This window comes from Cypionkella sp., assembly GCF_034376685.1.
GTDB lineage: Bacteria > Pseudomonadota > Alphaproteobacteria > Rhodobacterales > Rhodobacteraceae > Cypionkella.
This window is the reverse complement of record NZ_JAXMJJ010000037.1, coordinates 1-55,597: the sequence shown is the minus strand read 5'-3', so window position 1 is coordinate 55,597 and position 55,597 is coordinate 1. Positions and strand designations below refer to the sequence as shown.

Genomic DNA, 55,597 nt, shown 5'->3' with positions numbered 1-55,597 from the left:
TAGAACAGATCCGAGCGCAGCACGTCTTCCAGCGTCTTGTCCGGCGCATGTTCATTGCAAATCGCGATGATGCGGGTTTCCGGCGGCATGCCTTGCTCGTTGATCAGCGTCAGCAGTCGCGATTGCAGCGCATGGCTCAGCGCCTCGATATCCTCAAGGCACAACGTGCCGCCCCGCGCTTCTTCGACCAAGGGCAGATTGCCATCCTCCGAAGGCCCGAACAGCTTGGCCGCCAGTTGATCCTCGCTCCACGCGGCACAAGACACCGTGACGAATTTCTTCGATCCACGCGGCCCGACGGCATGCAAAGCATGCGCGACCAAAGTTTTCCCCGTTCCGGTTTCGCCATCAATCAGCACATGGCTATCGGCTTGACCCAGATCGAGAATGTCCTCGCGCAGCCGCTCCATCGCGGGGCTGGCACCGACCAGCTTCTTCATCAGGATGGAGCCATCCGACAACTCCTTGCGCAAAGCCCGGTTGTCCAACGTAAGCCGCCGCGCCATCGTTGCGCGCTTGGCAAGCTCGGTCATCCGATCCGGGTTGAACGGCTTTTCCAGAAAATCATACGCCCCGACCCGCATCGCCTCAACCGCCATCGGCACATCGCCGTGGCCAGTGATCAGGATCACCGGCAGGCCGGAATCCATCCCCATCAGTCGCTTCAAGAACGCCATGCCATCCATGCCTGGCATCTTGATGTCAGACACCACCACTCCCGGCCATTCCGGCCCCAAAGCCTTTAACGCCTCTTCAGCGCTGGCATAGGTTTCCGTATCAAACCCAGAGAGGGCCAGCCACTGGCTGATTGACGCGCGCATATCCGCCTCGTCATCTACAATCGCCACTTTCATTGCCCGTGCCATGCCGTCCTCATTCCGCTGCTTTTGCTTCTTTGCCCAACAAGGGCAGTTGCACTTCGAACACCGCGCCGCCACTTTCGGCGTTATGCGCCGTCAAGCGGCCACCCAAATCGGTGACAATGCCCGAAGAGATTGCCAGACCAAGGCCCACGCCCTCGCCCGGCTTTTTCGTTGTATAGAACGGCTCAAAGATCGAGCCGATATCGCCAATGCCAATACCGTTGTCACGCACAGCCAAGGTGGCGCTTTCGCCCACAGTCAACAAGAGGTCGATCTGCGGATCGAGCGTGTCTTTGGTGGCATCCAGCGCATTTCGCAATAAGTTGATGATAACCTGTTCCAGTCGCAAGCGATCCGCCATCACCATCACCGGCTGACGCGGCACAGTGCGGGATATTTTGACAACGCGTTGTTTCAACTGCGGTTCCATCATCGCCAAAGCCGACGAGATACAGGCGCGCAGATCAACCGGCTCAAAGGCCTCGCCACCCTTGCGCGCGTAGGATTTCAACTGCCGGGTAATTGCGCCCATCCGGTCGATCAGATCGTCAATCCGCTGGAAACTGGACAGGGCCTCATCCGGGCGCTTGCGCTGCAACAGCAGCCGCGCGCCTGCCAGATAGGTCTTCATCGCGGCAAGGGGTTGGTTCAACTCATGGCTGACTGCCGCCGACATCTCGCCCAAAGCCGCGAGCTTTGAGGATTGCGCCAGGGTCAGTTCGGCCACTTCCAGCGTTTTCTGCACCTTTTCGCGTTCAGCAATCTCACGCGACAGCCGCGCGTTCAGCAGACGCAACTCTGCCGATTCGCGCTGGAACGACACGCTTTGTGACCAAGCCCGCCGCGACAACATATAGAAGGTCAAAGCGGTCAGGATCGCAAAGCCCATGATTTCCAGGGCAATCACACCATTCACCCGCTCGCGCACCGAATCGTAAGCGGTGAAGGTCACCATCTTCCAGCCCTGAAACGGCACGCGCGCTTCCGTGCGCAACACCGCTTCACCCGACACATAGGCATCGGGCGGGTTCTGCGCCCAATCGGCGGCTCCCTTCAAGGCGCGGTCCAGCGCCGAGGGGTTGTCTTTCGGGGTCAGCGCCTCATTCAGCGGCTTGCTGCGCCACGAAGGCTCGGTCGCCAGGATCACTCTGGCTTCGGAATTGGTCACCAGCACGGCATCCTGCAAACCTGCCCAGGCACGCTCGTGCTTCATCATGTCGACCGCCACAACGATGACACCCTGCACTTGACCATCCGCTTCGATCACCCGCGAATAGGTGAAATCAAATGCGCCGCCAGCCTGTGGCGTTACCGAGAACACGGTTTCCTTGGTGCGCTTGGCATCGACGAAGTAACTGTCGTTGCGGTGCGCTGTGCCCAGCAGGTTGCGATTGGTCGCCCCCACCGTCCAGCCATCCTTGTCCAGCAACAGGATCGAGGCGACACCAATTTCCTTTTGCACCTCAATCAGACGCAAAGAGGTGCGCGCAAACGAGTTCTTCTTCAGCGAATCCCGGATCGCCGGATCATCGGCCAGCAGCAACGGCACGACAGCCGTGCGTTGCACTTCTGACAGCATATTGCCGGAATACAGCGCAAGGCGCAGCTCGGCCCGGTTGCGGGTGGTTTCGGTGAAGCGCTCGGACAGCCAGCGGTTGGTGATCAACACCACACCGACTGCCAGCAATATCAATAGGGTAGCAGCCAGCCGAATGCGCCAGGATTTCCCTGGGGCTGTATCAGAAAGACGTTTGGATCGGCTGCGGCTTTGCATCAAGCGAGTTTAGGCTTGCCCAAGCGGGGCCTCAAGCCAATCCCCCTCAGGCCAGCGCCATCCCGCCCATCAGGCTGGCAAACAGCGCAGCCCCATCGGTGCCACCGGCATTGGCATCGACCACTCGTTCGGGATGCGGCATCATCCCCAGCACGCGGCGGTTCGACGACAACACGCCCGCGATGTCTGCGGTGGCGCCATTGGGGTTTTGGGCATAGGTGAACGCGATGCGATCCTCGCCGTGCAAAGCGGCCAGACCTTCGGCATCAATGGTGTAATTGCCGTCGTGATGCGCGACCGGCACCGCGATCTGTTTGCCCTTGGCATAGGCGCTGGTGAAGGCGCTATCGGTGGTGGCCACTTGCAAGCCAATGGTCTTGCAGATGAATTTGAGGCCCGCATTGCGCATCAAGGCACCGGGCAATAGCTGCATCTCGGTCAGCACCTGAAAGCCGTTGCAAATCCCCAGCACATAGCCGCCCCGCGCGGCATGGTTGCGAATGGCCGCCGCAATCGGCGACTGCGCCGCTATCGCGCCGCAGCGCAGGTAGTCGCCAAAGGAAAACCCCCCTGGAACCCCAACCACATCGGTGCCCGCTGGCAAGCTGGTATCCTTGTGCCAGACCCGCGACACCTCAAAGCCTGCGCGCTCAAACGCGACGGCAAGATCACGGTCGCAGTTGGAGCCGGGAAAGGTGACGACGGCGGCTTTCATGGGCAGCTCTCCGAGAAATTGGGATGGCCCGCGCATAGCGCAATCCGCGCGGTGCTTCCAGCCAAAAATCCCCTTGCCAGCACAGCTCGGAATTCGCGCGAGTTCCGTGCACGATTTTCGCGCGAAAATCGCCTAGTGGGCAAGGTCGGTGATCACCGCCACACCGGGCGGCATCGGCGCGTTGAACATCCTGAGCTCGGCACTGGCCTGAGACAAGGCAACCTCGCGCGCCACAATCGGGCGCACGTCGATCCGGCCCAGCTCGATCATCGACAGCAGCGACGGATAGCGCCAGCTTGGCATGCCGCGTGTGCCATACAGCGCCAACTGCTTCATATAAACCGCGTTCATGTTGATCTGCATCCGCGCGGTATGGCCCACCGGCAGCCCGACCTGCACATGCCGCCCCAAGGGCCGCAGGCATTCAATCGAGCCGTTGGTGGTGACCTCGATCCCCAAAGCCTCGACGCTGACATGCGCGCCGCCTTGGGTCAGCTCAACGATCTGTGCCGCCGCATCGCCTGCGCGGGCATCAATCGCGGCTTCCGCCCCCAAAGACAGCGCGTGGGCCAGCCGTTCCGGCACCACATCGACCACGATCACCCGCGCGCCGAGGGCTTTGCCGATCAAAAGCACCGACAGGCCAATCCCGCCGGTTCCGTGCACGGCCAGCCACTCGCCAGCTTGAACGGCAGCGCGACCGGTCAGGGCGTGCCAGGCTGTGGTCACGCGGCAGCCCAGACCTGCGGCCAAGGCGGGGGTCAGGCTGTCGGGCAGGCGGGCGAGGTTGTGGGCGTGGGGGGCGGAGACATATTCGGCGTAGGCGCCGGGTTCGCCGAAGCCGGGAACGCGCTGGTTCTTGCAGATCGTGGTCTGGCCGGACTGGCATTCCGGGCAGGCACCGCAGGACAGGATGAAGGGGGCGATCACGCGGTCACCGATTTTCCATTTGGAAAGCGGGCCGGAGGCGACCACCTCGCCGCAGTATTCGTGGCCGGGGATGGCGCCGGGTTTGACTTTTGGATGCTCGCCGACCCAGCCGTGCCAGTCTGACCGACAGATGCCGCAGGCGAGCACTTTGAGAACCACGCCGTCAGCCTCGCAGACCGGATCAGGGACGGTTTCCAAGGAAAGATCGGCGTTATAGTCGCGGATGACTGCGGCGCGCATGGAAAAGCCCCTTATTGCGAAATGGCGGGCCGCAGACGTGTCCACGCGTGGACACGTCTGCGGCCCAAGTGTTTTCAACAGGTTACGGGGTGAGCGTTTATCAAAAATTAACACTCGCCGCGCAAGCGAAGGATCAGATCAACTCGACGCGGTAGCTTTCAATCACCGTGTTGGCCAGCAACTTGTCGCACATGGTCTTCACCGCAGCCTCTGCCGCCGCTTTATCAGTCTCGGCCAGATCCAGCTCGATCACCTTGCCCTGCCGCACGCCATTCACCCCGGCAAAGCCCAGCGTGCCAAGCGCGTGGCGCACAGCCTCGCCCTGCACATCCAGAACGCCAGATTTCAACATGACTGTGACGCGCGCTTTCATAGCAATCTCCGGGTTTGTGAGGTGTGGTTCCCTTAGCCTGCTCTGGTTTTGACGGCAAGTGCGGCTCGCAACGAACAGGCCTGAAATTCAAGCGGCTGGGTGCACGACAGCACATTCCCATCCATCATACTGCCAACCCATCCCCAGCGTATCGTTGACAAAGCGCAATGTCAGCGCATCGAATGATGCCGAAGCTACCTCGGACGTATGCTCTGCGATGAGGCCCTCTGCAACTTCAGTGTCCGAAATCGCCAACTCAAGTTGTGCCAAGTAGCCAGTGACATCGACAACAGAAGCCGCTCCGTCTGCGCTTCCACGATAGAAGAAATGCCGCACGTTGCGTATTGCCGTGCCATCGTCGCCGAGCTTCAAAAGCTGATCTCGCACTTGGTCATTGGCAACTTTCGTGCCAACCCAGCCTTCCGCACGCGCGGGAGCCACCAGCTTACCCAGCCCCACAGCAATCAAAAGGCGTCGAAGCACGTTCATCAGTTGATCAATGTCGGCTTCACCGTATGCGTGACGTTCGAAGGCAATACGCCCAAGCGCCGCGCGAGTTCGGTGTAGACATCCGCTAGAGGCCCCGGCTCGGGGATCGGTTGGCCATCGCCACGATCCACCAGACCGCGCAGATCCCACAAGCGGCAGCTGTCGGGGCTGATTTCGTCCGCCACGATCAGGCGCATGTAGTCGCCTTCCCAGATCCGGCCAACCTCGATGCGGAAATCGGCCAGACGGATGCCGACGCCCAGCATCACGCCGGACATGAAGTCATTCACCCGCAAAGCCAAGGCGATCACGTCATCCAGATCCTGCTGGGTGGCCCAGCCAAAGGCGACGATATGTTCTTCGGCGACCATCGGCAGCGAAAGGCGGTCGTCTTTCAGGTAGTATTCCACAATCGGGCGCGGCAGCGGCGTGCCTTCGGGGATGCCGAGGCGTTCAGAAATCTCACCAGCGGCGAAGTTGCGCACCACGACTTCCAGCGGGATGATCTCGGCCATCCGCACCAGCTGCTCGCGCATGTTCACCCGGCGGATGAAATGGGTGGGCACGCCGATGGCATTCAGCCCCGACATGAAAAACTCTGACAGACGGTTGTTCAGCACGCCCTTGCCTTCGACCGCCGCCGGGGTAGCCTCGGCTGCGGTGGGTGCGCTATCGTCCTTGAAATACTGGATCAGAGTGCCCGGTTCCGGTCCTTCATACAGGATCTTCGCCTTGCCCTCGTAAACCTTCTTCCTGCGCGCCATGAATGCTCCGATGCCATAGGGACACGGGGGCGGCCAACGCCACCCCTGCCCTTTTTCCGAGCCTATATGCCAAGCGGCAGGTGGGGGCAAGGCTTGGGCGCTGTGATCGCAGCGCTGCGATGATCCGGTCATGATCCGGCAAGACCAAAAGCCGCAGTGAGGCGCATGGCTTTTTGTCTTGAACGGCGGGCGCGGGATGGGCATATGGAGAGTAACTTTCCATGACCCAAAGGGCCAGCCATGACCACGTTCGATGATCGCGAAAATGCTTTCGAATCCAAATACGCCCATGATGCCGATATGCAGTTCCGCGCCGAAGCGCGGCGCAACAAGCTGACCGGGCTTTGGGCTGCGGCCCTGTTGGGCAAAACCGGTGATGACGCTGCGGAATATGCAATGGCCGTGGTCAGCGCCGATTTCGAAGAGGCCGGGATCGAAGATGTGGTGCGCAAAGTTGCCGGTGATCTGGGCAGCCTGTCCAGCCCCGACGCGGTGCGCGCCAAGATGGCCGAACTGCTGCCGGTGGCCAAAGAGCAATTGATGAACGAGTTCTAAGCCAAACCCGTCGCAATCGCTGCGCCGGAACCGGGCCGCTGCCATCACTGGCGCGGCCCTTTGTATTGGCGAACATGCGCCGCAGTGCATAGTGTTATGAGGATTATAGATTTGCCTCGCCCTGCCCTGCGTGGCAAACACACGATTAAAGTGAAACACACGTTTCTGTTGTGAATGGACGAGGATGTCATGGCCCAAGACGCGCTTTCGAAACTGCTTGCCAGCCGGGATTGGCTGATGGCCGATGGGGCCACGGGCACCAATCTGTTCAATATGGGTCTGTCCTCGGGGGAGCCGCCGGAGTTCTGGAACACCGACAAGCCCGACAATATCCGCACTTTGTATCGCAATGCGGTGAATGCGGGCTCGGATATTTTCCTGACCAATACCTTTGGCGGCAACGCCAGCCGCTTGAAGCTGCATGGCGCGCAGGGTCGTGTGCGCGAGTTGAACCGGGTGGGCGCTGCCTTGGGCCGTGAGATTGCCGATGCCTCGGGGCGTGTGGTGGTGGTTGCAGGCTCGGTTGGACCAACGGGCGAGATTTTTGAGCCGATGGGCACGCTGACCCACGCCGCTGCGGTGGAGATGTTCCACGAGCAGGCCGAGGGGCTGAAAGAAGGCGGCGCGGATGTGCTGTGGGTGGAGACGATTTCCGCCCCCGAGGAATATGCGGCGGCGGCAGAGGCCGCGGCTCTGGCCGGCATGCCGTGGTGTGGCACGATGAGTTTCGATACCGCCGGGCGCACGATGATGGGCACCACGTCGGCGGCAATGGCCGAGATGGTGGAAAAGCTGGCGAACCCGCCGATTGCGTTCGGGGCGAATTGTGGTGTGGGGGCGTCGGATCTGATGCGCACCGTGCTGGGGTTTGCGGCGACAGGCACGGCGCGGCCGTTGATTGCCAAGGGCAATGCCGGGATTCCGAAATATCACGACGGCCATATCCATTACGATGGCACGCCGGAGCTGATGGGCGAATATGCGGTGCTGGCGCGCAATGCCGGGGTACGGATCATCGGCGGCTGCTGTGGCACCATGCCGGAGCATCTGGCGGCGATGCGGAAGGCGTTGGAGACCACGCCGAAGGGTCCGCTGCCGTCGCCAGAAGAGATCACCGCCAAGCTGGGGGCGTTTTCGTCGGCCTCGGATGGCACCGGCGATACTTCGAACGATCCCAAGCGCGAGCGGCGCAATCGGCGCGGCTGATCTGACGCGGGGCGCTTGGGGCAAGCGCCCCGGAATTTGAGAAATTCCGGCACGATTTCCGGGTCGGAAATCGGCTCTGCGGGGGGATGGCGGTCAGAACAGCTTCAGCTGATCACCGGCCCGCGCCGGGGGCATGAACAGATCGCAGCGGATCGGCGGCAGTTTCACCGCCAGCCCCAAGCGATCCACCGCCACGCGAAACCGCCGCGCCATCAGATCCGCCCACGGCCCCTCGCCACGCATGCGTTTGCCGAAGGCCGGGTCGTAATCCATGCCGCCGTGCAATTCGCGCACCCGCGCCATCACTTTGGCGGCGCGGTCGGGGACATGTTCGGCCAGCCAATCCTGAAACAGTTGCGACACCTCACGCGGCAGGCGCAGTGAGATATAGCTCGCCGCCATCGCCCCGGCATCGCGGCAAGCTTGCAGGATCGGTTCCAGCTCGTGATCGGTCAGGCCGGGGATCATTGGCGAGACCATTGCCCGCACGGGAATGCCAGCCTGCGCGAGCCGCGTGATGGTCAGCAAGCGGCGCTTGGGGGCTGCGGCGCGGGGTTCCATCTTGCGCGAGAGGTCAGCGTCCAGCGTGGTCACGGAAATCCCCACCCGGCACAGGCCCTGCGCCGCCATCTCGGCCAGCAGATCAATGTCGCGTTCGATCAGCGTGCCTTTGGTGGTGATCGCCAGTGGGTGCTTGAAGGCGCGCAGCACCTCTAGCACTTCGCGCATCACGCCGTATTCGGTCTCGATCGGTTGATAGGGGTCGGTATTGGTGCCCAAAGACATCACCGCGACCTTGTAGGATTTCGCCCGCAACTCCTTCTCCAGCACCGCGCCGATGCCCGGACGTGCGATCAGTTTGGTTTCAAAATCCAGACCCGGCGAGAGGTTCAGGAAGGCATGGCTGGGCCGCGCGAAGCAATAGATGCAGCCATGCTCGCAGCCCCTGTAAGGGTTGATCGAGCGGTCAAACGGCAAGTCGGGCGAAGTGTTATAGCTGATCGCCGAGCGCGGCACTTCCAGCCGGACCTCGGTGCGCAAAACCCGTTCTTCTGGCGGCTCCCAACCATCTTCAAACGCCAGCCGCGCGGCACCCTCAAACCGCCCCACCGCGTTGCCCAATGCGCCGCGCCCGCGCGGGCGCACGCCGGGCATGATTGTGCTGTCTGGCTTGTCCATGCCCCCATTTAGAACAAAGAGCGAACAATCCCAAGCGATTTCTGCTTGTCCTGCCCGACAAAGTCGGCTTTCTGTTGGCGCATGTCGCTATTCGCAAAGTGTCGCGCGGGCTTTGGCCTCATCACACTGACAACCGCCCAAGGAGTTCCCAGATGGCCGACGACGAAATCATCCTCGCTGATCTTTCCGATGACGAACTTGTCCTGCAAATGCATGACGACCTTTACGACGGCTTGAAGGAAGAGATCGAGGATGGCGTCAACATCCTGATCGAACGCGGCTGGGCCCCTTACGACGTGCTGACCAAAGCGCTGGTCGCTGGCATGACCATCGTGGGTGCTGACTTCCGTGATGGCATCCTGTTCGTGCCAGAAGTGCTGCTGGCCGCCAATGCGATGAAGGGTGGCATGTTCATCCTGAAGCCGCTGCTGATTGCTACGGGCGCACCGCGCATGGGCAAGATGGTGATCGGCACCGTCAAGGGTGACATCCATGACATCGGCAAGAACCTTGTCGGCATGATGATGGAAGGCGCTGGCTTTGAAGTGCGCGACCTTGGCATCAACAACTCGGTCGAGAAATACCTTGAAGCGTTGGAATCCGAGAAACCCGATATTCTTGGCATGTCAGCGCTGCTGACCACCACGATGCCCTATATGAAAGTCGTGATCGACACGATGAAAGAAAAGGGCATGCGCGAGGATTACATCGTTCTGGTCGGCGGCGCGCCGTTGAACGAAGAATTCGGCAAGGCGATTGGCGCTGATGCTTATTGCCGGGACGCAGCCGTGGCTGTGGAAACCGCCAAGGCTTTGGTTTTGCGCAAGCACAACCTGTTGAACGCTTAATTCGGCGCAAGCGTCGGTTCTATAGCCTCGGGGTATTGCCCCGGGGCTTTTTAATTGCCACCTTGAAAGGATAAGCGGTTGGCGTTTTCTCTGCTGCAAGGGAAAGCCAGACCGCCTCATAAGGAGGATGCCATGCCGCTCCCAACCTTTCTCGCCCTGATTTTTGGGGTGATCCTTGCCGCCGGAGCCTCTATCGCCGTGGTTCAGGTGGCGGGCCTGTCATTTGTCTGGCTGGGTCTGCTGGCATTATGCCTTGCGCTGTTCGTGCGCACCCTGCGATGGCATTGATCAGCGACGATATTCTGACTGTTGAGGGTCTGGCCCCGACACATCAGGGCCGGGTTCTGCTGATCGCCTGTGGCGCGCTGGCGCATGAGGTGTTGGCGCTGAAACGGGCGAACCAGTGGAATCATCTGGATCTGCAATGCCTGCCCGCCAATCTGCATCTTTATCCTGACCGCATCACCGAGGCCGTCGAGAAGGCGGTTCTGGCGCATCAAGCCGCGTATAACAGCATCTTCGTGCTCTATGCCGATTGCGGCACCGGCGGGCTGCTGGCAGAGCGCTGCCGCACCTTGGGCGTTGAGATGATCGAAGGCCCGCATTGCTATTCGTTTTTTGAGGGCAACGCGGTGTTTGCCGCGCACCCGGACGAATTCACCGCGTTTTATCTGACCGATTTTCTGGTGCGGCAGTTTGATGCCTTTGTCTGGCGGCCGATGGGTTTGGACAAACACCCGCAGCTGCGCGACATGTATTTCGGCAATTACACCAAGCTGGTCTATCAGGCCCAGATCAACGACCCGGCGCTGGATGCCAAGGCAGAGGAGTGTGCCCGCCGTCTGGGTCTGGCCTATGAGCGCCGTTTTACCGGCTATGGTGATTTGGCGGTGGTGATGGCGCAGGCGGCAGCGACATAAATCCGCCGAAAGCCTATAGGGCGCGTGCCAATTCCCGCTTTGCGCTGGGGTGTCGATTGGCAAGCCTTGCCGCAGGCGATAATGTGCCCGCATGACACAGATCGCTTTCGCCCCGCCTGCACATCCGTTCGGCCCGATCCGGGTGTTGGCATGAGTCTTGAGGATTTTCCGCGCCGCTTTGCGCAGGCGTTTACCGCACAAGATGCCGCTGGCCTGGCCGCACTGATCACCCCCGATGGCACGTTGCAAAGCCTGACCGGGCTGTGGGCGGAATCGCCAGAGGAAATCGAAAGCGCCTTTGCGGCAGAAGCGGCGGGGATCTTTGCCCGCGCGCGTCTGGTCACCGGCAAGGCGCAGATCCGGGTGTTGGGGCCACATCACGCCTTGTTGCGCCAGCGCTACACCGTTTCCGGGGCGCTGGATCAAAGCGGGGCCGATCTGCCGCGCTTTGGCGCAATGCTGGTGGCGGTGCTGGAGATCGGTGCCGAAGACTGGCTGGCGCTGAGCCTCAGCTTTACCGCCCTGCCCTGAGCCTGCCCAAACTTAGGCCAGCAACGCGCGTGCCGCCTCACGCGCGGCTTCGGTGACGCGGTCACCGGCCAGCATACGGGCGATTTCCTCGATCCGGGCCTCATCGCCCAGAGCCACCACAGTGGACAGGGTTTGCCCCTTGGTGACGCGCTTCTCCACCCGCCAATGCTGACCGCCAAACGCCGCGACCTGCGGGCTGTGGGTGACGACCAAGACCTGCGCCGTGCTGGCCAGCGCTTTCAGGCGGCGGCCTACGGCATCTGCCGTAGCACCGCCCACGCCGCGATCAATTTCGTCGAAGATCATCGTCAGGCCGGGGGTGTTGGCGGTGAGGCACACCTTCAGCGCCAAAAGGAAGCGCGACAGCTCGCCGCCCGAGGCGATCTTGTTCAACGCGCCCGCTGGCGCACCGGGGTTGGTGGCCACGGTGAATTGCACCGCGTCGACGCCGTCTGGCCCCGGATCGCCCGACGAAACCTCGGTGGTGAACACCGCGCGTTCCATCTTCAGGGGCGCCAGTTCGGCGGCCATCGCCTTATCCAGCCGGGTGGCGGCGGTTTTGCGGGCTTTGCTGAGAACCATCGCCTCGCGCTGATAGGCGAGTTCGGCCTCGGCCACGGCCTTTTCCAAACGGGCAAGACCTGCGGCCCCGCCGTCAATCGCTGAAAGCTTGGCGCGGGCGGTTTCGGCGAAATTGCCCAGATCATCGGCCAGCACACCATGTTTGCGCGCCAAAGCACGGATGGCGAACAGGCGTTCTTCCAGCATCTCCAGATCGCCGGGGCGGAAATCAAGGCCACGCAGACAGGCTTCGATACCGTCCTGCGCGTCGCCCAGCTCCACCAGCGCCCGGCCCAAAGCGGCAAGCGCGGTATCAAGCCGCACCTCGGCCTTGTCAGCAGCCGCTTCCAGCCAGCGCAGGGCGTCGCTGATGGCATTCTCTGCGCCCTCGCTCAGCGCCGAATGCGCGCGCTGCACGTCGGTGCGAATACGCTCGGCCCCCTGCATGGCGCGGCGGCGGATATCAAGACTGGCCTCTTCGCCGGGTTCGGGGTTCAGCTTGTCCAACTCGGCCACGGCATGACGCAGGAAGTCTTCTTCAACCTGCGCCCGCGCCAAAGCCGCTTGCGCGGTGGCCAGCGCCTCACGCGCCTGCGCCTGTGCGCGCCAAGTCCCCCGCACCACCGTCAGATCCAGCCCGGCGAAACTGTCGAGCAGATTGCGGTGGCCGCGTGGATTCAAGAGACCACGGTCGTCGTGCTGGCCGTGCAACTCGACCAGAGTGTCGGACAGATCGCGCAGCACCTCACCCGAGACGCGGCGATCATTCACGAAAGCGGTTTTGCGGCCATCGGCGGTATTGACGCGGCGCAGGATCAGCTCATCCGGGTCGTCAAAGCCTGCCTCAAGCAGCACCGCGCGGGCAGCGTGTCCAGGGGGAAGATCAAACTCGGCCACCACCTCGCCTTGGGCGGCACCTGCACGCACCAGTTCAGCCCTGCCCCGCCACCCCAGCACAAAGCCCAAAGCATCCAGCAAGATCGACTTGCCCGCCCCGGTTTCCCCGGTCAGCACGTTCAGACCCGGCGCAAATTCCAAGGTCAGCCGATCAATGATCAGCACATCGCGGATATCAAGGCTGCGCAGCATTGCCGCATCCTTTGCCGACGCAGTCTTTGCAGACCGATCGGGCTTTGCAGACCGATCGGACCCCTGCGCCACAGCGCAGAGTCTTCACAACCATTCGCCCTTGATCATCTGGCGATAGACTTGCGACAGCCAGCCGGTGCCCTTGGCCTCGGGGGCCAGACCCTGCTTTTTCAACAGATTGAAGCTGTCTTGATAGAACGGCGAGGATTGATAGTTGAAGCCCAGAATCGCGGCCGCGGTCTGTGCATCATCAGTCAGCCCCAGCGCAAGATAGGCCTCAACCAGCCGGTGCAGCGCTTCGGCGGTATGGGTGGTGGTCTGGAAATCCTGCACCACCGCGCGGAAGCGGTTGATCGCCGCCGCATAGTTGCCGCGCTTGAGGTAGTAGCGCCCGATTTCCATGTCTTTCGAGGCCAGATGGTCGAAGGCGAGGTCAAACTTCAACGTCGCGGACCGTGCATATTCGCTGTCGGGATATTGCTCGATCACCACACGCAGGGCTTGCAGCGCCTGATAGGTCAGGCCCTGATCGCGGCCAACCTCGTCGATCTGATCGTAATAGGACAAAGCCAACAGATACGAGGCATAGGCCGCGTCTTCATCGCCGGGGTAGAAATCGAGATAACGCTGCGCCGCGATGCGGGCTTCTTCGTATTTCTTGTTCTTGTGCAGAGTGAACGCTTGCATGATCAGCGCGCGCTTCGCCCATTCCGAATAGGGATAAAGCTGTTCGACCGCCTGGAAATCGGCCAAGGCATCTTCATTTTTGCCCCTGCGATTTTCCAGCGCAAGTTCACCGCGCTTGTATATCTGCTCGGCCGTCAGATTCTCTAACGTTTCGGTATCATTTTGCTTTTTCTGTGAACACGCAGCCAAACCGGCCACAAGCACCACCATACCCAGCATCCGCAGAGCTTTGCCTGACTGTCCGCCTGCCATCTTCCGCCTACCTCATTTGCCGCGCCGAAGGCCCCTAAAACGGGTCCGCGTTCACCGCGCTTTCGCCCCTCGTAGCACAGAAAAATCCAAGGCGCAAAACGGCTTTCGCGCTTTCGGGAATGGTTTTAGCTGCGCAGAGGCAGATCACCCCGATGAATACCCACGCCGGGCAGCTTTCCGCCCGCAAGGCCTTCACAATCTTGCTCTATCCAAGCGCCCGGAGTCGCAAAAAGTGCGCGCAGCAAACGGTTGGTCATCGCATGGCCCGCACGCTCGCCGGTGTAGCGGCCAAGGATCGGCGCGCCTGCCAAAGCCAGATCGCCCAGGGCGTCCAGCATCTTGTGACGCACCGGTTCATCCGAATGGCGCAAGCCACCCGGCGACAACACTTTCGCGCCGTCAAACACCACGGCATTCTCCAGCGTGCCACCCAAGGCCAGCCCACGTTCCTGCATGGCGATCACATCGGCGTTGCGGCAGAAGGTGCGGCTGTCGGACAACTCGCGCACGAACGCGCCGTTCGACATGTTCAACACTTTTGATTGTTGGCCAATCGCGGCATCCTCGAAATCAATCTTGAAATCGATTTCAAGCATATCCGAGGGTTCCAGCCGCGCGAAAGCTTCGCCGTCGCGCACTTCAACCCTGCGCAGAATACGGATCGCAACCACCGGAGCCGCCTGCCCGACGATGCCCGCGTTCAGGAAACCTTCAACGAAGGGCGCAGCCGAGCCGTCAAGGATCGGTACTTCCGGCCCATCAATCTCGATCAGCGCATTGCTGATCGCCGAGCCTGCAAGCGCTGCCATCACATGTTCGATGGTTGATACGCTTGCGCCTGCGGCATTGGCCACCAGCGTGCACAGTTTCGACGGCACAACCGCATCCCAACGCGCCGGGATCAGAGCATCCCCTGTGACATCCGAGCGCAGGAACCAGATGCCGTGATCCGCTGCCGCAGGATGCACCTTCATCGTAACGGCAGCACCCGAGTGCAAGCCGAAGCCGGTAAAGACAGCCGTGGTTTTCAGCGTATTTTGCAACGGAACTCTCCGAGACGTTCATCATCTGGCCAGACCTATGGCCGCATCAATGATCTAAGTGCGCGGGGCTGTTATCTCAACTCACAGTTTGTAACGGAGTGTAACAGGAATTTAATGGTATAAGGCATTGATATTAAATGGAAAAGGCCCGGATGTTTCCGGGCCTGTTACCTATGCGTCAATGGCAGTCGTTGATCGACTCAGTTCGCCTGGCGGCGCAGGAAGGCCGGAATCTCGATCCGCTCTTGATCTGCCGACAATTCCTGCTCGTCATCATAAGCGGTGACGGGGGGCTGTTGGCGGCTTGCTTGCGGACGTTCAGGCGCATGGTCTGCCGCCCCACCCGCCATGCGGTTGATCAGGCTGCCGATGCCAAAACGGGCACGCTCGGCAGGTTTCGGCGCGGGTGCCGGGGCCGCCATGCGCTGCTGCGGCTGTTGCGTGGGCTGACGCGCAGCACCGGCTTGCGACGGCGATTTCGACACGGCGGCTTGCAGACGGGCCAAAGCCTCGGGCGAGGGCGTGCCAGCGGCGCGCGGACGCGGGGCGACAAAGCTGCCCGCATCAGCGTCCAGCGACAAGGGTGCCGGAGCTTGCGCGCGCGGCTGTTGCACGGGGGCTGGCTGCGCCGGGCGGTAGGCCGGGGCGGGCATTTCGTCTTCCATCATGTCTTCGGCATGGTCGTGAAAGCTGGGCTGGGCCTGGAACAGATCCTGTGCCGGAGCCTGATACTGCTGCGCCGCAACCGGCTGCTGCACCGGAGCAGGTGCCGCCGCTTTCGGCTCGGGTGCCGGGGCGGCGGGCTTCAGCGGTTCCGCCATCGAGCGGCGGGTCGCCGGAATTTCGGCGCGGTTTTGGCCAACGTCGATGCCCGTGGCGACCACGGAAACCCGCAGCGTGCCTTCCATCGAGGTATCCAGAGTGGAGCCCACGATGATATTCGCGTCAGGATCGACCTTTTCGCGGATGATGTTGGCGGCTTCGTCGAGTTCAAACAGCGTCAGATCATAGCCGCCGGTGATGTTGATCAGGACACCTTTGGCACCGTGCAGGCTGATTTCATCCAGCAGCGGGTTGGCGATGGCTTTCTCGGCGGCTTCCACAGCGCGGTTGTCGCCGGTGGCTTCGCCGGTGCCCATCATTGCCTTGCCCATCTCATCCATCACCGCGCGGACGTCGGCGAAATCGAGGTTGATCAGGCCGGGGCGCACCATCAGATCGGTGACACCCTTGACGCCCTGATACAGCACATCATCTGCCATCGCGAAAGCGTCGGTGAAGGTGGTGCGCTCGTTGGCCAGACGGAACAGGTTCTGGTTCGGAATGATGATCAGCGTGTCGACAACTTTTTGCAGCGCGGTGATGCCGTCTTCGGCCTGCTTCATCCGCTTGTTGCCTTCAAACTGGAACGGCTTGGTGACAACGCCGACGGTCAGCACGCCCAATTCGCGCGCGGCTTGCGCGATGATCGGGGCCGCCCCGGTTCCGGTGCCGCCGCCCATGCCCGCGGTGATGAAGCACATATGTGCGCCCGCCAAATGATCGACGATTTCTTCGATGGTTTCTTCAGCCGCAGCAGCACCCACGGTCGGACGCGCACCCGCGCCCAGACCTTCGGTCACCTTCAGACCCATCTGGATCTTCGCGGTGGCGCGCGATTGCTGCAACGCCTGCGCGTCGGTGTTGGCAACAACGAACTCGACCCCTTCAAGGTTCTTGTCGATCATGTTGTTGACGGCGTTGCCGCCTGCCCCGCCCACGCCGAACACCGTGATACGCGGCTTCAACTCTTCGCGTGCCGAGGTCATGATCAGGTTCAATGCCATTTTTATCCGCCTGTTCTTATACGCGGGCTGCCGCCGCCGGTTTGCCGTTTCGGTCTGTTCCCTGCTTGTCCCGAAGCAGAGTTCGCCGAATTATCCTCGATTCTATCCACAGATAGCCCGAAGGTCACGCAAAAAACACACTGGCCCCACAAAATATGGGGCCAGTGATGCTGATATTAGCGGTATTTCGCCAATGTTACCCGATTTAGCGGATCACCAGTTGTCCTTGAACCACCGGAAGGCGCGTTTCAGCGAGCGTGCGGGGTAGCGCTCGGTCGGAATGTCGAAATCCCACCACTCGTCTTGCGGGTGCGCTGCGAACAAACACAGGCCCACAGCGCTGGAAAACGCCGCCCCGGTCGCCGCTTGCGGCAGGCCCTGAACCCGCAACGGGCGGCCCATGCGAACGCGCTGACCAAGAATGCGGCTGGCCAAACCATCGAGGCCCGGGATCTGGCTTGCGCCCCCCGTCAGCACGATCTGCTGGCTGGGCAGGCTGTCAAACCCTGCGGCATCCAGACGCGCGCGGACTTCCTCAAGGATCTCTTCCACACGCGGACGCATGATGCCGATCAACTCGGTGCGCGAGATCTGGCGACGGTCTTTCTCCCAATCGCCCGAATCGCCGCCCATCTCGATCATCTCGCGGTCATCCATGCCCGTCGCATGCACGCCGCCATGCTTGGTCTTGATGCGCTCGGCCACCACCAGCGGCACTTGCAGACCTTTGGAGATATCCGAGGTGACATGATCGCCGCCCATCCGCACGCTATCGGCGTAGATCATGTGCTTTTTCATGAAGATCGAGATACCGGTCGCACCGCCACCCATATCAACGCAGGCAGCGCCCAGTTCTTGCTCGTCTTCGACCAGCGAGGAAATCCCCGACACATAGGCCGATGAGGCAATCCCAGCCAATTCCAGATCGCAGCGCTTGATGCAATAGAGCAGGTTCTGCACCACGGATGCATCCACCGACAGCATGTGCAGATCACACGCCAGACGGTTGCCGATCTGGCCGCGCGGATCACCCAGACCCGAGCGATGATCCAGCGCAAAGTTCACCGGCTGGGCGTGCAACACTTCGCGGCCGTCGCCGAAATCCGGCACATCGCAAGAGGCCAGCACGCGGGCCACGTCTTGCTCGGTCACCACGGAATCCTGCAATTCCCATTCGCCCGCCAAGCCGTAGCTGCGCGGCTCTGCGCCCGAGAAGCAGGCGATCACGTGGTCAACCCGCACATTCGCCATCTTCTGCGCAGCCTGCACCGCGGTGCGGATCGCGCGCTCGGTTTCATTCATCACCGCGATTTCGCCAAACCGCACCCCGCGCGAACGTGTGGTGGCAGCGCCGATCACCCGGAACGACGATTGCCCAGCCATCGGGCCGACACCATCGGCGTCGCGATCCGGCTCGAACCCGTCAAACCGCAGCACCAGACAGGCGATTTTTGAGGTGCCGACATCCAGAATGGCCACCACACCGCGCTGCATTGCAGCCCGCCGCATGTTGCGCATTGCCCGTTGGGATTGGTAAAGGTCTGTCATAATCCGCTCTCCGTCGTCGGTGCCAGCCCTTGCGCGCGGCGGACTTCGTTCATTGCGAACGGAGCCAGCCGGATCGCCGGGCGGTCTTGATTTCTTAGGTCTATCGATAGAATGTCGCGTTCCAGCAGCTTTTCGGCTGAGTTGAGCGCCAACAGACGTTCAACCGCCGCGACCGCACCGGTCGAGGGCAGCATCACGCGCTGATTGCGGTCCAGCACCAGATCCCAGCGGCGTTCTCCCACCCGCACCAGCCCGCGCACGCGGTCGCTGATCGGGCGCGCGGTGTCGAAAATCGCCAAAGCTTCGGGCATCGCCTGATCCGCGCCCACCCCTGCCACCAGCGGCAAATCGGCCCGGTCGGCGCGGGCACTCAGGCCCGCAACACGGTGCCCGGTGGCGTCAAGCAGTTGCAAGCCCGCCGTGCCACGCCACACCACGACCGGCACACGCTCGGTCAAAATCACTTGCAGCACCCCGCCCGAGCGGACGCGCAGCTCTGCCGACGCAACCGCATCCAAAGCCTCGGCACGGGCGCGCAACGCATCCATGTCCAGATCAAACGAGGATTGCGGCAGCTTCAACGCCAGCTTGGCGCGCACCGCATCGGTCAGATCGCGCGACGCGCCCTCAACCGACAACAGGCCCACCCGAAACTCGGGCCGCTGTTCAAACTTGGTGCGCAGATCGACAAAGCTTTGCACAATCGCGGCCCGGCGGGCCTCGCTGTAAAGCACCCCGGTTGCAATCAGCGCCACCACCGTCAACGGCAGACCCAAACGGCAGACCACGCGAAACACCGGCGTCAGCCACAGCCGCTGCATCCGGTATTGCCAGCGCGTCGGTGCCGGATCGCGGCGCACCCCATTGGCGGGAAGCGGACGGGTTTGGGTGGCACGGGCGCGGCCTAGCGATTGCATGAGGCGTCCTCCACCATCCAGGCGCAGAACTCGGGGAAAGAGATGCCGAAGTGACCGGCCTGTTCAGGTGCCAAAGAGGTTGGCGTCATCCCCGGCTGGGTGTTGGTTTCCAGCAGGATCAAACCATCCAAGCCGCGCGTGTCGTCCCAGCGGAAATCAGTGCGGCTGACACCCCGACAGCCCAGGGCCTGATGCGCGCGCAGCGCGTAATCAAGGCAAGCGGCGGTGATTTCTGCGGGCAGATCGGCAGGCACGACATGGCGCGAGCCGCCGGTTTTGTATTTCGCATCGAAGTCATACCAGCCATCGGTGATGATATCGGTGACGCACAGCGCCCGATCCCCCATCACAGCACACGTCATCTCGCGCCCCGGCGCATAGGTTTCCACCATCACCCGCTCGGGCATGGTTTCGGCCAGACGCGGCGCATTGGAGCCCTCGCGGACGATGTAGACGCCCACCGACGAGCCTTCGTTGTTCGGCTTCACCACATAGGGCGGCGGCAGGATATGGCCCAGACTGACATCTTCCCGCTTGGCCAGAACCGATTGCACAATCGGCAGACCAGCCGCCGCAAAGACTTCTTTCGCGCGCGCCTTGTCCATCGCCAAAGCCGAGGCCAGCACCCCGGAATGCGTATACGGAATTTTCAGCCATTCGAGCAGGCCCTGAACACAGCCATCTTCGCCCCAACGGCCATGCAGCGCGTTGAAGCAGACATTAGGTTTGATTTCGGCCAACCGCGCAGGCAGATCGGGGCCGCAATCGACCTCAACCACCTGATATCCCGCTTCCCGAAGTGCCGCCGCGCATTCACGCCCAGAGACCAGTGAGACTTCCCGCTCTGCGGAAGGCCCACCCATCAACACCGCCACTTTGGAAGCCGCTTTTGATAAGCCGCCCGCCATGTACTGCCTCATCCAGACCTTTTTCGGTCCATGATATTGTTATTTATGCGGTGCGTTCGCCGACCCGCATAATTTCCCACTCTAGCGTGATACCGCTCTGTTGGAAAACCCTTTTTCGCACTTCCTCGCCTAAATCTTCGAGGTCGGCGGATGTCGCCCCTCCGGTATTGATCAGGAAGTTGGAGTGCATCGGCGACATTTGGGCGCCGCCCAGCGTAAAGCCGCGCATGCCCGCATCGTCGATGACTTTCCACGCTTTCAATTCATGGCTGTCGTCGGCGCGTCCAGTGCTGGAATGGCCGACCGGATTGCGGAAGGTAGACCCCGCCGAGCGGTCTTTCGTCGGCTGGCTGGCGTCGCGTTTGGCGATCTGATCCGCCATCCGCGCCTCCAGCGCCGCCGGATCACCCGGCGCGGCGCGAAAGCTGGCAGAGACGATCACCCAACCCTCGGGCAGCTGGCTTTGACGGTAGGCCAGCTTCAGATCGGCGGCGGGCAATTCGACGATTTCGCCCGCGCGTGTCACACAGCGCACCGAGATCAGATGATCAGCAACATAGGATCCATAGCAGCCCGCATTCATCTTGACCGCGCCACCAATGCTGCCCGGAATGGTGCGCAGGAAGGTCAGATCCAGCCCCGCCTCAGCCGCCTTGCGCGCGACATGGGCATCCAAGGCCGCAGCGCCAGCCGTCACCGTGCCGTCGCAAGCAATCCCGTTAAACCCCCGCCCCAACCGGATCACCACCGCGCGCAAACCGCCATCGCGCACGATCAGATTGCTGCCCACCCCCATCGGGAACACCGGAATGGCTGGATCAAGGGCGGCAAGAAATTCACACAAATCCGCCTCATCCGCAGGCTGAAACAACCAATCCGCAGGCCCGCCGACGCGCAGCCAAGTCAGATCCGCCAAAAGGCGATGCGGGGTCAGGGTGCCACGAACGGTAGGGAGGGTATATGTCATGGCGGTTTGATAGGGGGTTGTAAGGAAGCGTTCAAGATAGAGAAGTGGGGGGATATTTAGTGGTCCCAACTCGGGACCTTATTTATGTGTTTTAGATCAATATGTTGAGGTGGCGGAATTAAGGATTTGTTAGGAAATCAAGGTGTTGAAGAACATGCCCAGCCGCTTGCCAGCCGGGCAAAATATCAAGCATTCGTTACGTCTTTTGCAACCTTTATTGCATCAGCGATCTTCTTCCCGCCGAACAAAGCGACGCCCACACCCGCAGCAACCGAGGCTGACACCCCCAGCATCGGACCCAACGCAGCACAGCCCCCGACCAAGGCCAAACGCCAAGCACTGTCCGTCATATCCGCGATGTTATTACGCGGCCATTCAGTGAAACCTTTGACTAACAAACGCGTCAACTTCTCGCCCTTGACGATACTGGCTTCGCTCAGGGCTCCGGTTTCAGGGATTTCTATTTGTAATCGCTCCAATGCTGCTAAAATGCTTGTCAAAACTCGGATTTGCCGCTGCGCTTCGGCTTCGGCCTCTGGACTGACGTAGGCTTCGTTTCGACCCTGCAAACGATTGATCTCTAGGCGACAAAAGTCGACGACCTGCGCAAGTGTTTGGGGCAACACCTCTTGATAGGCCGTCACGGCTTGATGGAAAGTTTGGTGTTGCACAGGACTCGCCGAAGGCAATCGCGCAAGGGCATCTTCAATATCTTCAGGCTTTGACGAATCCGCATAGCGGGCCTCAATCTTTCGGATCGCTTCGCCTAAAGCTGCGGTGCCCCGGTTCCAGACCTCATCCGGGATCAATGCCACCTCGCGCTGCAGATCCCAGTCCAGCCAATGACCGGACTTTGCACCTTGCCACCAACGCAGCCAGAACGAGTCTTGGTCGCCGGTCTGCCGCGTGATCTTCGAAGCCAATGCCGCATCGGCCTCCGAAAAATTGGTCTGAGAATGGTCTTGCCAAAGCGCCGCTTGCATTGTCGTCCCAGACACAGGCCACGTGGCTATGTCATTCTCTACCTCATTCCAAATTGCAGATTCCGATCCGAACACTTTGTCGTATCCACGGAAAACCAGTGCAGAATGAGTTGCAGCGCTGGCGGCCCCAACTGTGAGACCAGTGGGTTGAGGTTTGGCGGCGACAAGGGAGGATGCGACAATGGCGGCCGAGCGCGCGGCGATACAAATGCACGCACCACAGTCCTCCGCTTGATCACCATAATACTGTGTAGCCCTTCGCGCTCCGTTTGCGGAAAGCCCCGTCGCGGCAATCGCAGCCTCATCGCCGAACCTCATCACCACTACGGCGGAAAGCACGGCGCGAAAGGCGGGGAGAAACGAAAACGGGAGCGTTGGCTTCTCTTTCAGCAGCGCGAGGAAAGGCAGGACCCTTGCCGCGCTTCTAATTGCAATTTCGGCGGCCTCATTTGGCGGCCTACCGCGCAGCCATTCTTCAAGTTCTTTCTCGTCCATGCTGCCCTCTTTCGGTCAACATGGCGGCAAATGCGCAACCGGGCAAGCCTCAAGCCCCCACGCGCGCCCTGATCCAGCGCCACAGATACAGCAGCGGCCAGCGTAGCACTGATCCGGCGGCGATCAGGAAGGCGAGGCCCCACCATGGGCCGTTTTCGTAAGTCAGCCAGACCAGCAGCGGCACTCCTACCGCGATCAGGCCATAGGCGTTGCGCCAGTGGTGGTCTTTGCTGGGCAACATGCCGATCAGATTGGCCACAACCAGCCAAATCAGCCCAGCGACCAGCGCGATCACTTTTGCAGCTCCACAGGCACCTCGACCGACAGACCCAAGACGCGGCGGGCGAAATAGATCAGCGGGCGGCGGAACATCGACACGAAGGCAAACAGCCCCAGCGCCACCCAGAGCAAGCCATGCGCCAGACCGATCCACAAGAGCAGCACTGGCGCCAGCACCAGCAGCGTCATCCCCGGCACCATCTGCTTCTTCATCGGCAGCAGCGCGGTGATCGTCGCCGCGACCACCCAGAAGCAGCCCATGATCAGCGGCAGGCTCATGCGGCTTTCCCGGTCAACCGCGCGGGCAATCCATTCGCCCATGCCGAGATCGAACCGGCACCAAGGCACACCACCATATCGCCGGGTTGCGCTTGTTCTTTCACCAGCCGCGCGAGGTCAGCTTCATCGGTGATGGCGCGGGCGTGGCGGTGGCCGTGGGCGATAAGGCCCGCCACCAGATCATCGCGCGATGCCCCGGCAATCGGTTCCTCACCCGCCGCATAGACTTCGGCGATGGCGACCACATCGGCCTCGTTGAAACAGGTGCAGAATTCCTCGAACAGGTTCGACAGCCGCGAATAGCGGTGCGGTTGATGCACGGCGATGACGCGGCCCTTGGTGGCTTGCCGCGCGGCTTTCAGCACGGCGGCAATCTCGACCGGGTGGTGGCCGTAATCGTCGATGATGGTGACGCCGTTGACTTCAGCGACCTTGGTGAAGCGGCGGTTGACGCCTGCAAACCCGGCCAGAGCCTCGCGGATTTCTTCTTTCTTCATCCCCAAGTGCCGTGCGACCGCAATCGCCGACAAAGCGTTCGAGACGTTGTGATCGCCCGGCATCGGCAGCACACAGCCCTCAATCACAGCGCCCTGGCCTTCGCCCTGCAAGGCCACGTCGAAATGCGCCACGCCACTGTCAAAGGTCAGATTGATCGCCCGCACATCGGCTTGGGCGTTGAAGCCAAAGGTCACCACACGGCGGTCGGTGACTTTGCCCACCAAAGCCTGCACTTCCGCATGGTCGGTGCAGCACACCGCAAGGCCATAGAACGGCACGTTCGAGACGAAATCATAAAAGCCTTTGCGCAGGGCGTCGAAGGTGCCCCAATGCTCCATATGTTCCGGGTCGATATTGGTCACGATAGCAATGGTGGCGGGCAGACGGTTGAACGAGCCGTCGGATTCGTCGGCCTCCACCACCATCCACTCACCTGCCCCCGCGCGAGCGTTTGAGCCATAGGCATGGATCACGCCGCCGTTGATCACGGTCGGATCAAAGCCACCCTTATCCAGCAAAGTCGCCACCATCGTCGTGGTGGTGGTTTTGCCATGCGTGCCTGCAATGGCGATGTTGCTGCGCAGCCGCATCAGTTCCGCCAGCATTTCGGCACGGCGCACGACGGGAAGGCCACGCCTGCGGGCTTCTTCAAGTTCCGGGTTGCCCTTTTTGATCGCCGAAGAAATCACCACAACCGCCGCGTCGCCGATATTGCTGGCCGCTTGGCCTTCAAAGAACACAGCGCCCAAAGCCACCAGCCGATCAGTGATCTTGCTGGCCTTCGCATCCGAACCCTGCACCCTAAAGCCCTGCGTCATCAGCACTTCGGCAATGCCCGACATGCCAATGCCGCCGATGCCCACAAAGTGGATCGGCCCCAGTTCCATCGGAAGTTTCGTCGCGTTCATCGTCTATCCTAACTCGCCAAAGCCTCAACCAGCGCAACCAACCGGTCGGTCGCATCCGGTCGGCCCTGCCCTTGCGCCTTGCGCGCCATATCTGCCGCCCGCGGCGGATCTTGCAAAACAGCCGCCATTTGGGCGCTTAAGCCCGCGGCGTCAAGCTGGGCTTCGGCGATCATCACGGCTGCCCCTGCGTCAACAAGCCCGCGCGCGTTGGCGGTTTGATGATCCCCGGTGGCCGCCGCAAACGGGATCAGGATGGCGGGCCGCCCGATCACCGAGATATCCGCGACCGAGGACGCACCCGAACGCGAGATCACCAGTTGCGCCTCAGACAGACGGCGCGGAATGTCGGTGAAAAACGGCTCCACTTCCGCCCGCACCCCGGCTTCGGCATAGGCCGCGACCACGCCGGGCAGATCCTCGGCCCGCGCCTGATGCGCCACCCGCAGATGGCCGCGCAAGGCATCGGGCAAAGCTGCCACTGCCGCAGGCACCAGCTGCGACAATATCCGCGCGCCCTGAGAACCGCCGATCACCAGCAGCTCCATCGGGTAATCCCCCGGCGCAATATAGCCCGCCCCCGCGCGTTCCAGCACCAGCGCCCGCACCGGATTGCCGGTGTGAATGCCCTCCACCCCGGCGGGCAAAGCCGTGGGCCAAGTGCCACAAGCCACCTTATCCACCCGGCGCGCGAACAGGCTATTCACCCGCCCCAGCACGCCGTTCTGCTCATGAATCATCCGGGGCCTGCGCAAGATCCACGCCGCCGTCAGCGCCGGGATCGAGGGATAACCGCCAAAGCCCACCACCACATCGGGCTTGTCGCGCAGCGACGACAGCAGGGCCGAGACGATACCGCCCGCAATCCGAAACGGCACCGCCAGCTTGGCCAGCACACCACCGCGCGCAAAAGTGGCCGACGACAGCTCGACAATCTCGACCGCTTTCGGAAACCCGCCTGCATAACGCGCGCCGCGCGCATCGGTTGACAGTTTCACCCGCCAGCCCTTGGCAATCATCGCCTCGGCCAAAGCCTGCGCCGGGAACATATGCCCGCCGGTGCCGCCCGCTGCGATCAAAAGCAAAGGCATCATCGCCCCCGCCGGAAGATATCAGACATCTCGCCCTGCGGGCGCGACCGCGTCAGCGCCAGCAGCATCCCCACCGTGATGCCCGCCGCAATCACCGACGATCCGCCGTAGGACACGAAGGGCAAGGTCATGCCCTTGGCGGGCAGCAAGCGCACCGCCACCCCCATGTTGATCATCGCCTGCACGCCGAAGATACAGGCAAGGCCAGTACCCGCCAGCCGGGTGAACGGATCCCGCTCGCGCGTCAGCCGGATCAGGCTGCGCACCACCACGGTGGCGTAAAGCGCGATGATCAGCAGCACCAGCACAAGGCCATATTCTTCCGCCGCTACGGCAATGATAAAGTCGGTATGCGCATCGGGCAGCGTCCATTTGACCTGCCCCTCGCCGACGCCGACGCCGAAGAAACCGCCCTCTTGAATGGCGCTGGTAGCATAGCCCATCTGGCTGCGCGGATCGACATCCGAGGCCAGAAAGCCATCAATCCGCCGCGCGAAGTGTTCCGACGAATGATAGGCGCCAAAGCCGCCAATCCCCGTCAGCCCCACCGCCGTCACGATCAGGATCATCGGCGCGCCCGAGACGAAATAGATCACGCCCCAGCCAAACAGCACCAGCATGGCTTGGCCGAAGTCCGGCTGGAACGCCAGAAACAGCACCACGGTGACCGTCAGCGCGAAGGAAATGAACTTGCCGGGCGGGCCGTTGATGTCCTGACTTGACGCCATCAGCCAAGCGATCACGATCATGAAGCCCGGCTTGAGAAATTCCGACGGCTGCACCGAGGCAAAGCCAAAGCTGAACCAGCGGATCGCGCCTTTGCCAAAATCGGTGCCGAACACCGGCAGCAACATCAGCGCCAGCATCGACACCGCAAAACCCAGCACACCCAGACGGCGCACCATCGCGGGCGACAGCATCGACACGCCGAAGATCGCGGCCATCGCCATGCCGCCGAAAAACGCCTGCCGCGCGACGTAATAATAGGGATCAAGGCCATTGCGCTCGGCCAGTGGCACCGAGGCCGCAAGCCCCAGCAACAGGCCGATGGCGAACAGCACCAGAACTGCCGTCAACGTCCATTTGTCAATCGTCCGCCACCAGCGGGGAATCACCGGTTCCGATACCCGTGTGGGCATCGAGCCATAGACCATCTCAGTCATGGAAAATCCGCCTGTATTGCCGTCTGCTCTGCCGATGCCGGGTTTGCCCGGTCTGAGGTCCAGACTAGCCAAAACGAATCACAAAGGCCAGCAGAAACAGGACGATGCGAATCACTTCTGTGGCGATTCTTCGCCAGCCTGCCTCAGAGTTGGGCAGAAGCCGCCTTGGGCAGCGCCGTTCCAGCTTCGGCGCAATCCGCCCGGCTCGATGTATCGTGTTGAACCGGCCAGATCGGATGCGGCACCGGATCTTTCGCATGCCAGAGATATTGCCGGAAGATCTGGCCATAGTTGCGGTAGACGTAGGCATCGTTGCGCCGCAGATAGTGTTCCCTTCGGCTGGTATACAGCGCAGGCAGTTCATACCACGCCACATTCGGGTGCATGTGATGCACGACATGGAAATTATTGTTTAGGAACAGATAGCTGAGCGGCCCCCGATCTTCGATGATAACGGTGCGGGCGCGGAATGCCTCATGGGCGCGATGCTCCAGATAGGTGCGGATTTTCAGCAGCGCCGTGCTCAGATAGACTGCCAGCAGATAGGCCCAGATCGGCATCCCGACCCATTGCAACCAAAGCAGCAAGGGCACCAACCCGATCAGATGCAGCCCCCAAGCCAGCAGCACCCGGCCATCGCCCGACCGCAGCAAAGCAAGCTCGTCCCGCAGAAAGATCCAGGTGCCCAGCGCGGGGCCAAGCAGGACCCGTCCCGCCAAGGTATTGTTCCATCGCAGCAAGCGCTGCAACAGACACCCGGTTTGCGCCCAGACCGCCGGATCAAGATAATTTGACTCTGGGTCATCATAGGGATCGGTCAAAGCCGGATCGAAATGATGCTGCAAATGGCTGTCCTTGAAGCGCAGATAGGGCACGAAGGGCATCAGCGCCGGGAACACCAGCGCCTCGTTCAGCCACTGTGCGCGGAACGGATGACCATGCAGCACTTCATGTTGCAAAGAGGAAAACTGCGCCAAGGCGATGCCTGTCAGCAAGATTGACACAAACCCCGCGCTGGACCAAACCCAGCCGCCCAGCGCAAACACCGCATAAGCGCCCAACAGCATCGCCACGGTTGGCCACTCAAAACGCCGGATCTGCGACATATCTTTCCTCATCAAGGGGTTATGCCATCATACTAGCACTTGCCAAACCGCTGCGGAACTCAGAGGATATGCAACATTTCCTCACCATTGTGGATAATATGAAACAGATGCCAGATTTTATCGACAAACGCGACCGCGCGCCCCTGTTCCGCACCCGTCTGGCCGAAGCGATGGCGCTGCGGGGCATCAGTCAGGCGGCGTTGGCGCGCGCCACCGGGGCGGATCGCTCCACCGTCTCCGCCTTGCTCGCCCCCGGCACCCGGCTGCCCAATGCGCAGCTGACCGCCGATTGCGCCACGGCTTTGCAGGTTTCCAGCGACTGGTTGCTAGGCCTTTCCAGTCGGCCAGAGCCGGTCGAGACATTGCTGGCAGGCTCCGTCATCCTCGCTGAAGCGCCGCGCGCGCTGTTTGATCAAGAGATGATCGGCTGGCATCACGCGGCGGCGGGCTACAAAATCCGCCATGTGCCTGCCAGCCTGCCCGATATGCTGAAAACCCCCGAGGTGGTGGCGTGGGAATATGCCGATCTTCTCGGCGTTTCGACAGAACAGGCGATTGCGGCGTTTCAGGATCAGCTGGATTGGATGAAAACCGCGCGATCAGATTATGAGATCGCCATGCCGCTGCATGAAATCTCTAACTTTGCCCACGGCTTGGGCTATTGGTCAGGCCTGCCATTGGCGGCACGGCAGGCGCAGATGGATCACCTGATCGCGATGTGTGACACGCTTTATCCGTCGCTGCGGCTGTATCTGTTTGACGCGCATCAGGTCTATTCCAGCCCGGTCACGGTGTTCGGCCCGCATCTCGCCGCCGTTTATCTGGGCAGGCACTACATCGTGTTCCGCGACCCCGCGCGGGTGCAATCCATCTTGCAGCATTTCGACGGGCTAGTGCGCTCAGCCCCGTTTGGCGCACGCGGAGTGCGCGATCATCTGGTCCAATTACAACAGGTTATGGATCAATAGACCGTCAGCTGCCGCAGGTCATAGCCGTTCCATTCCAGCACATCTTTGGCCGCTTTCAGCCGATCCGCCGGGAACGGCCCTCGGTTCAGGATAAAGCCCAGCCGCCCGTTCGGGCTGCCCACGACCAGCGTGCGATAATCCCCGTCGGCCCAGAGAATCCACCACGGCCCCGGCTGTCCCGGCACGTCAAAGCGCCCGACCACTTCCGAGCTCATCGGCCCTGCCCCCGCCATCTGCACACCGGATTCGCACAGCCGATAGCGGATCTGCAACCCGCCCGCGCCCTTGGAAATCTCGGCACCCCCCGGTTTGCAGGCGGCACCACCAAAGGCCGCCACTTGCGTCCATTGCCCCACCAGACGGTTCTGATCCATCACCGCGTTGGAATAGATCGGCGCATCGGGCGCGCGATAGCGCCCCACCGCCACGGTTTTCGGGGCGGGCGCACAGGCCGCCAGCAGCAAAAGCACGATCAGTCGATACATAGAGTCACCATCGCGCCATTATCCTGCAAAATCTCATTACACCCAAACAGCGGCGCAATCGGGGCGCAACTGTTTGATCTGGCAAGACAACTGCCTTCGCAATCGCTTTGCTTGCGGCAGGATTTGCCTGCATCCTTCATCACCCGAACGCAAGACATCCCGCCGGCCTTGGCCGCCACCGACCATTGCCCGCCGGATTTCGCGCAAGCCAGCTCCTCGGCCGACAACACCCGCGCCGGCACTTCTTCGGCAGGCGTTTCGGGAGCAGGCGGCGCGGCGGGTTTTGCAGGATCTGCCGTAGCATCGGCCAAAGCCGGATCAGGTTGGCCAGCGCCCGCCCCTGCCACATCTACCGGAACGGGCGCAGGCGCGTCCAGAGATGTCACCGCAATCGCATCGCCGGTGATCGGATTGGCAGCGTCATCGGGCTTGGCCAGCTTACCACCGCCCCATGTGCAGCCCGCCAGAACCAGCGCCAGAACAAGGAATAGCCGCATCACGCGCGCTTAATACGGCATCGGATGCGCGCGGTGGGCGGCGTCGATCTCGGCCAGAACCTCTGGCTCCAGTTGCACCTCTGCTGCCCCCAACGCGATCTCAAGCTGCGCCAGATTGGTCGCGCCGACGATCGGAATACAGGGGAAGGGCCGCGCCATGCAGAACGCAATCGCCATCTGCGCCGGGTCCAGCCCGTGGCGCGCGGCAATGCCCAGATAGGCCGCGACCGCCGGAAACACCTGCGGCGTCACCCGCCCCGACAGCGACGGGTTCAGCATCCGGCGCGAGCCTTCGGGGATCACATCACCCGCATATTTCCCAGTCAAAAGCCCGGTGGCGAGCGGTGAGAACGCCAGCAACGGCATATCCTCCAGCGCCGAAAGCTCGGCCCAATCGCTGTCAAACTGCCGACACAGCAGCGAGTATTCGTTCTGCACAGACGCCATTCTAGGCAAGCCATGCTTGTCAGCCAGCGCCAACCAGCGCCCGGCGCCCCAGACCGATTCATTGGAAAGTGCAATATGGCGGATCTTTCCCTCTGCGATCAGATCAGCCGATACCTGAAGCATTTCAAGCATATGGGTTTCAATGGCAGCCTTGTCACCGCCGCGCGGATCGAAGTGCCAGATGTCGCGAAAGTGATAGGCGGCGCGGTTGGGCCAGTGCAGTTGATAAAGGTCGATGTAATCGGTTTGCAACCGCCGCAGCGAATCCTCTACCGCCGCCCGCATCACAGCCCCGGTCATCGGCGCACCACCGCGCACCGCATCCTGACCCTCTCCGGTCACTTTCGTCGCCAGCACCAGCCGATCACGACCGCCGCGCGCCGCAAGCCAAGTGCCGATGATTTCCTCGGTGCGCCCCACGGTCTCGGCGCGCACCGGATTGACCGGATACATCTCGGCGGTGTCCCAGAAATTCACCCCCTGCCCAAGCGCCATATCCATCTGCGCATGGCCCTGACTTTCCGAATTCTGGCTGCCCCACGTCATCGTGCCCAAGCTGATCGCCGACACTGAAAGCCCTGTCTGCCCCAATTGCACTTGCCGCATCGCGCCCTCCTGATTTGTCGCCAACCTATGCGGCAAACCCCAACAAGGAAACCCCGCTCAAAGCGCCACCCCAAGCCAAAGCACGGCGGCTTTCCGCGCATCTTGCAGCAATCTGGCGAAGCCTGACCCATATCAAGGCACAGGGCCCGGATGTGCCGCACCCTACCCAAACCCAACATCGGGCCCAAACCCAACATCAGGAGCGCAGCATGCAGATCAGCTTTGGCGGACAGACCGGGATCGTCACCGGCGCAGGCTCGGGCATCGGCGCGGCAATTGCACTCGGCCTTGCCGCCGCAGGCGCGCGGGTCATCGTGGCCGACCGTGACTTGGTGAAGGCAACGGCGGTGGCCGACAAGATCACCGCCAGCGGTGGGCAGGCCCATGCGGCGGGCGGCGATGTGTCTGACCCCGCCGTGGTGCAGGCACTGGTCGCACTTGCAGTGGAAAAGGGCGGCGCGCTGACACTGCTGGTCAACAACGCAGGCATTGGCGGACCGCAGGCTCCGGTTGGCGAATATCCCCTCGACGGCTGGAAGCAGGTGATCGACGTCAACCTGAACGCGGTGTTTTATGGCATGCGCTTTGCCATCCCGGAAATGCTGAAAGCCGGCGGGGGTGCCATCGTCAACATGGCCTCTATCCTCGGCAGCGTCGGCTTTGCCAATTCTGCGGCCTATGTCGCGGCCAAACATGCGCTGCTTGGGCTGACGCAGAACGCGGCGCTGGAATATACCGCCAAGGGCATCCGCACCACCGCCGTTGGCCCGGCCTTTATCGACACGCCGCTGCTGACGGCCCTGCCGCCCGAGGCCAAAGCGGGCTTGGCCGCGCTGCATCCGATCGGGCGGCTTGGCACATCCGAGGAGGTCGCCAATCTGGTGCTGTTCCTCTTGTCGGACAAGGCCAGCTTCATCTCGGGCAGCTATCATCTTGTTGATGGCGGATACACCGCGCAATAGGTCATCCGACCGCCTTAGCACTGGCCCTTCGCCCCAGCCCGCGTTAAATGAGCGCGGACTGGGACGAAAGGCATGACAATGGCACGGATTCTGATTACCTCCGCGATCCCCTATATCAATGGCATCAAGCACTTGGGCAATCTTGTGGGCAGCCAACTGCCCGCCGATCTGTTCGCACGCTACAATCGCGCCCGTGGCCATGAGGTGATGTTCATCTGCGCCACCGACGAACATGGCACCCCGGCCGAGCTTGCAGCCGCCAAAGCGGGCCAGCCTGTAGCCGAATATTGTGCTGAAATGCACAAGGTTCAGGCCGAGATTGCGCGCGGCTTCCGGTTGTCGTTTGACCATTTCGGGCGGTCTTCCAGTCAGCGCAACCACACGCTGACGCAGCATTTTGCGGGTAAGTTGGCTGAGGCGGGGCTGATCCGCGAGGTTGAGGAAAGCCAGGTTTATTCCATCGACGACGGCCGCTTCCTGCCCGACCGCTATATCGAAGGCACCTGCCCGAATTGTGGCTACGAGAGCGCCCGTGGCGATCAATGCGACAACTGCACCAAGCAGCTTGACCCGACCGATCTGATCAACCCGCGTTCGACGATTTCCGGCTCGACCAACCTGGAGGTCCGCAGCACCAAGCATCTTTACCTGATGCAGCGGTCCTTGCGCGACAAGCTAGAGGCTTGGATTGACAGCAAAAAAGACTGGCCGATCCTGACCACCTCAATCGCGAAGAAATGGCTGAACGACGGCGATGGTCTGCAAGATCGCGGCATCACCCGCGATTTGCATTGGGGCATCCCGGTGAAAAAGGGCGATCAGCCTTGGCCGGGGATGGAGGGCAAAGTCTTCTACGTCTGGTTCGACGCGCCGATCGAATACATCGCCTGCACCGCCGAATGGGCCGATGCGCAAGGCCTTGGCGATGAGGCTTGGCAACGCTGGTGGCGCACCGACAAGGGGGCGCAGGACGTGACCTATTATCAGTTCATGGGCAAAGACAACGTGCCGTTCCACACCCTGTCGTTCCCCGCCACCATTCTGGGATCGGGCGAGCCGTGGAAGCTGGTCGATTACCTGAAGTCGTTCAACTACCTGAATTATGACGGCGGACAATTCTCCACCTCACGCGGGCGCGGGGTGTTCATGGATCAGGCTTTGTCGATCCTACCGTCGGATTACTGGCGCTGGTGGTTGCTGTCGCATGCCCCGGAATCGGCGGACAGCGAGTTCACTTGGGAGAATTTCCAAGTCTCGGTGAACAAAGATCTCGCCGATGTGCTGGGCAACCTCGTCAGCCGCGTCACCAAATTCTGCGTCGCGAAATTCGGCACCGAAGTGCCTGCCGCCGGTGAATTCGGCGAACAAGAGGCGCGTCTGATCGAAGAACTCGGCACCCGCATCAAAGACTACGCCGCCTGTATGGAGGCGATGGAGGTGCGCAAGGCCAGCGCCGAGCTGCGCGCGATCTGGGTGATCGGCAACGAATATCTGCAAGCCGCCGCACCTTGGAGCGTGGTGAAAACCGACCCCGAGCGCGCGCAGGCAATGATCCGGCTCAGCCTCAATCTGATCCGCGTCTACGCGATCCTGTCCGCGCCCTTCATCCCGGATGCCGCCGCCACCATGATGGCCGCGATGGGATCAGACGATTGGACATGGCCCGATGACGTCGAAGCTGCGATGCGCGCGCTGCCCGCAGGCCACGCCTTCACGGTGCCGGAGAACCTGTTCCGCAAGATCACCGACGAAGAACGCGCCGACTGGCAGCAGCGCTTCGCTGGCATCCGAACCTGATGCAGCCAGCGGCCCCTTCTGCTATGCTTGCCCCTGAGGGGGCCGCTATGTCCGATGCGCAGAAATACGTCGCCAAAGGCTCGGCGCATGTGACGCTGCCGGGGAAGGTCGAGCCGCTGGACGTGGCCTTCGTGCTGCTGCCGAAATTCACCATGCTGGCGTTTTCGTCCGCCATTGAGCCGCTCAGGATGGCCAACCAACTGGCGCAGCAAGTGCTGTTTCGCTGGCAAGTGCTGTCGGATGATGGCGCACCGGTGGCGTGCTCAAACGGCGTGCCGATCATGGTCGATGGCGCTTGGGCGCAGGCGAAACCCGAGGGCCTTGTGCTGGTCTGTTCGGGGGTGGAGCCCGAGGGCAAAGCCTCGACCGCGTTGGGCGATTGGCTGCGCAGCCTGTGGCGGCGGGGCCGCGTGGTGGGGGGCCTCTGCACCGGGGCCTATGCCTTGGCGCAGGCGGGCATCCTGAAGGGCCACCGCTTTACCATGCATTGGGACAATATCGACGCCTTTGCCGAGAACCACCCAGACCTTTTGCCAGCAAGGCAAGTGTTCTGCATTGATGACCGGGTGATGACCTGCGCCGGTGGTGTCGCTGCCGCCGATTTGATGCTGAAGCTGATCAACGACCGCTTCGGCCCCGCCTTGGGGCAAGAGGTGATGAACATGTGCCTGCTGACCCAGCGGCGGCAGGAAGAAGATCTGCAAACCACCTCGCTGGCCGCCCGCCTTGGCACACGGCACGATAAACTGCTGCAAGCGGCGGCCTATCTTGAGGCGCATATCGAGGAAGACTTCGATCTTGACGCTTGCGCTGCGCATCTGTCGCTGTCGCGCCGCCAGATCGAGCGGCTGTTCAACCGCTATCTGAACATCACCCCGGTGCGTTATATGAACGATCTGCGACTGGCACGCGGGCGGTCCCTGCTGGCGGAAACCGATATGAAGGTGACCGAAGTGGCGGTGGCCTGCGGCTATGCCTCGACCTCGCATTTCTCGAAATCATTCCGCAAGAAATACGGCACCTCGCCCTATCGGTTCTCACATTTCGGCGGTTAGTAGGGCTGCAGGGGTGATCTGATGGCGCGGCTTGCGCCGCACGCCCCTTCAGCGCTTGCGCGCGGTTGGGATACGGCATCACCGCCTGTCCTCCGCGTTTTTCTTGCAGCACCCTGCCCCAGCCGCTATGCAAGCGCAGCAATTCCCGGAGGCCGCCATGCCCAGCTTTCTGTCCACCCGTGACGCCGATTTTGAGGCGCGATTCAACGCCCTTCTGGGCATGAAGCGCGAAGAGGCCGAGGATGTCGATCAGGCCGTGGCGGCGATCATCGCCGATGTCCGCGCCCGTGGCGATGCGGCCGTGCTGGATCTGACCGCGAAATTCGACCGCCTGACCCTGACTGCGCAGACCCTCGCCTTTTCGCCCGCAGAGATCGAAGCCGAATGCGCCAAAGTCTCGCCCGAAGACCGCTCAGCGCTGGAACTCGCGGCAGATCGCATCCGCGCCTACCACTCCCGCCAACTGCCGCAGGATGAAATGTGGACCGATAGCGCAGGCGCCAGCCTCGGCTGGCGTTGGACCCCGGTTTCGGCGGCTGGCCTCTATGTTCCCGGTGGCACCGCGTCTTACCCGTCGTCGGTGCTGATGAACGCCATCCCCGCGAAAGTCGCAGGCGTGCAGCGTTTGGTGATCACTTGTCCGACCCCAGATGGCATCGTCAATCCGCTTGTGCTGCTTGCCGCACGCATCGCAGGCGTCGATACGATCTACCGCATCGGCGGCGCGCAGGCGGTGGCGGCGCTGGCCTATGGCACCGAAACCATTGCGTCGGTGGATAAAATCACCGGGCCGGGCAATGCCTATGTTGCTGCCGCCAAGCGCCGGGTGTTTGGCCGCGTTGGCATCGACATGATCGCCGGGCCATCAGAAATTCTGGTGATTGCGGATCGGGACAACGACCCCGACTGGATCGCTTTGGACCTTCTGTCCCAAGCCGAACATGACGCCAGCGCCCAATCCATCCTGATCACCGACGATGCGGCCTTTGGCCAAGCCGTTGCGCTTGCCGTGGAAAAGCGCCTTGTCACGCTGCAACGTCGCGACATCGCGGGCGCGTCATGGCGCGACAATGGCGCGGTGATCATCACCCGCGATTTGTCTGAGGCGGCCCTTCTGTCAAACCGCATCGCCCCCGAACATCTGGAACTTTGCACCGCCGACCCCGAGGGGCTATCGCAAGAGATCACCCATGCTGGGGCGATCTTTTTAGGGGCATGGACACCGGAAGCCATCGGCGATTACGTTGGCGGGCCGAACCATGTGTTGCCCACCGCCCGCTCGGCGCGGTTTTCTTCTGGATTGAGTGTGATGGATTTTGTGAAACGCACGACCCTGGCCAAAATGACGCCCGAAGCGCTGGCGCAAATTGGCCCTGCCGCCGAACGGCTGGCGATCTCGGAAAGCCTGCAAGCGCATGGGCTTTCTGTGCGCGCCCGGCTGGACCGTTTGAATGGGGGTGCGGCATGACCAACCGAATCTGCGCGATTGATATTGACGAAAAAGGCCTCGCCCGCGTCACTCCGACGATTGAGCAAGAACGCAATGTCGCGATCTTTGATCTGTTAGAGGACAACTCTTTCGCGCTGCCTGTGCGCGAAGATCGCCCGACCGTGCCGGGGCCGTATCGCCTTGGATTGGCTATCCGCGAAGGGCGGCTGGTGTTTGATATCGCCAATGAGGCAACCGAAAAGGTTGGCGAGTTCCATCTGTCGCTCGGGCCGTTCCGGCAAGTGGTGAAAGATTATTTCCAGATTTGTGAGTCGTATTTCGAGGCTGTCAAACGCCTGCCGCCTTCTCAGATCGAAGCCATCGACATGGCGCGGCGCGGCATCCACAACGAAGGCGCGCGGGTTCTGCAGGAACGGCTGGAGGGCAAGGCCGAGGTCGATATCGACACCGCGCGGCGGCTGTTCACCCTGATCTGCGTGTTGCATTGGGGCTGATGATGGCATTTCCGCAAGCGGTGCTGTTTTGCTGTGACCATAACGCCGTCCGCTCGCCGATGGCCGAAGCGATGATGAAGAAGTTCTACGGCCAGCGCGCCTATGTGCAATCAGCAGGCGTGAGAAACGATATGGAGGTCGACGGCTTTTCCATCGCCGTCTGCGCCGAACTGGGCATTGAACTCGCCCGCCACCGTGCCCGCTCGTTCGAGGAAATGCAGAATCTTGGCGATGATCTCGGACAATTCGATCTGATCATCGCTTTGTCGCCCGCCAGCCAGCACGCCGCACTTGATCTGACCAAATCCTACCATCTTGAGGTCGAATACTGGCCGATCATCGACCCCACCGCCTTGGGCGAGGGCCGCGATGCCAAACTTTCTGCCTACCGCCAAGCCCGCGACCAGATCAAAACCCGGATGCTGGACCGCTTTGGCCCGCCAACAGAACTCTAAGCCGCTAAAACTTATCTAAAATTGTCATCCTCTGCGCGCAAATATCCCACGGGGGCGGCGGGTTTGGCATAAACCCGCTTGGGGGTGTGAAACCCCCAATCTTACGCCTCACCCCGCGCTGCCAGTATTTCCGCCAGATTCGCCTCAATCCACCCGGTCAGCGCCGCCACCCGCGCGGCGGCTTCAACACCCAGCGCTGTCAGCGAATAGTCCACATGCGGCGGCACCACCGGATGCGCCACCCGCAGCACCAAGCCATCACCCTCCAGCGCCTGCAAGGTCTGCGCCAGCATCCGCTCTGACACACCACCCACCCGCCGCCGCAGGCTAGAGAACCGCAAGGTGCCGTCCTGCAATGCCAGCATCACCAGCACCCCCCATTGGCTGGTCAAATGCTTCAGCACAGCCCGCGACGGACATTCCGCCGCCAGCACATTCGGCGGAAATTCCACCTCGACATTCATCCTGCATCCCCTGTGCGCAAAACCTTACACTAACATAAATGTATGTACTTCCCTTTCGTAAGTAAAGGCGTATCTCTGGCGCATCCAAACCAAGGAGAACACCATGACCATCGCAATCACCGGCGCCTCGGGCGCTCTTGGCCAACTCGCCCTCACCGCCCTGAAGGCCCGCGCGCCGCAAGCCGATGTGGTCGCCCTCGTCCGCGACCCCGCCAAGATCACCGGCACCCCGGCCCGCGCGTTCGACTATACCAAGCCCGAAACCCTTGCGCCTGCCCTCAATGGCATCGACACGCTCGTGCTGATTTCATCGAATGATTTCAATGATCGTGCGGGCCAACACCGCGCCGTGATCACCGCAGCCAAAGCCGCAGGCGTCAAACACCTGATCTACACCTCGATCCTGAAGGGCGATGCCTCGCCGATGATCCTGGCGCAAGATCACATCGCCACCGAGGCCGCCATCAAAGCCTCCGGCATCCCCGCCACCATCCTGCGCAATGGCTGGTATACCGAGAATTACACCGGGTCGCTGAAAGCCTCGGTCGAACACGGCGCGCTGATCGGTGCCTCGGCTGACGGCCGCATCGCCTCCGCCGCCCGCGCCGATTATGCCGAGGCCATCGCCGTTACCGCCCTTGATGACAGCCACGCCGGCAAGACCTACGAACTGGCAGGCGACGTGCCGCACACCATGGCCGATTTCGCCGCCGAAGTCTCGAAGCAGACCGGCAAGGCCATCCCGTTCAACAATCTGCCGAAAGACACCTACGCGGGCATCCTGCAAAGCTTTGGCCTGCCCGAAGCTTTCGCGGGTATCCTTGCCGACAGTGACGACACTTCCGCACGCGGATCGCTGCTGGATGAAAGCCACACCCTGTCTAAACTGATCGGTCGCCCGACCACGCCGATTGCGGCCACGATCAAGGCGGCGCTGTAAGCCCAATGCCCCTGCGACAGCGGGCAACTGCTGTCGCAAACCAACCGCATCCTGCCGATCCCGGTCTGGACCAGGCCGCACCGCCATGCCACCATGCGCCAAATTCTGCATGAGGCCCGCATGACCCAATCCGCCCGCACATCTGCGCTCGACACCGTCACCGCTTATTACGCCGCCTTCAACGCCGAGAATCCCACCGGCATGCTCGCCTGCGTCACCGACGGCATCGAGCACCGCGTCAACGAAGGCGGTATTCGGCTGGGCCGTGAAAAATTCGCCGAATTCTGCGCCCATATGGGGGTGTCTTACCGCGAGCAGTTGAAAGACATTGAGATTTTCGTCAACGAAGCCGGCACCCGCGCTGCAGCCGAATTCACCGTCCATGGCGAGTATCTGAAAACCGATCCGGGCCTGCCCGAGGCCAAAGGCCAGAAATACATCCTGCCAGCCGGATCGTTTTTCGATCTCAAAGATGGCAAAATCAGCCGCATCACCACGTTTTACAACCTCAACGACTGGATCGCTCAGGTCTCAGCATGACCACGGACCTCGCCGCAGAGATCGAAGTCCGCGCCCTGACTGGCGCAGCGCTTGAGGCCGCTCTGGATGGCGTCGCCGCCCTGCGTATCGCGGTTTTTCGTGACTGGCCTTACCTTTACGACGGAAACCTCGAGTATGAACGCGCCTATCTCAACACCTATCGCGACAATCCCGGCGCTTTGCTAGTCGGTGCTTTTCATCAAGGCCGCCTGATCGGCGCTTCAACCTCGACCCTGATGGAAGATCATGCCGAGGCGTTCTCTGCCCCGTTTCGCGCGCTGAACATTCCGCTGGAAAACATCCTCTACGGGGCCGAATCCGTGCTGCTGCCGGAATATCGCGGGATCGGTCTGGGCCACCGCTTCATTGATCTGCGCGAAGCCCACGCCCGCACCATGCAGCGTGCCTATGTCGCGTTCTGCTCGGTCAAACGCCCGGAAAGCCATCCGCTCAAGCCCGCAAACGCCCGCAGCAATGATGCCTTCTGGCTGGGCCGGGGCTATGAGCCGCTGCCCGGCGTGCTGGCCGAATTTGCATGGAAGGACTTGGGCGACAGCGAAGAAACCACCAAACCCCTGCAATTTTGGATGCGCAAGCTTTGAGGTTCCCGCCACCGCGCGCACCGTTTGTCTTGCCAGATTTGGCCGCAGACAAATCTGGCCGCGCCTGCCTGCCCCTCGGCAGGCGCGAAATGCGCCAGCCCAGGCAGGCGCGGCCAGATCAACCAATCGACGGTTTGCGGGAAAAGCCCCCTTGCTAAACGGCTTCCAGCCTTATGAGCAACGAACCGGAAAACTCTGCCCCGCAGAGTTTTCTTTCGGTTCGGTCTCGACCCTAACGCGCTGCGACTCTTGCCTCACCACCGCAAAATGCACCCCTCACTCTCAAGGCCCGCCATGATCCTCGCAGCCGCCGCCTACCCGCTCTCAAACCTTGTCGATTTCGCGGAATATGCCAACAAACTCACCATATGGGTGGAAGATGCCGTCGCCGCAGGCGCGCATCTGCTGGTGTTTCCGGAATATGGCAGCATGGAACTGGCCTCCCTCGCGCCCCGCGCCGTTTCCGAAGATCTGGAGGCCGCCCTGCACGAAGTCGCCCGCCACGCCCCCGCCGTCGACGCCTTGCATTGCCAACTCGCAGCCAAACACAACCTCTATATCCTCGGCGCTTCGGCCCCGTATTTCGGCAATGGGCGCCCGACCAACCGCGCCACTTTCTACGGCCCCAACGGCATCATCGGCCATCAAGACAAGCAGATGATGACACGGTTTGAACGCGAAACCTGGGATGTGGTCGCGGGCAACCCGCTGCAGTTGTTCGACACGCCCTTGGGCAAAATCGGCGTACTGATCTGTTATGACAGCGAATTCCCCCTGCTCGCCCGCGCGCTGATCGAGGCGGGTGCGCAGATCCTTCTCGTGCCGTCCTGCACCGACACTTTGGCCGGCTACACCCGTGTGAAAGTCGGCAGCATGGCCCGCGCGCTGGAAGGTCAATGCGTGGTGGTGCACGCCCCCACCGTCGGCCTGTGCGATTTCTGCCCCGCCGTGGATGAAAACGTTGGTGCCGCCGCGATCTACGGCCCGTCTGACACAGGCTTCCCCGAGACCGGGATTCTCGCCCAAACAGCATTGAACGAACCCGGCTGGGCCGCAGCCGAAATCGACCTCTCCATGATTGAAACCGTGCGTGCCACAGGCTCGGTGTTCAACCACCAACACTGGCCCGAACAAGCCGCCCGCGCCGCCCAAAGCATCGAAATCGTTAAGAATTCGTAAAAATGACCATCTCAATATATTGAAATTACACAACAAAATTTGGTCCCGAGTTGGGACCATCCCCACCCCCGTTATCCTCTGCGCAAAAATATCCCCGCCGGAGGCTCTTTCTTCTCCCTCCACACCCCCGATTTTCCGCTTGAAAATCCCCCCCAACAAGCGCATATCCCCGCCGATGCCTGCGGTTCCCGCGGGCTAAATCCTATTGGAGAGACCATGGCCAAGGAAGATATCCTCGAATTCCCCGGTGTCGTGAAAGAACTCCTGCCCAACGCGACATTCAAGGTTGAACTCGACAACGGCCATGAATTGATCGCAGTGATGGCAGGCAAGATGCGCAAAAACCGCATCCGGGTTCTGGCAGGCGATAAGGTGCAGGTCGAAATGACCCCTTATGATCTGTCGAAAGGCCGCATCAACTACCGCTTCAAGTAAATTGAAGTTTATCCTCGGATCAGGCAGCCCGCGCCGGAAGGAACTTCTGGCGCAGCTTGGCATCATCCCCGACGCCATCCTCCCCCCCGACATCAACGAAGACCCGGTCAAGGGCGAACTCCCCCGCCCCTACTGCGCGCGCCTCGCGCGTGAGAAGGCGCTGGCGATTCCGGCGGGTCCCGATGACATCATCCTGACCGCCGACACCACAGTCGCCCTAGGCCGCCGTATCCTCGGCAAACCCGCCGATGCAGGCGAGGCCGCGCGGTTTCTGACCGATCTTGGCGGGCGCAGACATCAGGTGATTACCGCCATCGCAGTGCGCCGCGGCGACAAGATCTGGAGCCGCGAAAGCGTCTCAGCTGTGAAGATGAAACGGCTGTCCGACGTAGAGCTGAACGCCTATCTCGCGTCGATGGAATGGCAAGGCAAGGCGGGCGGCTATGCCATCCAAGGCGCTGCTGGCGCTTTCATTCCGTGGATCTCGGGCAGTTTTACCGGCATCGTCGGCCTACCCCTTGCAGAAACCTCTGCCCTGCTCAGCGCAGCAGGCTACCCGGTTTGGAAAAGCCTATGACCCGCACCGTCCTTCTGGATACACTGAAAGACCGCCCCGCCGCCGCGCTGATCGTGGAGGGCCAGTTGACTGATCTGGCGATTGACCCGATCACCGACGCGCCCCTACCCGGCGCAATCTACCGCGCCATCGCCGACCGCCCGATGAAGGGCCAAGGCGGGTTGTTCGTGAAACTGCCGGAAGGCTCGGGCTTTTTGCGCCAAACCGCAGGCATCGCCCCCGGTCAACGCCTGCTGGTGCAGATCACTGGCCCAGCCGAGGCAGGCAAGGCCTACCCCGTCACCACGCGGCTGCTGTTCAAATCCCGCTACGCCATCGTCACCCCCGGCGCGCCGGGCCTGAACATCTCGCGCCGGATCAAAGAGGATGCGCTGCGTGACGATCTCGAAGCCCTCGCCAAAGCCGCGATGCAGGGCGCCGATGAGACGCTGGGCCTGATTCTGCGCTCGGCCTGCACCCACGCCAATGATGATGAAATCGCCGAAGACATCGCCGCGATGCGGGAACTCGCGCAGGCGGTGTTGGCGGATGTTCTAGGCAATGCCGAACTGCTGGTCGAGGGCGCAGGCGCGCATGAAACCGCGTGGCGCGACTGGGCGGACCCTGAGCCGGATGAGGTGATCGAAGGCGGCTTTGCCGAGCATGACGTGCTGGAAATGATCGACGCCCTGCTGACCGCGCGCGTGCCACTGAACGAAGGTCACATGATGATCGAACCCACCCGCGCGCTGATTGCGGTGGATGTGAACACCGGCAATGACACCTCGCCAGCTGCTGCACTGAAAGCCAACATCGCCGCCGCCCGCGAACTGCCGCGGCAACTGCGGCTGCGCGGCCTTGGCGGTCAGGTGGTGATCGACTTCGCGCCGATGCCGAAGAAAGACCGCGCCATTCTGGATCAGGTGATCCGCGCCGCGTTCAAATCGGAATCCGAGGTCAACCTGGCAGGCTGGACCACGCTGGGGCTTTACGAGATCACCCGCAAACGCGATCGCTTGCCATTGGCGGAGTTGCTGGCATGAGCTGCCCGATTTGCAACCGCAAGTCTGATGAGAAATACCAACCATTCTGCTCGCGGCGCTGTGCAGATGTTGATTTGGGCAAATGGCTTACGGGCAGCTACACCATCCCGGTTGAGGCGATTGACGACGAAAACCCGGAAGATCTGAGCGATCCGAAAACCCGCCCGCAATGATCTGCGCCACGGTGCATTTTTCTGCCAAAACCCTCTGGACAGCCCCGCGCCTGTGACGTATCACCCCGCCACCAAGCAAGCCAATGCCTTGCAGATGTGCCCGGATAGCTCAGTTGGTAGAGCAGCGGATTGAAAATCCGCGTGTCGCTGGTTCGATTCCGGCTCCGGGCACCACTTTAACTCATTGAAACTACAAGAATACCTCTAATACTGTCCTATGGCAAAGTCATGGGGGTAACTTTTGGGGACACGCTGGGGACACGATCTAAACTCGCACAGGTTTTTAGATCTGAATGGTTCCACTGCCCAAACGGTGTGTGGCGGCGCGGCGGCTTCTGCACAACGGCGCGCTAGCTTCTGCACGGAAATCTTTGCGGCGGTGTTAGCGCACCGCAAAGATCGTGATGCTAGAGGACCGGCACGGCCGAGGCGGCGAACATGCGAGCGTGGGCGTAGACATCAGCCAAAGTAGCCGCATTGACCGGGTCGAACAGATTGATATCCCAGCCCATCAACAGCGCCACACTACGCACCGAACTCGGCCGCCATTCTGGCCCCGATCACCTTCATTTCTCGCGGTGCCTGGTGCACATCGAGTGTGGCGGAGCTGGTGTTCAACGGGGACAGCCCCAGCGCACCGGAATAACCTTCCAGATAAAGATCTTCGGTCGGGACATAGGCGGCCCCGTAGTATTCAGCCGCGCGGCGCAGGGCGGTCTGGGCCGTCCGCCAGCGGGAAGTCGTGTGGGCCACGTTGAAGTCGTAGGCATTTGGTCGCGGGCTGCCAAGAACCAACGGCACGGCACCTTGGCCCTTTACCGATGTGATGATCGCTCCGACGTTGGCCGCCAGCGCATTCAGCGTGACATCGCTGCCTTGGTCATTGGCCCCGAACTGAATGACCACCAGAACAGGTCCGTTGACCTTGGCGGCGGTGATCTGGGTGGACAGATAGCCGAGGCGGGTTGCATAGCCCCCGCTCATCACGCTGCCGCTGATTGTCGCAGCGGCAGTGGTGCCGCCGACGCCCATGTTGAGATAGCTGATCGCCGCCGGATAAGCCTCCTCCAGCGCGGCTTTCAACTCCCACATATAGCCGAAACGGGTGTGGACCTGACCCTGACCGTCGCCAGTGTCATAGGTGGCGATCCCGGTCAGGATGTCAGCACCGAACGGCGGGTTGAACAGCATGCCATCCTTGGCCCGATCATGATAAATGCTGTTTGGCGTGGAGTTCAGAGCCGAGTTGTAGACGGACTGCTGGGCGACGTTGCTGTCGCCATAGCCAATCAAGGTCACTGTCTTTGCAGGGTTCATCAGCCCCTTCATGACGGGCCGCAAGATCGACCGGTTCCGCGACCGGTCTTTACGAGCTTGAGCCGATAGTTTCCGGCGATAGCCCGCCTCGACATCCCAGACCTCGACCACGTCATTGCCGGGATAGTGGATATAGACATGAGCAAGCGGCAGTCGCCCCACCGCGCCAATGGCCGGAATGCGCTCCGCACAATCCCTGTCTGCCTCGACGCCTTTGATCACGCCAATCGCCATCGTCGTAAGGTCAAGATAGATCAGGTCGTATCGGCTTTGTGACCATTCGTAGCTGACGAGGACATTGCGATCTGCGCCGAACTGCGCAGGCAGCGAGATGCAACCATGCTCCGCGATCAGGAGGTAATCGGTGGTATTGGTCAGGACCGCTGCGGTCGCGGCATCCTTGATGACCACGCTGCGCAGGTTCGCCCGCGCAAGCTTGGTCGGCATGTAGCTCCACACCCGAGCGCCTCCTGTCAGCGCCTTCAGCACAGCGGGTTCGTCCGTCACGGTTCCTGACGTCGCAGCATCCAGAACGACGGCACCGGCGAAGGGAACCCGGCCACCATCTGCAGAAACATGCCCAGAAATGTTGACGGTCATCCCCGAAATCGAGCTCACACAGTCGATGACCTCCGAGGACAAATAGGCTGCGGCAGCTTTGATATCAAAGCCGTCAGCCTGCAGCTCATAGCAGTAGACAAATGTCGTCGATGCGACCTGATTGGACCAGGCATTGGCCGGAGCTCCTGCGCGCCGCCACTTGCGATACTGGTCTGTGGTGAGGCCGGATTGCAGCTTGTATTCGATTGCCGACAACACGCGCGTGCCACCCGCATCCAGCGCCTCGATCTCATGGATATAAAGCCGCCCCGCTTCGATGGTTACGCTCGCTCCAAGGGGAAAGGCCGCCACCCCGCGCGGCCCGCCGGGGATCAGACCAAGGGCAGCGGGTGTCAGTGTGGCCGTCGTGCCGTGCTGCGTATCGGACGCATCTCCCGGCCCGGTCGCCATCCAAGCCGCAGCAAGCGGGCGCGACCAGAGCCGATACCGGACCTGCACCGCGTCACTGCTGATCTGAAGTGCAAAACGGCAGGTATTGAATGCCGCACCAGCGGCAACATCGACGCCGCCGACAAAGCCGATACCCCAGTCGTAGGCCCCTCCGGCCAAGTCGAAGAATGCACCGCCGATCCGAGCCGCAACCGCTACCTTGGCGACATCAAACGACGCATTCAGGCCCTGCTGGGTGGAGGAGAGATCGGACTGATTGGCCTTTGCCGCCAAGGCGCTCGCGCTCGGAACTTCGCGCAGCAAGTTAGCGACCGGGCCAGCATCATGCCGATAAACGCGATATTCAATGCCACCGGCAAGAACCGGAACGGAGAACAAGCCCGCGACAGTTGTGCCAGCCAGACCAAGGGCCGTCGTATCGAAGGTTGGAGCCGCGTCGAACGCCACGCTTTGCAGCGCCTCAAGGGCATCGCTCAATGGCTCCAAGGCTTCGGGGCTAAGAAACGGTCCGACCGTTGCGAGCTGCTGAGCAAGTGAAGCGATCAAGATCTGCACCGTTTTGCCGCCGCGATTGGCCATAACGGTGTCGACGATGCTCGCCGGGTCCAGCATGTTCGATGTTACGCCAGCTTCCATGGTTCTCTCCTAGTCGATGATGATTGCGAAGGGGCCAGCCAACGGGCCGGGTGCGCCGTCGCTGTTTTGAGGTTCGAGCCACAGGTATTGCAGCCCTTGTGGCAGGCAGGCGGGGGTCAGTTCGTAGGCGCTGATGGTGTCGATCGACATTGCGGCGGCGGCGTCAAACAGCGGGCCGATTGCACCGGGTGACGTTGGCACGACCAAGCTGCCGCGATGGGCACCGGCGGTGGAGGCGAGGATTGCATCCACCGATGACGCGCCGAGGCAGCGCATGCGGACGTTGTCTGCCGTCCAAGCCGTGATGGTGAAGGCGACCCGCAGCGTGGTGCCCGCAGTCAGGCTTGGCGCTTGGGTGAGGTGCCGATCTGCGGCCCCCGCGACTTTGGTGGCGACGCCCGAGGCAATGCTGACGTCGGTCGGGATCGTCCAGCTCGATGCGTCAGAAAATGCCGGGTTGAGGAATTTGTTAACGCGGGTCTGATCGCCAACGGGCAGCACATAGCTGCGCGCACCCTCTGCAGCATAGGCAGATCCATATGAATCGGTGGCGCGGTTCAAAGTGCCGGTCAGCGAATGGTAGATCTGGATCAGCGCCAGATTGGCGTCCACCGGGGTGATGACGGTCAGGCGCGCACCGCCGAGCAGGGTTTCGACCGTGATGCCCGTGCCGAGCGATCCGGGCAGCGGCAAATCGCTGTCTCCGACGGTGATGCTGACGGTCGCGGAGTTACCACTCTGCACGCCCGCTGCAGAGACAGCCCGAAGGCGAAACTGCACGAGGTTGCTGTGAATGTAGCTTGTGATCTCAGCGCCGCCCTCTGCAGCCGAGATCGTGACCGTGGTCCAACTGCCCGCGCCCGACAGGCGGTGATCGAGCTGATAGCTCGCAGGCGAGATCGCACCGGCACCGGCTGCGAACAGCAGCACGATCAGATCAGGATCATCGGCACCGTCCACACCCGATACGATGGAGGCGAACGAAGGCGTTGCTGGTGCCAAAGCTGACGGGTCCAGATCACTGCCGACGCGGCTTGACCATTCGGGCACCACGGCCTCGGCGGTCAGCGTGTCGATTTCCGGGGCGGCGGCGACGGCGCGAATGATCGAGCATTGATCTTGCGTGGTCTCAACGCCGGTGACGATCACCATCGCGCTTTCTGACGCAGCCGGGCCGAAATGCACGATATCACCGAATACCGGCACAGCGCCGGTGCCGGTCATGGTGAGGGTGTTGGTTTCCCCGACCACCGTTGCCACGGTGCGAACGATGCTCTGGCCGATGGTGTCTTCTTCAGTCAACCCGGCGCGGAAACGCAGGCCATAGGTTTGGCCTTCGACCATCGTCACCAGCTCATCCAGTTCGACCAGGTTGCCAGCGACGCCGCGCACCCGGCCCGCCCATTGCGTGTTGGTCAGCACGTCATGGCTCATTGCCAAGCTGTCGCCGCGCGTGGCGGCGCGGATCGCGCTCTCCTGCGTCACCTCAAAAATATCCGGGCGATATTCGGCCTCAAAGAATCGCCGCAAACCTTCCCGGTAGACAATCTCGGCGTTGGTCAGGCCGGGCAGATCGAGCGTTTCCGTCAGGGTGATATCGCCGCCATAACCGGGGCGGCGGATGATGCGCTGCGCCTCTTTGAAATCGTTGCTCTCATCTGCAAACTTGACCACGAACGCGTGCGGCTTTTCCGCATAGGTTCGGCGGCAACTGAAATTCCACGAATTGCGCGGGCTGATGTGATCGACGATCAGCTCGGCCGGGCGGTCGATGACAACGCCCCAGCGCAGACCGTCATGGCGTGGTGTGGCGCGACCGGCTGCAGCTACCTCCGTCAGGATATCGCGCAGGGTGCTGCCCGCCTGCTCCAGCACCCGGTTGTAATGCAACCCGCGCAGGCGGCAGAAATCATGCCATTCGGTCAGAAGCTCGAGATCGATCTCGGCGTCGGCCGGGATTTTCGGGTTGGCGGGGCATTGCAGGACAAACCGCAGCAGGCTTGCCGGGTTGGAGGTCGCGCGCATCACCCAAGTGCTGGTGACATGATCCCAATCGAGGCAAACCCGCTGCACCAAGGCGCTGAAATTGTCGAGAGCACCATTGAGCTGGTGGGTGGCTTTCACCCGCAAAGCCACCAGCGCTAAAGGGTGCGGATAGTTCAGCGGCTTCTCTGGTCGGATTGTTTGCAGTGCTGCCCAGACCGTGCGCTGTTGTACCGAGGTGCTGTCGGTCTCATCGGTCAGCATGGTCAGTTCGATCTGCCAGCGGCCCCGGCTCGGGAGTTGCCATGTATGTTGACGATAGAAGCCCTCAACTTTCTTGGCGCTGATCGTCAGTGTGGTGACGTCGAGCCAGTCCTCGTCCTGGACGAGCCGCTGGCGGATGCGAATGCTGACGCTGCGGGTGCGTCGCTTGCCCTTGTCGTTGATTTTTACCAATCCAGCAGGCCATGCCAGGATAACCGACGCTTGGCTGGCATCCGCGCCGGTGGTGCGCACCACGGGCTTCTCTTCGGTAGGATCGCCGTCGACCGGCTCGCCCAGATCGTCGCGGATCAGCGGGCGCGTGACTTCGACGCCAATGCTCTCTTCAAGGATCTGATAGGGATACTGCGTGATCGGATCGTCACTGGTGAGACCAAGGCGGATCTCGCTTTCGACCTCGTCATATTCGGTGATCGCTGTTTCGCCGATCCTAAACTCGGAAAGCTCCACCGGGCCTTCGCCGAAGTTCAGCAAGGCATGCACATACTGCCAATCGCCGATGATCTCGGTCCAGGAGCGGGCGGCGAAAGGTGGCGCATAGCGCACCGCCCCCAACACCACCGGCACCGCACCATCCGGGTCCATCCGGTTGCGCCAGCCGCTGATCTGGTAGTTGGGGCGCTTTTCCTCTTTTACCGGCGGGATCAGCGCATTGATCAACATGGTGCCCAACAGATTGACACCGACGCTGATCAAAGCGCCGCCGATGGCCGCAGCACCGGTGCCGGTGATGCCGAGCATCGCCGCAAAAGGGGCACCAAACATCGTGCCAAGCGCGACGGCGGCGATGGAAACCACGATGGACAGGATGCTCTTCAGCGCCCCGTCGCCGGGGATCAGACGGATGACAACCCGCACGCCGGGATTTGGGCGCACCCGATGCCAATCAGCCCGCAAGATCACAGCCGTGCCGCGCGGTGTCACCAGTGCGACGCGGCACCGATCCATATTCGCGTCGGTCAGGCCGGGCAGCGTGGCCCGGACGATCTGCGCAATCGTCAGACCCTCGGGCAACGTGACCTCGATGCGCGCGCAGCCGGGGTCGATGGAGGTGGCGGCGAGGACGGGAATGCCGGTCATTGCAGGCCCCCTTCAACGGTCCTTGAATGGTGTCTGTAGTGGCCCGCAAACCGGCTGCTCCAGACACCCGTTCGATAGTCGCCAACCTTGGCCGCGTCTTCGGCGTCCATGTGGATCATGAAGCCGTGGCGGATCACGATACCCACATGGGTGGTGAAACGACCGCGACGGAAAACAGCCAGATCGTAAGGTGCTGCCTTGCCCGTCACAGCCCGCCAGCTTCCGGCCGCACCATGCATCAGGGCGGAAATCTCGGCGCGCTCGGTTGCCGAGGCATAAGACCCAACATAATCGGGCAGCGCGATCCCCAGCTCGGCCGCGTAGATGACGCAGGCCAAGCCGTAGCAATCGACTCCCTCGCGCGTGCGACCGAGGTCGGCGAAGGGGATGCCAATGTAGCGATTTGACCAGCTCATGCGAGACTCGCAGTCTGGCAAAAGGCCGTGTAGCGTCGGTCACGGAGGGTGTTCCAGCACCGCTCCGCGACCTTCATCCACCCGCGCGTTACCCACGAGAGGACGATTAGAATGGATATGGAAGACGTCGAGGCAAAGTTGAGAGAGATCGAGCTCAACCTACTGGCCCACAAGGCTTTGCTGACCATCGCCTTGGCAGCGGTTACTATCTCAAGCGACAACACACGCCGCGCGCTCGAAGATATGCTTGCACAAGCCGTCGAGGCGCGTGAAATACACATCCCGCCCGCCGCTGGCGAAACCTTGGCAGATCTGTATCCTATCCTGCGGGGTCTTCTTGAGCAGGTGAACAGGCAGCTTTCTGTTCCGCTTCGCCCCCGCTTTCTTCCGACATAGCCCTGAGCACGGCATCGTGCAGGCTGTAGCGCAGCTGGCGTGTTCCGAGACGTTGACGCAGCAGCGGGCAGCAAAACGGACAGTGTTCGGTCATGGCGAAAACTCCTCATGGATGCAGTCCCGGAAAGTTCATCCGCGTCATGCGGCCGGGGGGAAACATTTCAAGCTCGACCTCGTCGCGGCTGATCTGCAGCGTGATCTCGCCCGCGTTGATGTCGGCCGAGACCAGCTGCAGCCCGCCCCATTCCGCCTCGATCAGATCGGGGGTGTCGGCCATCACGACTCCGATGCTGATCGTCGCCGGATCGGTGAACGACCGCAGCAGGGAGACCATTTCGCTGCTTAGGTTTTCCAGCACGATCCGGGCGCTGGCGGGTGCGTCATCAGCATCACCGGGCAGAACGGCCGAGGCGATGACCCACAGAAACGGCTCCGTCACCGGGTTAGCACCGCGCCAGTTAGAGCGCGTGCCGTAGTAAAGCGGATCGTCAGAAATCCGTTCGGTGTTGTCGGTTGAGAGCCGGATCGGTGCCGCGAGGTCGGGATGCTCGACCAGGATCAGCGCGACTTCGATCTCGGAGGAGGCCATCGCGTCCTGGGCGTGACGCGCATTGAGCGAAAGTCTCCTCATGGCATCACCACCACAGAAAACGTCTTGCGGAACTGTCTACCTTGAATGCTCTCGACGGGCGGTTGATCGCCCCAAGAGCAAAGCCAGCGGCCTGAGAGCAGCAACGGCACGCCGGGAGAAACCAGCAGCGGCACGCCTTCAGAGGTCAGCAACGGCCAACCTTCCGTGGTCGGATCGGGCATGTAGAACAGCCGCGAGCCTTCGGAGCAGTGATCGTGGAAAAACTGGTCGAAAACCTGACGCTGGCCGCGCGTCAGCAGCACCGACATGTTCGCGGTCTTCGCAGCGCCAGAAAACCGCCGCCGAAAAGCCGGAGGCCCCGCGTCGGACTGGCGCTTGCGGCGCGCGTCCTGTGGGGTGAGTTGCCAACTGGAGCGCTCCGGCCGGGGCAATGTCGGTGGCCAAGTCATGATCATGTCCGGCCCCTGCCGAGACGCGTCATGCCGAAGGTCGATTTCATAGTCTTGGCTCCCTTGCCGCCCGGCGTGGCCATGCCTTCGCCAACAAGTTCGGAAACGATCCAGCGTTGTTGGCGCTGACCGCGTGCATCCGTGGTTTCCTCAACTTGCAGATCGACCGGGCGCGAGGTCTGGTTCACCAGCACCGGCTGCAACTGGATGACTGATCCATTGCTGTTGGCGGCGTTCGGCATGCTCCGCGATGTCAGGATATCGCGGGTCTGCGACGCGGTCCAAATCCGGGACGCGCCGGTTGCCTCCAGTTCGGGGCCGTTTTCACCAACGATGCGCAGGCCGCCCCAGAAGTCCCCGCCATCGGCAAAACCGGGAATGCCGATAGCACCGGCGAGACTGCCGATGAGCGCCGACAGAAAGCCACCCGAGCCGCCGCCGTTGCCAGCACCGGAAAGACCCTGCGCAAGCGCATTCCCGAACACGTCAAAGCCGGTGCCGAGCGTGCCGAGATTGGTGGTGGCATCGGTCGCGGTGGTGCCGAACTTCATCAGGGCCTTGTCGGCCATCATCGCGCCAGCATTCACCGGCTCGATATGCCAAGGCTCGTTCTGCATCCTGAAGCCCAAGCCATATTGCCCGGCGTTCTGATGCGCCCAATCTTGCGCACCGGGCGCATTGAACTTCAGATCAGCCGCCAGCCCGTGGTTATGCCGCGATGAACCGGGCGGTGCGACCCATTTGCGGGCTTCGGCCTCTGATCCATACTTTTGCAGCGCCTCTTGCCAAAGCTGCGCCTGACGCTCGTTCGAGCGAAAGCCCGAGCTGACTTGAATCGCATTGGGGCCAAACTTCTGCGCAGCCGCCTGCATCATCGCGGCCAATGGATCAGCAAAGCCACCATTAAGCCCCGAAATCGCATCCGGCCGTGTGCCGCCGCCAATAGCGGCAGAGCGCAAAAATGCCTGCGTTTGGGCCGACGCGGCCTGTCCCGCGATAGGCGCGCCAGTTAGATTTGCAGCACCGGCCCCCGACATAAACGACGCAACGCCCGGCCCCGTAAGCGTCAGGTTCATCGCGCTGACCGTCATGGATTGCACCGATGACGTCGCCCGCGATACCAGCGCTGCTTCGTCCACCGGACGCTTCCCGCTCAGCTGCGCCCAGATGCCTTGCAGCCCGCCAACATCGCCAAGCGTGCCAAGATTGGTGCCAAACAGGGCGTTTTTCAGAGGATTGCGCACCGCAAGATCGAAGAAACCCTTCTCGATCTCGCCAATCATTTCCTCGAATGCACCGCCGATATCGCCCCCGCGCAGCTTGTCGAGTACGCCGTCGATCGCGCTTTCGCCCGCCGACTGGACGCGCTTCCAAGCATCGGCTTGCGCCTCAATCTCGCGTGACATTTCGACCTGGGCGACGGTGTTGCGCCGCACCAGCTCGGCCTGATCGCCAGTAAGGCCAAGACGGGCGATCTCGCGTTCAGCCTGTGCCAAGCCCAATACGCGCGTGCGAACGGCCTCGGATTGCCCCATGAGGGCTAGCTCCAACTGAAGCAGCTGCGTTCCTTCTGCCTGCGTGCGCAGGTAATCCGCCTGCGATTGTCCGAGTTCCGACAAAACCCGCGCCCGCACGCGAGCCGATTCAGCCGCGGCAACTTGCGTGCTGGCCCCGGCAGCGATCTGGGCGGCGTATTCCTTCTCGGCCTCTATCTGGGCGCGCACATAGGGGTTCAACTCAGCGGCGGAACGGGCATCGAACGCATCACCGGCAGCGCGGTTGGCGGTATCGGCCAATGCTTTTTGCTCGTCGCGGGCCGCCTCAGCTGCGGCTTTCTGGATGGCCCTGAAGCGTTCCACTTCCGCATCCATCCCGACCAGCTTCCGCTTGCGGATCTCGATTTCGGCCTCAGCCAGAGCATTCGCCTTCTGACGCTCGGCATTGCTGGCCCCGATCAAAGAGGTTTCGCGTTGGATTGCTGCAAGCTGATCCTGTTGATCGCGAACGCGCTGGCGGCCTGCCTCGACAACTGCCCTCGACAGTTCGACCTGCTTTGCCGTGAGTGCGTTATGGGCTTCTTGCCATTGCGCGCTGTCCTTAAGGACGCCCAGTTCTTTAAGCCGGATATCCAGATTTTCACTAGCCTGCTGGGCTTTCAGCTTCTCAACTGCCAAGCTGTCGGCTCCGAATTGTGCCGTCGCGGACAGCAAGGCCGCTTCTTGCCGATATCCCAGCACCATCTCTTCGACTTGACGTTTGATCGTCTCTTTGCGGGCGGTTTCGATAGCCTGAATGCCCAGCAGAACGTCAGCTTGTTCTTTGATCAGGTCGATCAAGCCTTGTTCCTGCTCGGAAATACCGCCCTTCAGAGTGGCCAGATAACTGACCTGCCCGAGCAGCTTCTGCATAGCCGCTGTCTGTGCATCGATCCCATCAGCCTTCTCGAAATCGCGCACCGACTGATCAAGAGATGACAGGCTATTGGCATAGGGGCTCCGCCCACCATACCCAGCATTGGGCAGGGCGAAGAACTCAGTAATTTGAGACGCGTTTCCGCCACGCCCATTGTCGACAGCCATCGTGCCCAGCGTTTCCCGGATGGCCGAGCTGGTGGCTTTGAGCTTCTGATCGAGTGAAAGCCTGTCCAGATTGGCTAGGATGGTATAAAGGCCCTGAGCTGCTCCGGCTCCGGCACCAAATTGTCTGGCAAGATCTGCCGAACTGCTGCCTGCGAGGTCGGCTGTAGACTTGTATCGCTCAAAGGCCGTTGTCAGATCGCCCATTCGCTCTTCAAGCGTCTTGGCGTTGCCTGCGAGTGACATCAGTCCCTGAATACCAACTGCCCCCAGCGTGACCAACCCAATCGTAACGAGGCTGGTCATGTTGAAGATTGACAGAAGCCCCTGCGCCATCGCCTTGGCTGCGGTCGCCCCACCACCCATTTGCTGGGCAATGCCCGCCAGTTGCGAACCCTGTTGCAGACCGATCATTGCAGGGTGCATGCCCATCGCGGCTGTCACACCAACGTCAAACCCTTGCGCGCCAATATTGGCCGCATAGGCGCTGGACGCCCCACCCGGACGTTGCTGCCCCGGCTGCGTTGGCATCAAGCGTTCAGCCGCGCCTGTGCGCGCCGCAGCTGCCTCCCGCGCAGTAATCGCGCCGATCCGCTCGGCCTCAGCGATGCGATCGAGCTGCTGCTCATACTGACGGCTCGCCGCAAACAGCGGATTGAAGCTGGCGCGGACATCATCCAGAGCGGATTGATAAACCCGCGTCGCTGCGGCCTGCTCGAGCATCTCCCGGCCTTGGGAACCAAGTGTGACCGTGAAACCGGCCGTTGCCTGTTGCAGCGAGGCGACAGAGGTTTCGGTGGCTTTGTAGGCCGCTTGCAAAGGTGCAACCGATCCAGCCGGATTGGCCAAAGGCGCGACCATTGCGCGCGCGCGGGCTTCGCCAGCCCGCTTTTCAGCCGCCACAAGCTGTTCTTGCGCACCCACTGCCTTGGCGGCCGCCTGCGTGAGGCTTTCCAGATCGGTGGCCTGCTGGCGCGCCGATGCGCCCGCTTTAGCGGACGCGGCAGACAAAGCCTGCACGGTGCCGGTGAAATCGTTCACACCGGATTTCGCGGCGGCGATACCCTCGGCCTTGAAGACCATTGAGAAATTAAACTGACCGCCGCTCACCTGTCCGTCTCCCTGAATGCGGTCAATGCCGCGTCTTCCATCATCCGCAACTCGTTAAAAACCGTGTCGGGGTCTTCCAGTCGCGACCGGCGCAGCACCACGTCGACCGCGCTGTAGTCGAGACCGTCATGGACCAGCGGCCCCATCCCCTGCCGCATGCGCCACTGCGTTTCGCAGGCGAGCCAAGCGCTGAAGGTGTCGTGGTTCCCGGCCATGATCTCGATGGCTTCGATCTCGGCCGGGATGTCGTCTTTGGGCACGACGACCCCCCATCGAGCGAACTGGGCGGCGAGGTCGTCATCCACTTCGACTGGGACGGTGGTGTCGGCGCGGCCGATCCGCGAGAGCGCCCATGCCCTCGCGGCGGCTGTCAGTTTCCCAAGCGGGCCTTGTCACCCGTCATCGACTGCTGCAGCGCCTCTTGAACCGCTTGCCGGAACCACGATTGCTGCATCGCCTGATCGAACAATTCGGGGCTGAACGGGATCGGCGATTTATCCTCGTCGATCACGCCGTCCCAGTTCTTGACGACACGCAGGGATTGCTTCGCCTCGTGCGCAACCAGATCGGCCATCGTCACGAGTTTCGCGGCCTCTTCCTGCGCCGCCAGCTGCTCG

At 61.8% G+C, this 55,597-nt stretch carries 57 protein-coding genes and 1 tRNA gene (1 of these 58 cut by a window edge); 23 read left to right on the top strand and 35 right to left on the bottom strand.

The genetic code is table 11. The annotated features are described in order from the left end of the window. From U1A24_RS08895 to U1A24_RS08865, 7 genes are all read right to left on the bottom strand, one after another. On the bottom strand, nt 1-866 hold the 5' portion of the coding sequence (locus U1A24_RS08895) for a sigma-54 dependent transcriptional regulator (protein WP_322321626.1). Its footprint begins 463 nt before the window's first position; only the first 866 of its 1,329 coding nucleotides appear in the window; it begins with the start codon at nt 864-866; the stop codon falls past the left edge of the window. Nucleotides 867-873: 7 nt separating this feature from the next. Continuing rightward, nucleotides 874-2,637 carry an ATP-binding protein gene (locus tag U1A24_RS08890; RefSeq protein ID WP_322321625.1) on the bottom strand — a complete coding sequence of 588 codons (1,764 nt, stop codon included), beginning with the start codon at nt 2,635-2,637 and terminating at the stop codon, nt 874-876. A 46-nt stretch (nt 2,638-2,683) separates the two neighbouring features. Continuing rightward, on the bottom strand, nt 2,684-3,352 hold the full coding sequence (gene purQ / locus U1A24_RS08885; protein ID WP_322321624.1) for a phosphoribosylformylglycinamidine synthase subunit PurQ: 669 nt from the start codon (nt 3,350-3,352) through the stop codon (nt 2,684-2,686). A gap of 132 nt (nt 3,353-3,484) precedes the next feature. After that, nucleotides 3,485-4,522, bottom strand: a complete 1,038-nt coding sequence (locus U1A24_RS08880; RefSeq protein ID WP_322321623.1) for a zinc-dependent alcohol dehydrogenase family protein — start codon at nt 4,520-4,522, stop codon at nt 3,485-3,487. 133 nt (nt 4,523-4,655) lie between these two features. Then, entirely contained in the window at nt 4,656-4,895 is a 240-nt protein-coding gene (gene purS / locus U1A24_RS08875) for a phosphoribosylformylglycinamidine synthase subunit PurS (protein WP_322321622.1), read from the bottom strand. Nucleotides 4,896-4,982: 87 nt separating this feature from the next. Further along, nucleotides 4,983-5,384, bottom strand: a complete 402-nt coding sequence (locus U1A24_RS08870) for a ribonuclease E inhibitor RraB (RefSeq protein ID WP_322321621.1) — start codon at nt 5,382-5,384, stop codon at nt 4,983-4,985. Continuing rightward, nucleotides 5,384-6,148, bottom strand: coding sequence for a phosphoribosylaminoimidazolesuccinocarboxamide synthase (locus tag U1A24_RS08865; protein ID WP_322321620.1), 765 nt, complete (start codon nt 6,146-6,148; stop codon nt 5,384-5,386). Before U1A24_RS08865 ends, U1A24_RS08870 begins: the two co-directional genes overlap by 1 nt. Before the next feature lie 240 nt (nt 6,149-6,388). Here U1A24_RS08865 and U1A24_RS08860 point away from each other — a divergent pair, with 240 nt between their 5' ends. Further along, nucleotides 6,389-6,703 carry a DUF1476 domain-containing protein gene (locus tag U1A24_RS08860; RefSeq protein WP_322321619.1) on the top strand — a complete coding sequence of 105 codons (315 nt, stop codon included), beginning with the start codon at nt 6,389-6,391 and terminating at the stop codon, nt 6,701-6,703. 174 nt (nt 6,704-6,877) lie between these two features. Then, on the top strand, nt 6,878-7,909 hold the full coding sequence (gene bmt / locus U1A24_RS08855) for a betaine--homocysteine S-methyltransferase (RefSeq protein ID WP_322321618.1): 1,032 nt from the start codon (nt 6,878-6,880) through the stop codon (nt 7,907-7,909). Between the two features lie 93 nt (nt 7,910-8,002). Here bmt and U1A24_RS08850 read toward each other — a convergent pair whose 3' ends face one another. Continuing rightward, a complete protein-coding gene (locus tag U1A24_RS08850) occupies nt 8,003-9,088 on the bottom strand; it encodes a PA0069 family radical SAM protein (RefSeq protein ID WP_322321617.1) in 1,086 nt (361 codons plus the stop codon). Between the two features lie 152 nt (nt 9,089-9,240). Between U1A24_RS08850 and U1A24_RS08845 the strand changes: the two genes are divergently transcribed. The 4 genes from U1A24_RS08845 (at nt 9,241) to U1A24_RS08830 (ending at nt 11,387) form a co-directional block, all read left to right on the top strand. After that, nucleotides 9,241-9,936 carry a B12-binding domain-containing protein gene (locus U1A24_RS08845; RefSeq protein ID WP_322321616.1) on the top strand — a complete coding sequence of 232 codons (696 nt, stop codon included), beginning with the start codon at nt 9,241-9,243 and terminating at the stop codon, nt 9,934-9,936. 132 nt (nt 9,937-10,068) lie between these two features. Beyond that, nucleotides 10,069-10,224, top strand: coding sequence for a hypothetical protein (locus tag U1A24_RS08840; protein WP_322321615.1), 156 nt, complete (start codon nt 10,069-10,071; stop codon nt 10,222-10,224). Then, nucleotides 10,215-10,856, top strand: coding sequence for a DUF1638 domain-containing protein (locus U1A24_RS08835; protein ID WP_416173477.1), 642 nt, complete (start codon nt 10,215-10,217; stop codon nt 10,854-10,856). The genes U1A24_RS08840 and U1A24_RS08835 overlap by 10 nt, the downstream gene beginning before the upstream one ends. A 150-nt stretch (nt 10,857-11,006) precedes the next feature. After that, nucleotides 11,007-11,387: an SgcJ/EcaC family oxidoreductase gene (locus tag U1A24_RS08830; protein WP_322321614.1), complete on the top strand. Its 381-nt coding sequence runs from the start codon at nt 11,007-11,009 to the stop codon at nt 11,385-11,387. Nucleotides 11,388-11,399: 12 nt separating this feature from the next. On the opposite strand, the gene recN is transcribed toward U1A24_RS08830, so the two are convergent. The 15 genes from recN to U1A24_RS08755 all read right to left on the bottom strand — a co-directional run bounded on the left by recN (nt 11,400) and on the right by U1A24_RS08755 (nt 27,984). After that, nucleotides 11,400-13,037: a DNA repair protein RecN gene (gene recN / locus U1A24_RS08825; protein WP_322321613.1), complete on the bottom strand. Its 1,638-nt coding sequence runs from the start codon at nt 13,035-13,037 to the stop codon at nt 11,400-11,402. Between the two features lie 84 nt (nt 13,038-13,121). Beyond that, nucleotides 13,122-13,976, bottom strand: coding sequence for an outer membrane protein assembly factor BamD (locus U1A24_RS08820; RefSeq protein ID WP_322321612.1), 855 nt, complete (start codon nt 13,974-13,976; stop codon nt 13,122-13,124). Between the two features lie 125 nt (nt 13,977-14,101). Further along, nucleotides 14,102-15,019 (bottom strand): UDP-3-O-acyl-N-acetylglucosamine deacetylase, encoded by a 918-nt coding sequence (gene lpxC, locus U1A24_RS08815; protein ID WP_322321611.1) that lies wholly within the window; start codon nt 15,017-15,019, stop codon nt 14,102-14,104. A gap of 200 nt (nt 15,020-15,219) precedes the next feature. Further along, a complete protein-coding gene (gene ftsZ / locus U1A24_RS08810; protein ID WP_322321610.1) occupies nt 15,220-16,845 on the bottom strand; it encodes a cell division protein FtsZ in 1,626 nt (541 codons plus the stop codon). A gap of 213 nt (nt 16,846-17,058) precedes the next feature. Further along, a complete protein-coding gene (gene ftsA, locus U1A24_RS08805) occupies nt 17,059-18,393 on the bottom strand; it encodes a cell division protein FtsA (protein WP_322321609.1) in 1,335 nt (444 codons plus the stop codon). Continuing rightward, nucleotides 18,390-19,310 (bottom strand): cell division protein FtsQ/DivIB, encoded by a 921-nt coding sequence (locus U1A24_RS08800; protein ID WP_322321608.1) that lies wholly within the window; start codon nt 19,308-19,310, stop codon nt 18,390-18,392. Before U1A24_RS08800 ends, ftsA begins: the two co-directional genes overlap by 4 nt. Next, nucleotides 19,298-20,218: a D-alanine--D-alanine ligase gene (locus U1A24_RS08795; protein WP_322321632.1), complete on the bottom strand. Its 921-nt coding sequence runs from the start codon at nt 20,216-20,218 to the stop codon at nt 19,298-19,300. Before U1A24_RS08795 ends, U1A24_RS08800 begins: the two co-directional genes overlap by 13 nt. 43 nt (nt 20,219-20,261) lie before the next feature. Further along, on the bottom strand, nt 20,262-21,185 hold the full coding sequence (gene murB / locus U1A24_RS08790) for a UDP-N-acetylmuramate dehydrogenase (protein WP_322321607.1): 924 nt from the start codon (nt 21,183-21,185) through the stop codon (nt 20,262-20,264). A 185-nt stretch (nt 21,186-21,370) separates the two neighbouring features. Then, nucleotides 21,371-22,663, bottom strand: coding sequence for a hypothetical protein (locus U1A24_RS08785; protein WP_322321606.1), 1,293 nt, complete (start codon nt 22,661-22,663; stop codon nt 21,371-21,373). Between the two features lie 49 nt (nt 22,664-22,712). Next, nucleotides 22,713-22,958, bottom strand: a complete 246-nt coding sequence (locus U1A24_RS08780) for a DUF2484 family protein (protein WP_322321605.1) — start codon at nt 22,956-22,958, stop codon at nt 22,713-22,715. Further along, nucleotides 22,955-23,221, bottom strand: a complete 267-nt coding sequence (locus tag U1A24_RS08775; protein ID WP_322321604.1) for a DUF2484 family protein — start codon at nt 23,219-23,221, stop codon at nt 22,955-22,957. The genes U1A24_RS08780 and U1A24_RS08775 overlap by 4 nt, the downstream gene beginning before the upstream one ends. Continuing rightward, nucleotides 23,218-24,627 carry a UDP-N-acetylmuramate--L-alanine ligase gene (gene murC, locus U1A24_RS08770; RefSeq protein WP_322321603.1) on the bottom strand — a complete coding sequence of 470 codons (1,410 nt, stop codon included), beginning with the start codon at nt 24,625-24,627 and terminating at the stop codon, nt 23,218-23,220. Before murC ends, U1A24_RS08775 begins: the two co-directional genes overlap by 4 nt. Before the next feature lie 8 nt (nt 24,628-24,635). Then, complete coding sequence (locus U1A24_RS08765) at nt 24,636-25,715, bottom strand: UDP-N-acetylglucosamine--N-acetylmuramyl-(pentapeptide) pyrophosphoryl-undecaprenol N-acetylglucosamine transferase (protein WP_322321602.1); 1,080 nt, start codon at nt 25,713-25,715, stop codon at nt 24,636-24,638. After that, nucleotides 25,715-26,878 carry a putative peptidoglycan glycosyltransferase FtsW gene (locus tag U1A24_RS08760; RefSeq protein ID WP_322321601.1) on the bottom strand — a complete coding sequence of 388 codons (1,164 nt, stop codon included), beginning with the start codon at nt 26,876-26,878 and terminating at the stop codon, nt 25,715-25,717. The genes U1A24_RS08765 and U1A24_RS08760 overlap by 1 nt, the downstream gene beginning before the upstream one ends. Nucleotides 26,879-27,021: 143 nt before the next feature. Continuing rightward, nucleotides 27,022-27,984, bottom strand: coding sequence for a fatty acid desaturase (locus U1A24_RS08755; protein ID WP_322321600.1), 963 nt, complete (start codon nt 27,982-27,984; stop codon nt 27,022-27,024). Between the two features lie 68 nt (nt 27,985-28,052). On the opposite strand from U1A24_RS08755, the gene U1A24_RS08750 reads away from it, so the two are divergent. Beyond that, the gene (locus U1A24_RS08750) at nt 28,053-28,952 is read left to right on the top strand and encodes a helix-turn-helix transcriptional regulator (RefSeq protein ID WP_322321599.1); all 900 of its coding nucleotides are present in this window, start codon (nt 28,053-28,055) and stop codon (nt 28,950-28,952) included. On the opposite strand, the gene U1A24_RS08745 is transcribed toward U1A24_RS08750, so the two are convergent. From U1A24_RS08745 to U1A24_RS08735, 3 genes are read right to left on the bottom strand one after another with little or no spacing between them, the layout of a single operon-like run. Then, the gene (locus tag U1A24_RS08745) at nt 28,946-29,437 is read right to left on the bottom strand and encodes a lipocalin family protein (protein WP_322321598.1); all 492 of its coding nucleotides are present in this window, start codon (nt 29,435-29,437) and stop codon (nt 28,946-28,948) included. The genes U1A24_RS08750 and U1A24_RS08745 overlap by 7 nt on opposite strands. Next, nucleotides 29,425-29,934: a hypothetical protein gene (locus U1A24_RS08740; protein ID WP_322321597.1), complete on the bottom strand. Its 510-nt coding sequence runs from the start codon at nt 29,932-29,934 to the stop codon at nt 29,425-29,427. Before U1A24_RS08740 ends, U1A24_RS08745 begins: the two co-directional genes overlap by 13 nt. Nucleotides 29,935-29,943: 9 nt before the next feature. After that, nucleotides 29,944-30,987, bottom strand: coding sequence for an aldo/keto reductase (locus U1A24_RS08735; protein WP_322321596.1), 1,044 nt, complete (start codon nt 30,985-30,987; stop codon nt 29,944-29,946). Nucleotides 30,988-31,196: 209 nt separating this feature from the next. Between U1A24_RS08735 and U1A24_RS08730 the strand changes: the two genes are divergently transcribed. The 6 genes from U1A24_RS08730 (at nt 31,197) to U1A24_RS08705 (ending at nt 37,200) form a co-directional block, all read left to right on the top strand. Further along, nucleotides 31,197-31,949 carry an SDR family NAD(P)-dependent oxidoreductase gene (locus U1A24_RS08730; RefSeq protein WP_322321595.1) on the top strand — a complete coding sequence of 251 codons (753 nt, stop codon included), beginning with the start codon at nt 31,197-31,199 and terminating at the stop codon, nt 31,947-31,949. A 78-nt stretch (nt 31,950-32,027) separates the two neighbouring features. Beyond that, nucleotides 32,028-33,746, top strand: coding sequence for a methionine--tRNA ligase (gene metG / locus U1A24_RS08725; RefSeq protein ID WP_322321594.1), 1,719 nt, complete (start codon nt 32,028-32,030; stop codon nt 33,744-33,746). Between the two features lie 47 nt (nt 33,747-33,793). Next, nucleotides 33,794-34,801 (top strand): GlxA family transcriptional regulator, encoded by a 1,008-nt coding sequence (locus tag U1A24_RS08720; protein WP_322321593.1) that lies wholly within the window; start codon nt 33,794-33,796, stop codon nt 34,799-34,801. A gap of 157 nt (nt 34,802-34,958) precedes the next feature. Continuing rightward, nucleotides 34,959-36,269, top strand: coding sequence for a histidinol dehydrogenase (gene hisD, locus U1A24_RS08715; protein ID WP_322321592.1), 1,311 nt, complete (start codon nt 34,959-34,961; stop codon nt 36,267-36,269). Further along, entirely contained in the window at nt 36,266-36,745 is a 480-nt protein-coding gene (locus tag U1A24_RS08710; protein ID WP_322321591.1) for a UPF0262 family protein, read from the top strand. The genes hisD and U1A24_RS08710 overlap by 4 nt, the downstream gene beginning before the upstream one ends. A 2-nt stretch (nt 36,746-36,747) precedes the next feature. Then, on the top strand, nt 36,748-37,200 hold the full coding sequence (locus U1A24_RS08705) for a low molecular weight phosphatase family protein (protein WP_322321590.1): 453 nt from the start codon (nt 36,748-36,750) through the stop codon (nt 37,198-37,200). Nucleotides 37,201-37,301: 101 nt separating this feature from the next. Here the strand turns inward: U1A24_RS08705 and U1A24_RS08700 are convergent, their stop codons facing one another. Next, nucleotides 37,302-37,664, bottom strand: a complete 363-nt coding sequence (locus U1A24_RS08700; RefSeq protein WP_322321589.1) for a helix-turn-helix domain-containing protein — start codon at nt 37,662-37,664, stop codon at nt 37,302-37,304. Between the two features lie 103 nt (nt 37,665-37,767). Here U1A24_RS08700 and U1A24_RS08695 point away from each other — a divergent pair, with 103 nt between their 5' ends. The 9 genes from U1A24_RS08695 (at nt 37,768) to U1A24_RS08655 (ending at nt 43,306) form a co-directional block, all read left to right on the top strand. Continuing rightward, a complete protein-coding gene (locus U1A24_RS08695; RefSeq protein WP_322321588.1) occupies nt 37,768-38,604 on the top strand; it encodes an SDR family oxidoreductase in 837 nt (278 codons plus the stop codon). Nucleotides 38,605-38,724: 120 nt separating this feature from the next. Beyond that, on the top strand, nt 38,725-39,144 hold the full coding sequence (locus U1A24_RS08690) for a nuclear transport factor 2 family protein (protein ID WP_322321587.1): 420 nt from the start codon (nt 38,725-38,727) through the stop codon (nt 39,142-39,144). Further along, on the top strand, nt 39,141-39,746 hold the full coding sequence (locus U1A24_RS08685; protein ID WP_322321586.1) for a GNAT family N-acetyltransferase: 606 nt from the start codon (nt 39,141-39,143) through the stop codon (nt 39,744-39,746). Before U1A24_RS08690 ends, U1A24_RS08685 begins: the two co-directional genes overlap by 4 nt. 294 nt (nt 39,747-40,040) lie before the next feature. After that, entirely contained in the window at nt 40,041-40,925 is an 885-nt protein-coding gene (locus U1A24_RS08680) for a carbon-nitrogen hydrolase family protein (RefSeq protein WP_322321585.1), read from the top strand. A gap of 216 nt (nt 40,926-41,141) precedes the next feature. Beyond that, on the top strand, nt 41,142-41,360 hold the full coding sequence (gene infA / locus U1A24_RS08675) for a translation initiation factor IF-1 (protein ID WP_054005112.1): 219 nt from the start codon (nt 41,142-41,144) through the stop codon (nt 41,358-41,360). A gap of 1 nt (nt 41,361) precedes the next feature. Beyond that, the gene (locus U1A24_RS08670) at nt 41,362-41,937 is read left to right on the top strand and encodes a nucleoside triphosphate pyrophosphatase (RefSeq protein WP_322321584.1); all 576 of its coding nucleotides are present in this window, start codon (nt 41,362-41,364) and stop codon (nt 41,935-41,937) included. Continuing rightward, entirely contained in the window at nt 41,934-42,959 is a 1,026-nt protein-coding gene (locus tag U1A24_RS08665; RefSeq protein WP_322321583.1) for a ribonuclease E/G, read from the top strand. The genes U1A24_RS08670 and U1A24_RS08665 overlap by 4 nt, the downstream gene beginning before the upstream one ends. Next, nucleotides 42,956-43,132, top strand: coding sequence for a DNA gyrase inhibitor YacG (locus U1A24_RS08660; protein ID WP_322321582.1), 177 nt, complete (start codon nt 42,956-42,958; stop codon nt 43,130-43,132). The genes U1A24_RS08665 and U1A24_RS08660 overlap by 4 nt, the downstream gene beginning before the upstream one ends. 98 nt (nt 43,133-43,230) lie before the next feature. Continuing rightward, nucleotides 43,231-43,306: transfer RNA gene (locus tag U1A24_RS08655), tRNA-Phe, on the top strand. Between the two features lie 351 nt (nt 43,307-43,657). On the opposite strand, the gene U1A24_RS08650 is transcribed toward U1A24_RS08655, so the two are convergent. The 3 genes from U1A24_RS08650 to U1A24_RS08640 are packed head-to-tail and all read right to left on the bottom strand — an operon-like array spanning nt 43,658 to nt 49,857. Beyond that, nucleotides 43,658-46,096 carry an SGNH/GDSL hydrolase family protein gene (locus U1A24_RS08650; protein ID WP_322321581.1) on the bottom strand — a complete coding sequence of 813 codons (2,439 nt, stop codon included), beginning with the start codon at nt 46,094-46,096 and terminating at the stop codon, nt 43,658-43,660. Between the two features lie 9 nt (nt 46,097-46,105). Next, nucleotides 46,106-49,441: a phage tail protein gene (locus U1A24_RS08645; protein ID WP_322321580.1), complete on the bottom strand. Its 3,336-nt coding sequence runs from the start codon at nt 49,439-49,441 to the stop codon at nt 46,106-46,108. Then, complete coding sequence (locus U1A24_RS08640; RefSeq protein WP_322321579.1) at nt 49,438-49,857, bottom strand: NlpC/P60 family protein; 420 nt, start codon at nt 49,855-49,857, stop codon at nt 49,438-49,440. The genes U1A24_RS08645 and U1A24_RS08640 overlap by 4 nt, the downstream gene beginning before the upstream one ends. Before the next feature lie 111 nt (nt 49,858-49,968). Between U1A24_RS08640 and U1A24_RS08635 the strand changes: the two genes are divergently transcribed. Further along, a complete protein-coding gene (locus tag U1A24_RS08635; protein WP_322321578.1) occupies nt 49,969-50,253 on the top strand; it encodes a hypothetical protein in 285 nt (94 codons plus the stop codon). 106 nt (nt 50,254-50,359) lie between these two features. On the opposite strand, the gene U1A24_RS08630 is transcribed toward U1A24_RS08635, so the two are convergent. The 5 genes from U1A24_RS08630 to U1A24_RS08610 all read right to left on the bottom strand — a co-directional run. Further along, nucleotides 50,360-50,884: a hypothetical protein gene (locus tag U1A24_RS08630; protein ID WP_322321577.1), complete on the bottom strand. Its 525-nt coding sequence runs from the start codon at nt 50,882-50,884 to the stop codon at nt 50,360-50,362. After that, nucleotides 50,881-51,300, bottom strand: coding sequence for a hypothetical protein (locus tag U1A24_RS08625; protein WP_322321576.1), 420 nt, complete (start codon nt 51,298-51,300; stop codon nt 50,881-50,883). The genes U1A24_RS08630 and U1A24_RS08625 overlap by 4 nt, the downstream gene beginning before the upstream one ends. After that, nucleotides 51,297-54,980 carry a D-alanyl-D-alanine carboxypeptidase family protein gene (locus U1A24_RS08620; RefSeq protein WP_322321575.1) on the bottom strand — a complete coding sequence of 1,228 codons (3,684 nt, stop codon included), beginning with the start codon at nt 54,978-54,980 and terminating at the stop codon, nt 51,297-51,299. The genes U1A24_RS08625 and U1A24_RS08620 overlap by 4 nt, the downstream gene beginning before the upstream one ends. Then, nucleotides 54,977-55,285 carry a DUF1799 domain-containing protein gene (locus tag U1A24_RS08615; RefSeq protein WP_322321574.1) on the bottom strand — a complete coding sequence of 103 codons (309 nt, stop codon included), beginning with the start codon at nt 55,283-55,285 and terminating at the stop codon, nt 54,977-54,979. The genes U1A24_RS08620 and U1A24_RS08615 overlap by 4 nt, the downstream gene beginning before the upstream one ends. A 65-nt stretch (nt 55,286-55,350) precedes the next feature. Next, nucleotides 55,351-55,597, bottom strand: a 247-nt coding sequence (locus U1A24_RS08610; RefSeq protein WP_322321573.1) for a hypothetical protein, incomplete at its 5' end; no start/stop codon positions are given.

What these genes read in the sequence shown, in the direction of transcription:
- U1A24_RS08890 (WP_322321625.1), bottom strand. Translation starts at nt 2,637, where the DNA reads ATGCAAAGCCGCAGCCGATCCAAACGTCTTTCTGATACAGCCCCAGGG.
- purQ (WP_322321624.1), bottom strand. Translation starts at nt 3,352, where the DNA reads ATGAAAGCCGCCGTCGTCACCTTTCCCGGCTCCAACTGCGACCGTGAT.
- U1A24_RS08880 (WP_322321623.1), bottom strand. Translation starts at nt 4,522, where the DNA reads ATGCGCGCCGCAGTCATCCGCGACTATAACGCCGATCTTTCCTTGGAA.
- purS (WP_322321622.1), bottom strand. Translation starts at nt 4,895, where the DNA reads ATGAAAGCGCGCGTCACAGTCATGTTGAAATCTGGCGTTCTGGATGTG.
- U1A24_RS08870 (WP_322321621.1), bottom strand. Translation starts at nt 5,384, where the DNA reads ATGAACGTGCTTCGACGCCTTTTGATTGCTGTGGGGCTGGGTAAGCTG.
- U1A24_RS08865 (WP_322321620.1), bottom strand. Translation starts at nt 6,148, where the DNA reads ATGGCGCGCAGGAAGAAGGTTTACGAGGGCAAGGCGAAGATCCTGTAT.
- U1A24_RS08860 (WP_322321619.1), top strand. Translation starts at nt 6,389, where the DNA reads ATGACCACGTTCGATGATCGCGAAAATGCTTTCGAATCCAAATACGCC.
- bmt (WP_322321618.1), top strand. Translation starts at nt 6,878, where the DNA reads ATGGACGAGGATGTCATGGCCCAAGACGCGCTTTCGAAACTGCTTGCC.
- U1A24_RS08850 (WP_322321617.1), bottom strand. Translation starts at nt 9,088, where the DNA reads ATGGACAAGCCAGACAGCACAATCATGCCCGGCGTGCGCCCGCGCGGG.
- U1A24_RS08845 (WP_322321616.1), top strand. Translation starts at nt 9,241, where the DNA reads ATGGCCGACGACGAAATCATCCTCGCTGATCTTTCCGATGACGAACTT.
- U1A24_RS08840 (WP_322321615.1), top strand. Translation starts at nt 10,069, where the DNA reads ATGCCGCTCCCAACCTTTCTCGCCCTGATTTTTGGGGTGATCCTTGCC.
- U1A24_RS08835 (WP_416173477.1), top strand. Translation starts at nt 10,215, where the DNA reads ATGGCATTGATCAGCGACGATATTCTGACTGTTGAGGGTCTGGCCCCG.
- U1A24_RS08830 (WP_322321614.1), top strand. Translation starts at nt 11,007, where the DNA reads ATGAGTCTTGAGGATTTTCCGCGCCGCTTTGCGCAGGCGTTTACCGCA.
- recN (WP_322321613.1), bottom strand. Translation starts at nt 13,037, where the DNA reads ATGCTGCGCAGCCTTGATATCCGCGATGTGCTGATCATTGATCGGCTG.
- U1A24_RS08820 (WP_322321612.1), bottom strand. Translation starts at nt 13,976, where the DNA reads ATGGCAGGCGGACAGTCAGGCAAAGCTCTGCGGATGCTGGGTATGGTG.
- ftsZ (WP_322321610.1), bottom strand. Translation starts at nt 16,845, where the DNA reads ATGGCATTGAACCTGATCATGACCTCGGCACGCGAAGAGTTGAAGCCG.
- ftsA (WP_322321609.1), bottom strand. Translation starts at nt 18,393, where the DNA reads ATGACAGACCTTTACCAATCCCAACGGGCAATGCGCAACATGCGGCGG.
- U1A24_RS08800 (WP_322321608.1), bottom strand. Translation starts at nt 19,310, where the DNA reads ATGCAATCGCTAGGCCGCGCCCGTGCCACCCAAACCCGTCCGCTTCCC.
- U1A24_RS08795 (WP_322321632.1), bottom strand. Translation starts at nt 20,218, where the DNA reads ATGGCGGGCGGCTTATCAAAAGCGGCTTCCAAAGTGGCGGTGTTGATG.
- murB (WP_322321607.1), bottom strand. Translation starts at nt 21,185, where the DNA reads ATGACATATACCCTCCCTACCGTTCGTGGCACCCTGACCCCGCATCGC.
- U1A24_RS08785 (WP_322321606.1), bottom strand. Translation starts at nt 22,663, where the DNA reads ATGGACGAGAAAGAACTTGAAGAATGGCTGCGCGGTAGGCCGCCAAAT.
- U1A24_RS08775 (WP_322321604.1), bottom strand. Translation starts at nt 23,221, where the DNA reads ATGAGCCTGCCGCTGATCATGGGCTGCTTCTGGGTGGTCGCGGCGACG.
- murC (WP_322321603.1), bottom strand. Translation starts at nt 24,627, where the DNA reads ATGAACGCGACGAAACTTCCGATGGAACTGGGGCCGATCCACTTTGTG.
- U1A24_RS08765 (WP_322321602.1), bottom strand. Translation starts at nt 25,715, where the DNA reads ATGCCTTTGCTTTTGATCGCAGCGGGCGGCACCGGCGGGCATATGTTC.
- U1A24_RS08760 (WP_322321601.1), bottom strand. Translation starts at nt 26,878, where the DNA reads ATGACTGAGATGGTCTATGGCTCGATGCCCACACGGGTATCGGAACCG.
- U1A24_RS08755 (WP_322321600.1), bottom strand. Translation starts at nt 27,984, where the DNA reads ATGTCGCAGATCCGGCGTTTTGAGTGGCCAACCGTGGCGATGCTGTTG.
- U1A24_RS08750 (WP_322321599.1), top strand. Translation starts at nt 28,053, where the DNA reads ATGCAACATTTCCTCACCATTGTGGATAATATGAAACAGATGCCAGAT.
- U1A24_RS08745 (WP_322321598.1), bottom strand. Translation starts at nt 29,437, where the DNA reads ATGTATCGACTGATCGTGCTTTTGCTGCTGGCGGCCTGTGCGCCCGCC.
- U1A24_RS08740 (WP_322321597.1), bottom strand. Translation starts at nt 29,934, where the DNA reads ATGCGGCTATTCCTTGTTCTGGCGCTGGTTCTGGCGGGCTGCACATGG.
- U1A24_RS08735 (WP_322321596.1), bottom strand. Translation starts at nt 30,987, where the DNA reads ATGCGGCAAGTGCAATTGGGGCAGACAGGGCTTTCAGTGTCGGCGATC.
- U1A24_RS08730 (WP_322321595.1), top strand. Translation starts at nt 31,197, where the DNA reads ATGCAGATCAGCTTTGGCGGACAGACCGGGATCGTCACCGGCGCAGGC.
- metG (WP_322321594.1), top strand. Translation starts at nt 32,028, where the DNA reads ATGGCACGGATTCTGATTACCTCCGCGATCCCCTATATCAATGGCATC.
- U1A24_RS08720 (WP_322321593.1), top strand. Translation starts at nt 33,794, where the DNA reads ATGTCCGATGCGCAGAAATACGTCGCCAAAGGCTCGGCGCATGTGACG.
- hisD (WP_322321592.1), top strand. Translation starts at nt 34,959, where the DNA reads ATGCCCAGCTTTCTGTCCACCCGTGACGCCGATTTTGAGGCGCGATTC.
- U1A24_RS08710 (WP_322321591.1), top strand. Translation starts at nt 36,266, where the DNA reads ATGACCAACCGAATCTGCGCGATTGATATTGACGAAAAAGGCCTCGCC.
- U1A24_RS08705 (WP_322321590.1), top strand. Translation starts at nt 36,748, where the DNA reads ATGGCATTTCCGCAAGCGGTGCTGTTTTGCTGTGACCATAACGCCGTC.
- U1A24_RS08700 (WP_322321589.1), bottom strand. Translation starts at nt 37,664, where the DNA reads ATGAATGTCGAGGTGGAATTTCCGCCGAATGTGCTGGCGGCGGAATGT.
- U1A24_RS08695 (WP_322321588.1), top strand. Translation starts at nt 37,768, where the DNA reads ATGACCATCGCAATCACCGGCGCCTCGGGCGCTCTTGGCCAACTCGCC.
- U1A24_RS08690 (WP_322321587.1), top strand. Translation starts at nt 38,725, where the DNA reads ATGACCCAATCCGCCCGCACATCTGCGCTCGACACCGTCACCGCTTAT.
- U1A24_RS08685 (WP_322321586.1), top strand. Translation starts at nt 39,141, where the DNA reads ATGACCACGGACCTCGCCGCAGAGATCGAAGTCCGCGCCCTGACTGGC.
- U1A24_RS08680 (WP_322321585.1), top strand. Translation starts at nt 40,041, where the DNA reads ATGATCCTCGCAGCCGCCGCCTACCCGCTCTCAAACCTTGTCGATTTC.
- infA (WP_054005112.1), top strand. Translation starts at nt 41,142, where the DNA reads ATGGCCAAGGAAGATATCCTCGAATTCCCCGGTGTCGTGAAAGAACTC.
- U1A24_RS08665 (WP_322321583.1), top strand. Translation starts at nt 41,934, where the DNA reads ATGACCCGCACCGTCCTTCTGGATACACTGAAAGACCGCCCCGCCGCC.
- U1A24_RS08660 (WP_322321582.1), top strand. Translation starts at nt 42,956, where the DNA reads ATGAGCTGCCCGATTTGCAACCGCAAGTCTGATGAGAAATACCAACCA.
- U1A24_RS08650 (WP_322321581.1), bottom strand. Translation starts at nt 46,096, where the DNA reads ATGGAAGCTGGCGTAACATCGAACATGCTGGACCCGGCGAGCATCGTC.
- U1A24_RS08645 (WP_322321580.1), bottom strand. Translation starts at nt 49,441, where the DNA reads ATGACCGGCATTCCCGTCCTCGCCGCCACCTCCATCGACCCCGGCTGC.
- U1A24_RS08640 (WP_322321579.1), bottom strand. Translation starts at nt 49,857, where the DNA reads ATGAGCTGGTCAAATCGCTACATTGGCATCCCCTTCGCCGACCTCGGT.
- U1A24_RS08635 (WP_322321578.1), top strand. Translation starts at nt 49,969, where the DNA reads ATGGATATGGAAGACGTCGAGGCAAAGTTGAGAGAGATCGAGCTCAAC.
- U1A24_RS08630 (WP_322321577.1), bottom strand. Translation starts at nt 50,884, where the DNA reads ATGAGGAGACTTTCGCTCAATGCGCGTCACGCCCAGGACGCGATGGCC.
- U1A24_RS08625 (WP_322321576.1), bottom strand. Translation starts at nt 51,300, where the DNA reads ATGATCATGACTTGGCCACCGACATTGCCCCGGCCGGAGCGCTCCAGT.